We start from the raw sequence: 57,671 nt of genomic DNA on the forward strand, positions 1-57,671 counted from the left end.
TGTCGGTCGCGCCGCGTTTCCATCGTCTCGCCGTCAACGACCTCCGTCGCGAGGCTGTGGATGCAGTATCGATGACGTTTGCGATCCCGAAGGAGCTGGAAGGCGACTACAGCTTTGCGCCGGGACAATACCTCACGTTGCGTACCACGATGGACGGCGAGGAAGTGCGCCGCTCCTATTCGATCTGCTCAGGGCCTGACGACGGCGAGCTACGCATCGCGGTGAAGAAGGTCGACGGCGGCGCGTTTTCGAACTGGGCAGCGGACGAATTGAAGGCCGGCGACGAACTCGACGTGATGACGCCGACCGGCCGTTTCGGCGTCGCCCCTGCGCCGGATGAGGCGAGGGTCTATGTCGGATTTGCCGCAGGAAGCGGCATCACGCCGATCTTGTCGATCGTCAAGGGCGTGCTGGCGCGCGAACCGAACAGCCGGTTCTTCCTGTTTTACGGCAACCGCACGACGTCAAACATGCTGTTCCTCGAAGAACTCGAGGAACTGAAAGACCGCTTCATGCAACGGTTGTCGCTGTTTCATGTCATCTCCGGCGAGGAGCAGGATATCCCGATCCTGCATGGCCGGCTCGATGGCGCGAAAGTGCGCGTGCTGCTGCGCTCGCTGGTGCCCGCCTCGAGTGTCGATCACGTCTTCATCTGCGGCCCCATGGGTATGAGCGAGGACATCGAGACCACTTGCCGCGAGATCGGTATTGCCGAGGATCGCATCCATGTCGAGCGCTTTGTCTCGGAGTTCGGCGGCAAGCCGCGCGCGAAGAAGATTGTCGAGCCGTCCGCGCCGCCGAAGGCGATCGCCTCCCTGATCATCGACGGCAAGCGCCGCGAGGTGCCGGTCGCCGAAGGAGAGGCCATTCTCGACGCCGCGTTGCGCGCCGGCATGGATTTGCCGTTCGCCTGCAAGGGCGGCATGTGCTCGACCTGCCGCGCCAAACTGGTCGAGGGCGAGGCGCAGATGGAAGTCAATTATTCGCTGGAGTCGTGGGAACTGAAGGCGGGATTCATCCTGACCTGCCAGGCGCGGCCGTGCTCGGACAAGGTCGTGGTGGATTACGACCACGTGTAGCGATTTGTGGGCTCGTTGACACCCCAGGTGCTTCGACCCAAGACTGAGATGCAAAGAGGCTTGATAACAGGCCCGTGCGCACAAGGGAGAGAACGTCGTGAAACCGTCTCGCCGAGCGGGCAACCCGCTATGAACGTCGCGCTGTCACCCGACGAGATCGCCCGCGCCTGCGCGGAGGCGATGTGGAAGGAAGACGACGCCAGCAAGGGCCTCGGCATGAAAATTGTCGAGGTCAGGCCGGGGCAGGCGACGCTGACGATGACGGTGCAGCCGCACATGGTCAACGGCCAGCGCATCGCCCATGGCGGCTTCATTTTTCTCCTCGCCGATTCCACCTTCGCCTTTGCCTGTAATTCCCGCAATGAGCGCGCAGTCGCTGCGCAATGCGATATCGCCTTCATCCGCCCGGGCAAGCTCGGCGACGTGCTGGTCGCGACCGCGCGGGAAGTTTCGCGCAACGGTCGCTCCGGAATTTATGACGTCCGCGTCACATCGGGCGATGTCGTGATTGCGGAGTTCCGCGGTCATTCCCGTACCGTCGCCGGGACGTGGCTGCCGGCCGTGGACGAAGAGACCAGACAAAAATAGCAAGCGAGAGGAACACGCCATGGCCATGGCAAGATTGAAATCCAGCGGAAGCGGTTACGGCGCTGAATTGGATGAGGCCGAGCGCGCCTCGCGCGACGAGATCATGGCGCTACAGACCAAACGGCTCGCCTGGTCGCTCCGGCACGCCTACGACAATGTGGCGCATTACAGGAAAGCATTTGACGCGGCCGGCGTGCATCCCTCCGATTTCAAGCAGCTCTCCGATCTCACGAAATTCCCATTCACGGCGAAGACCGACCTCCGCGACAATTATCCCTTCAACATGTTTGCCGTGCCGCGCGAAAAGCTGGTCCGCGTCCACGCGTCCTCGGGCACGACGGGCAAGCCGATCGTGGTCGGCTATACGCAGGGTGATATCGATATCTGGTCGGAGGTGATGGCGCGCTCGATCCGCGCCGCCGGCGGCCGCACCGGCATGATCATTCACAATTCCTACGGCTACGGCCTGTTCACCGGCGGACTCGGCGTGCACTACGGCGCGGAAAAACTGGGCTGCACCGTGGTACCGGTCTCCGGCGGCATGACCGAACGCCAGGTGCAACTGATCAACGATTTCAAGCCCGACATCATCACGGTGACGCCGAGCTACATGCTCGCCATCTCGGACGAGTTCAAGCGGCAGGGGCTCGACCCGCGTCAGTCGTCGTTGAAGTTCGGCATCTTCGGCGCCGAGCCCTGGACCAATGCGATGCGCGCCGAGATCGAGCAGACGTTTGACATGGACGCGACCGATATTTACGGGCTGTCGGAAGTGATCGGCCCCGGCGTGGCGCAGGAATGCGTTGAGACCAAGGACGGCCTGCATATCTGGGAGGATCATTTCTATCCCGAGGTAATCGACCCCGAGACCGGCGCGGTGTTGCCGGACGGCGAGAAGGGCGAACTGGTATTCACCTCGCTCACCAAGCAAGGCTTTCCGATCATCCGCTACCGCACCCGTGACCTGACGCGGCTGTTGCCGGGCACCGCGCGCCCGGGCATGCGGCGCATGGAGAAGGTCACCGGCCGCTCCGACGACATGATCATCCTGCGCGGCGTCAACGTATTCCCGACCCAGATCGAGGAAGCGTTGCTGGCGACCGACTGGTGCAGCGGCCATTTCATCATCGAACTGACGCGCGATGGGCGCATGGACGAGATGACCGTGCTCGCCGAAGCGCGTCCCGAAAGCTGGGACGGCAGCGGGCTGCTCGCGCATGCCGAAAAGGTTGCGCTCTCCATCAAGAACACCATCGGCATCACCGCGCGCATCAAGGCGGTGGCGCCGGAAACGCTGGAACGTTCGCTCGGCAAGGCGAAACGTGTTTACGACAAGCGGCCGAAAGGGTAACTCCTGCTCAGAAGCCGGGCGGGAATCTCTAATGTCAGTTGCCGAAAATTCCGATGTTGGACCTGTCACGGTGCAGGCCCGCTGCGTCCGCCTGCCGGCAAAAGTCGCCGACGCTGCCTCACTTGCGCCCGTCATCGAGACGCGCGCGCTATCGCGTGCCGGCAGCGAGTTGCTGATCGAGGTCAAGGCTGCGGCGGTCAATCCGTCCGACGTCAAGGCGGCGACCGGGTTGATGCCCTATGCGGTGTTTCCGCGTACGCCGGGCCGCGACTATGCGGGTGTTGTCATCGACGGACCGGACGGTTGGATCGGGCGCGAGGTGTTCGGCTCTTCCGGCGATCTCGGTATTCGCCGGGACGGCACGCACGCTACGCATCTCGCGGTCGAAGCCGACGCCGTGGTGGAGAAGCCCAAGGGCATTTCATGGGAAGAGGCGGCCGGCGTCGGCGTGCCCTTCGTCACCGCGATGGAAGGCTTGCGCCGAGCCGGCGTTCCGAAGGCGGGCGAGACCTTGCTGGTCATGGGCGTCAACGGCAAGGTCGGGCAGGCGGCGGTGCAGATCGCGAGCTGGCACGGCGCGCGGGTGATCGGCGTGGTGCGCAAGAACGAGCCCTACGAAGGCCACGCCAATTCAAAGGTAGAAGTCATCGACGCTTCGGCAACCGATGTCGCGGCGCGCGCGCGCGAACTTACCGGCGGCAAGGGCGCCGACATCGTGTTCAACACGGTCGGCGATCCCTATTTCCAGGCCGCACACCAATCGCTGGCGGTGCGCGGGCGGCAGATCCTGATCGCTGCGATCGACCGCATCGTGCAGTTCAATATTTTGGAATTCTATCGCGGCCAGCACACCTATGTCGGCATCGACACCCTCGGCCTGTCGTCAACCGCGACCGGGGCGGTGCTGCGGGAACTCGGCCCCGGCTTCGCCAGCGGGCATCTCAAGCCGTTCCCGATCAAGCCGGCCGCGATCTATCCGCTGGAACAGGCCCGCGCTGCCTTCATCGCGGTCGCCGGCTCGTCGCGCGACCGGGTGATCCTGCGGCCTTGAAGGCAGACGTTCGCTGCAGGCGCGGGATTCCCAATTCTTTCATGGGGAATAAATCCGTCGCCCGTCGCCTGCGTGCAATGACTTTATTTCGTCATCGTCGAGCTCGATGGGCGATTCATTCTCCGCATCCTTGCGGCGTGGACGCGCGCACGTTTCCAACATATTAGCAACTGCTGAAATGGCTTCCTATTTGAGCGGCAACCGCTGCATCGGCCGCGCGGGAACAGGGAAACACCAGTGCTGGACAGTGCCAATATCGTCGTCATCAGCGGATTGCTGATCGGTCTCGTCTATGGATCGGTCGGATTGTTGAGCGGATTTTGCTTGCTCAGCAGCCTCAGAGGTTTTTGGGCTGAAGGCGATGGCCGGCTGGTGCGCACCTATGCGCTGGCGATCGGCGTCGCGGTGGTCATGACGCAGTTGCTGGCTGCGGGCGGCCTCGTCGATATCGGCAAGTCGATCTATCTGCAGCCGTCATTCTCCGCGCCCGTGATGTTCTTCGGCGGGCTGTTGTTCGGTTACGGCATGGTGTTGTCGAACGGCTGCGGCTCGCGCGCGCTGGTGCTGCTCGGGCGCGGCAATCTCCGCTCCTTCGTGGTGGTGGTCGTGCTGGCAATCTTCGCCCAGATGACGCTGAAGGGCCTGATCGCCCCCTCGCGCATCGCAATGGTCGGGGCGTCGCAGACCACGGCCACGGCGAATTCGGTGCCGGCCTTGTTTGCCGCCGCAGGCCTGAGCGCAACGGCCGCGCGCATGCTGGCCGCCTCGGTCATCTCCGCAGCGCTGATCATTTTTGCCTTTACGCATCCCGCTTTCCGGCGGTCGCCGGGCCAGATCGCCGCGGGTCTCGTCATCGGCCTCCTGGTGGCGGCGGGCTGGCTTGCCACCGGCTATCTCGGCGCCGACGATTTCAATCCCACGCCGGTGACCTCGCTCACCTTCATCGCGCCGATCGCGGACGCGCTTCAATATGTCATGCTGTCGACGGGCTCGACGCTCAATTTCGGCATCGTCACCGTGTTCGGCGTGTTCGCCGGCAGCCTCGTGACGGCGCTGTTGACCGGACGCTTTCAACTCGACGGCTATCAGTCGCCGCGTCACATGCTGCGCTCCGGCAGTGGGGCCGCGCTGATGGGCATCGGTGGCGTCATGGCGTTCGGCTGCTCGATCGGGCAGGGGTTGACGGGATTTTCCACGCTGGCGCTTGCTTCGCTGATTGCCTTCGCCGGCATCCTCGTCGGCACCGCCGCTGGTCTCCGCGGCGCGCTGCGGGTTCGGCCACTGGCGGCTGCTTGATCTTCTCCCTCGCCCCGCTCTTCGCGGGGAGAGGTTACTTCGTCACTCCGCCGCCCTCGTTACGATCCGTATCTTCGACGTCAGCGTCCGGTGCACTGGGCACTTGTCCGCAATCTCCATCAGCCGCGTGCGCTGATTGGCGTCTAGTGCGCCTTCAATCGAAATCACCCGGTCGATCTGGTCCAGCATGCCCTCGCGCGTCTCGCATTCGGCGCAATCCGTTGCGTGAATCTTGCTGTGCTTCAGCGTCACGGTGACGCGGTCCAGCGGCAGCGATTTGCGATCGGCATACATCCGCATCGTCATCGACGTGCAGGCGCCAAGGCCTGCGAGCAGGAAATCATACGGTCCCGGCCCGCTATCCTTGCCGCCTGCGGCAACGGGCTCATCCGCCACCATCTGATGGGGACCTGTGGCGACGATCTGCTGGAATTTGCTGTTGCGGGTTTCACGCACCACGACGTGGCGCGGCGCCTCGCTCGCGGCAGAAGCAGGCTGCGCCGCGGCGGGCTCGATATAGCGCTCGGCCCACGCGGCGATGACGCCGGCGACATAGGCGCCGTCCCGTTTGCCGCTCAGCAGGTGATCCGCGCCCGACAGCGAGACAAAGCTCTTGGGATGTTTGGCGGCAACGAAAATCTTGGTGGCGTTGTCGATGCCGACCGTGTCGTCGGTCGGCGAATGCATGATCAGCAGCGCCTTGTGAAGTTTTGCGATCTGCGCCGCCAGCGTGTGTTCGGCGATGTCGTCGAGGAATTCGCGCTTGATGTGAAACGGCCGCCCGGCGAGCTGGACCTCCACCGTGCCGTGCGTGCGGATGTCGTCGATGCGGTCCTTGAAGAGATGCGTGACATGCACGGGATCGGAGGGGGCGGCAATCGTAACGACCGCCTTCGCCTCCGGTATCTGCCCCGCGGCAGCGAGGATCGCGGCGCCGCCCAGGCTATGGCCGATCAGTATCGCGGGCGCCGTGCGGGTTTCGCGCAAATGATCGGCGGCGTGGACGAGATCGGCAACGTTCGAAGAGAAGGTCGAGTTGGCGAATTCGCCCTCGCTGGAGCCGAGCCCGGTGAAATCAAACCGCAACACCGCGATGCCTTTTGCGGTGAGTGCCGTCGCAATGCGTTTCGCGGCCAGGACGTCCTTGCCGCAGGTGAAGCAATGCGCAAACAGCGCGTAGGCCTGCACCGGTCCGTCAGGCATATCGAGGGCAGCGGCAAGCTGATGGCCGCCTTCGCCGGTGAATTGAAAGCGTTCGCTCGGCATGGCTGTTCTCCCTCCGACTTGGCTTCAATCGCCTGAATAGCGCTGCTCGGCACACGGATCGCCGCGGTTGTGATAGCCGCGTACTTCCCAATAGCCCGGCGCATTCTCATCGGTCATGTGAAGGGCCTCTCATCGGCAAGCGCGCCTGGTTTACTTCGGCGCCCTCGGATCGATCGGCGTCGTGCCGCGCACGCCCAGAATATCCTCCAGCACCTTGGCTCCGGCGAGCAATTGCGCCTCGCCGCGCGGCGGCGCAACCACCTGCAGCCCAACCGGAAGGCCCGAGGCCGTGAAGCCGCACGGCAACGACAGCGCAGGACAGCACACCAGCGTGATCGCGTAGACGATGCCGAGCCATTCGACGTAATTGTCGAACTGCTTGCCGGCGCATTCGGCGACATAGCGGTTCTCGACCGGGAAGGGCGGCACGATCGTGGCGGGGGCGAGCAATAGATCGTACTTTTCGAAAAATTCCAGCGTGCGCGCGGTCATCGCGACGCGCTGCGCCTCGGCGCGTTCGAGCTGTTCGACCGTCAGCTTGAGGCCTTCCTCGATATTCCAGATCACCTCGGGCTTGAGCAGGTCGCGTTTCGTGCGCAGCAGCGCCGCCTTGGAAAGCGCGAAGTCGAACGCGCGCAGCACATGAAAACATTCATGGGCTTCGCGCAAATCGGGATGAGCCTCTTCGACGATGACCCCTAGCTCCGCAAAGCGCTGCGCCGCCTTGCGGGTGACGGCGGCGACTTCCGCGTCGACCGGCGTGATGCCGAGATCAGGCGAATAGGCAACGCGCTTCGGCTTGCTGCCGGAGCGGGCGGCTGCGAGAAACGAAATCGGCAACACAGGCAGCGACAAGGGGTCGGCCGGATGCTCGCCGCTCATGGCGTCGAGCAAAAGCGCGACGTCTTCGACATTGCGTGCCATCGGGCCCTGGACGCCGAGATTGCGATCGATGGCAGCGATTGGCGTATGCGCGACGCGGCCGATGCTCGGCCGCAATCCGACGATGCCGCAGAAGCTCGCGGGATTGCGTAAGCTACCGCCCATGTCGGAGCCGTGCGCCAGCCAGCCCGTACCGGTCGCGAGCGCGACCGCCGCGCCGCCCGAGGAGCCGGCGGCGGAGCGTGACGTGTCGAAAGGGTTGCGCGTCGGGCCGAACACTTCGTTGAAGGTGTTGGCGCCGGCACCGAATTCCGGCGTGTTCGACTTGGCGTAGATCACGCCGCCATTGTTTTCGAGATGCTCGACCAGAATATCCGACTTCGCCGGAATGTTGTCCCTGTAGATCGGCGAGCCCTGCGTGGTCAGGACGCCGGCGACATTGGTGAGGTCCTTGATCGGGATCGGAAGACCGGCGAGCAGGCCGCGTTCGGCGACGGGCTTCTGCATCAGAGCGGTGGCGTGCTTGCGGGCGCGGTCGAAGCACAGCGTCGGCAGCGCATTGACCTTGCCGTCGACCTCGGCGATGCGCCTTTCCAGCACGTCGAGCAGGTCGAGCGGGGTGACTTCGCCCGATTTCAGCTTGCCGACAATGGCAACCGCCGTCTCACGCACCAGCCCCTGATCAGCCACTTCGATACTCCTGCGTCAGTTTTCTCGATCGCAGATCGTGCTGTAGAACATTTTCCGGCAAAGTGGAAACGCATGGAAGTAGTGGCCGACTGGAGATATTTGCATGACGGCCTAGGCCGTCATTGCGAGCGAAGCGAAGCAATCCATGGCTCCACAAGCGGAGACGTGGATTGCTTCGTCGCTTCGCTCCTCGCAATGACGGTGCGGGAGCGCGACCTAACCCCACCCCGCCGTATAGCCGCCATCCACGGTGTAAATCACCCCCGACGTATATCCGGAGCGATCCGACGCCAGGAACGCCATGAGGTCGCCGATCTCGCGCGCATGCGCGGGGCGGCCGAGCGGCATGTTCTTCTGGAATTCTTTGTAGCGGTTCTCGTCGCCAAACTGGTTCTTCGCCCGCGTCTTCAGGAGCGTCACATGGCGGTCAGTGCCGACGGGGCCGGGATTGATGCCGACCACGCGGATATTGTCGGCGAGGCTTTTTCCTCCGAGCGCCCGGGTGAATGCCATCAGCGCCGCGTTGCCGGCGCTGCCGCAGATGTAATTGGCGTCGAACTTTTCGCCGGCAGCGCCAATGTCGTTGACGATGACGCCGCCGCCACGCGCCTTCATCTGCGCATAGATCGCGCGGGTGAGATTGATGTAGCCGAACACCTTCAGCTCCCAGGCGTGGCGCCATGTCGCCTCGTCGATCTTGTCGATCGAGCCGCCGGGGATGTCGCCGGCATTGTTGACGAGAATGTCGATATCGGCGGCTTCCTTGGCGAGCCTTGCGATGTCCTCGCCCTTGCGCAGGTCGACGACATGGGCGGTCGCGCCGATCTGGTGCGCCGAGCGCAGCCGCTCGGTCAGCGCTTGCAACTGCTCGCCGCTGCGGGCGGCCAGCATGACGTCGCAGCCTTCTTCGGCAAAGGCTTCGGCCGCGGCCGCGCCGATGCCCTTGGAGGCGCCGGTGATCAGGACGCGCTTGCCGCGGAGATGCAGGTCCATGGGATTCTCGTGTGGTGAGAGGAGGGTGGAAGACGGTCAGCGAAATTGGTAAGCGGCGGGCGCCGTCTCGGTCAACATTGCAGTGCAGCGTTGCGCGGCAGGCAGGATTGGTCCATTGCAAGACAATCGAATAACCGGCATTAGCGGCCGGGCAAGACAACAAGGAAACTCTCGATGAGCAGCGCCAAAAAGCAGTATCGGATCGCGGTCATTCCCGGCGACGGCATCGGCAAGGAAGTGGTCCCGGAGGGCCTGCGCGTGCTGGAGGCGGCGGCGAAAAAGCACGGCGTTTCCGTGCATTTCGATCATTTCGATTTCGCGTCCTGGGACTATTACGAAAAGCACGGCGAGATGATGCCGGAGGACTGGAAGGCGCAGATCGGCAAGCATGATGCGATCTATTTCGGCGCGGTCGGCTGGCCCGCGAAAATCCCCGATCACGTTTCGCTGTGGGGCTCGCTGATCAAGTTCCGGCGCGAGTTCGACCAGTACGTCAATCTGCGCCCGGTGCGGCTGATGCCCGGCGTGCCGTCGCCGCTCGCCAACCGCAAGCCTGGCGATATCGATTTCTGGGTGGTGCGCGAGAACACCGAGGGCGAGTATTCCTCCGTCGGCGGCCGCATGTTCCCCGATACCGATCGTGAATTCGTCACGCAGCAGACTGTGATGACGCGCACCGGCGTCGACCGCATCCTGAAATTCGCGTTCGATCTGGCGCAATCGCGGCCGAAAAAGCATCTGACCTCGGCGACCAAGTCCAACGGCATCTCGATCACGATGCCCTATTGGGACGAGCGCGTGGAAGCGATGGCGAAGAAATATCCAGGCGTGAAGTGGGACAAGTACCACATCGATATCTTGACCGCGAATTTCGTGCTGAATCCGGACTGGTTCGACGTCGTGGTCGGCTCCAATCTGTTCGGCGACATTCTCTCCGATCTCGGCCCGGCCTGCACCGGCACCATCGGCATCGCGCCATCCGGCAACATCAACCCGGAAGGCAATTTTCCGTCGGTGTTCGAGCCGGTGCATGGCTCGGCGCCAGATATTGCCGGGCAGGGGATTGCCAACCCCATCGGCATGATCTGGTCGGGTGCGATGATGCTGGAGCATCTCGGCGAGAAGCAGGCGGCGGAGTCGATCGTCGGCGCCATCGAGCGCACGCTGGGCGAGCGCACCCTGCGCACGCGCGATCTCGGCGGCAACGCGGATACGGTGGCGTGCGGCAAAGCGGTCGCGGAGATGGTGGATTGATTTCGCAGGGTGGGCTAAGCGAAGCGTGCCCACCGTTCGGCGTGATGGTTGATCGATAGATGGTGGGCACGGCGCAAGAGCGCCTTTGCCCACCCTACCAATCTGCCGTCGTCCCTGCGAACGCAGGGACCCATAACCACAGCCGTTCGTTATTTGTATCGGCTGTTGCTCCAGCACGGCGCCACATAACCATCGGTGGTTATGGGTCCCGGGTCGCGCTTCGCTTGCCCGGGACGACGGAGCGAGTTCACTTTCTCACAATCCTTCGGCAATGCTCCCACGCGGCGCGCATCAGGTTCTCGCTCGCTTCCGGCGTGCGGAACGCCGAATGCGCCGACAGCGTCACGTTCGACAGTTTGGTCAGCGGATGATCCGCCGGCAGCGGTTCGATGTTGAAGACGTCGAGGCCGGCATGGCGGATCTGGCCCGATTTCAGCGCCTCGATCATCGCTTCCTCGTCGACGATGGCGCCGCGTGCGGTGTTGATCAGGATGACGCCGGGCTTCATCGCCTCGATGCAGGCGCGCGAGATCAATCCACGCGTTTCGTCGTTGAGCAACAGATGGATCGAGACGACGTCGCTCTCGGTCAAGAGTTCGTCGAGATCGACGAACTCGACTTTCGGATGCTTCTTCGGCGATCGGTTCCAGGCGACGACGCGCATGCCCGAGCCGATCGCGATCCGCGCCACTTCCGCGGCGATGCCGCCAAAGCCGATCAGGCCGAGCGTCTTGCCGGTCAGTTGCATGCCGTCGTCGCGCAGCCAATTGCCGGCGCGGATACCGCGATCCATTTTCGCAAGTCCGCGCGCGCCTTCCCACATCAGCGCAACAGCGCATTCGGCGACCGCGGTGTCGCCATAGCCCTTGATCAGGTGCACCTGGATCCCGAGCTCGGCGAGCTCTTCCGGATTCATGTAGCTGCGTGCGCCGGTGCCGAGAAACACCACGTGCTTCAGTCCCGTGCATTTCTTCGCGATATCGGTCGGCAGCGCGGTGTGATCGACGATCGCGATCTCGGCGCCGTCGAGGATCCCAGGATATTGATCCGAGGTGATATCGGGATCCCGGTGGATCAGCACCTCGGGATCGCCGGGGTTCTGAAGCCGCTCAAAGATCACGGCCAGCGATTCATTGGCGTCGACGAAAACTCCGCGCACGGCATTCCCTCGTTTCTTGGTTTGATATCAGGACGCGACGCCGGCCAGCGCCAGCACGGTATGCATCAGCACGTTGGCGCCTGCCGCGCAATCGGCTTGCGTGGCGTCCTCGAGCTCGTTGTGGCTGATGCCGTCCTTGCAGGGCACGAACACCATGGCGGCCGGCATCACGGTGTTGAGGTTGCAGGCATCGTGGCCGGCACCGGAGGTGATGCGGCGATGCGAATAGCCGAGCATTTTTGCGGCGTTCTCCACCGCATCCACCAGCTTGGGATCGAAATGGGTCGGCGGCTTGCGCCAGATCAGGTCGAACTGGACATCGACCTTGCGTCGCGCCGCGATCTCGGCGATCGCCGCGCGCAAATCCCTGTCCAGCGCATCCATGATGGCAGCATCGGCGCTGCGGCAATCCACCGTGAAGGCGATCTCGCCGGGAATGACGTTGCGCGAGGGATTGGCGATCACGGCTTCGCCGACGGTTCCAACTGCCTTCGGCCCGTGCTTCTTGGCGATTGCTTCCATCGCCAGCACGATTTCCGACAGCGTCGCCAGCGCGTCGCGGCGCAGCGGCATCGGCGTCGAGCCGGCATGGCTCTCGAAGCCGGTGATCTTGCCGTCATACCATAGAACTCCCTGCCCGGAATCGACCACGCCGATGGTCTTGTTCTCGGCCTCCAGGATCGGCCCCTGTTCGATATGCAGCTCGACGAAGCCAGAGAATTTTTGGCGACCCACCGGCGCGTCACCGCGATAGCTGATGCTATCAAGCGCCTGCGCCACCGTGACGCCCTCGGCGTCCTTGCGCGACAGAATGTCGTCGGTGGTGAAATCGCCGACGTATGCGGCGGAAGCCATCATCGCCGGCGCGAACCGCGAGCCTTCCTCGTTGGTCCAGTTGCAGATGCAGATCGGCGTTTCAGTCTCGATGCCCGCATCATTGAGCGTACGAACCACTTCCAGCGCCGCCAGCGTGCCGAGCACGCCGTCATATTTTCCGCCGGTCGGTTGGGTGTCGAGATGCGAGCCGAGCCCGACCGGCGCTTTCGACATGTCGCGTCCCTTGCGCAGGCCGAACATCGAGCCGAGCGCATCCACATGCACTTCGAGCCCGGCGGCCTCGCACCGCTCGCGGAACCAGTCGCGTACCTGCTTGTCTTCAGGCCCGAGCGTCAGCCGCCGCACGCCGCCTTTCGGTGTCGCGCCGAATTTGGCGGTTTCGTGAATTGTGCCCCACAGCCGGGCAGAATCGATTTGCAGGTTGGAAGCGATCTTGGTCATGCACTGTTCCGGATGGTCTGCTGGCAGGCGGCGCGCTTGTTCATTCTTGTTCGGTTATTTTCAATGACGCGCCTGCGGCGGCGCGTCAACAATGACGCCTCCTCGCGCCAGGCTGGCCGCAAGTTCGACCACGCGCTCCACCGCGACCGTGTCGGGGGAGGCGAGCCAGCTTGCCGAAAACGTCAGCGGCGCCAATTGCAGATTGGTCGACAGCAATTGTAGCCGCCCGTTTGCCATGTCGTCCTCGACGATCGCAGTCGGTATCAGGGCGATACCGAGACCTTCGATCGCCATGTGGATAACGGTTGCGAGCGAGGCGCTGGCGTGCAGCCGTATCGGCGGCAGGTCAGGGCGGTTGAACAGGGAGCGCACGATTTCATAGGGCTGGGTACGGCGCGAAAACGTGATGATGGGGAACTTCGCCAGGTCGTGCAGCGTCAGTTCCTGCTTGCCGAGGCCGAGCGAGGGGCTGGCCGTAAAGCCCACCGGATAATCGCACAGTGCCCGGTTGTTGACCATTGGCGCCGTCAGCGGGCCGAGCACGAAGGCGAGTTCGATCTCCTGCGCCAACAGCCGGTTGCGCAAATTCGAGGTGATGTCGACCTCGATCTCGAGCGAGAGGTTAGGGTAGGCGTAATTGACGCTCTTGATCAGTTGCGGCAGCCAGGTGTGCACGATGGTTTCGGCGACACCGAGCCGCAGCACGCCGCGCATCGCCGAGCGATCGCCGACCACCGCGAGCATTTCCGAGCGCAGCCCGATCAGCTTCTCGGCATAGACCATCAATTGCCGTCCGCTCGGCGTCGGCAGCACCATGCGACGGTCGCGCTGCAAGAGCTTCACGCCCACCTCACGCTCGAGCTGGGCGATCCGCTGCGAAATCGCCGGCTGCGTCGTGTTCAGCTTCTGGGCAGCGCCGCGAAAGCTGCCAAGCGTCACCACCCACATGAAAGTCTCAATTGCCTTGAAATCAGTCATGCACCCTCAGCCCGCAGCTTGATAATTGATGTTTATCGAACTTGATTAGAAAAGAAGATTAGACATTATCATAGCCATATGCGGGAGTAGATGTCGATAAGAATGGAAGCGGGGACAACGATGACCGGCTTGGCGAGGACGGAAACTACGGGCCGCGATAGGCCAGACTTATCGCCCAGCGTGGCAGCCCGGCATGCGTGCCGCAACGGCATGGCCACTCACACAGCGGGTGTGGCCAACGGCTTCGTCCAGGGCAATCTTGCGATCCTGCCCGAGAAGTTAGCGGCCGCGTTTCACCGGTTCTGTCAACTCAATCCCAAACCATGCCCGATCATCGGCATGTCCGACGTCGGCGATCCCCGCATTCCCGCGCTCGGCCTCGATCTCGATATCCGTACCGACCTGCCGCGCTATCGCATCTGGCGCGACGGCGAAATCGTCGAGGAGCCGACCGACATCATGGCGCACTGGCGCGATGATCTGGTCGCCTTCGTGCTCGGCTGCTCGTTTTCCTTCGAAGAGGCGCTGCTGGAGGAAGGTCTGCCGATCCGCCATATCGAGCGCGATGTGCGCGTGCCGATGTTCCGCACCAATATCGCCTGCAGCCCCGCTTGTCCGTTTGCCGGGCCGATGGTGGTGACGATGCGGCCGTTCAAGCCAGCGGATGCGATACGCGCGATACAGATCACCTCGCGTTTTCCGTCGGTGCACGGTGCGCCCGTCCACATCGGTCTTCCGCAATCGATCGGCATCGCCGACCTCGCCAAACCCGACTACGGAGATCCGGTGCCTGTGGAGGCCGACGAAATTCCGGTGTTCTGGGCTTGCGGCGTGACGCCGCAATCGGTGATCGCAGCCGCCAAGGTGCCGTTTGCGATTACGCATGCGCCCGGATTGATGCTGGTGACCGATCTCAGGAACAAGGCGCTTGCCGTGCTTTGATGCAGCCCGTGCTGCTCATTGAGGCTTTACCGTACCCTTCGCCCGTTTCATCGATAGTTGCCGACCCACAAAGGATATCGCCATGAACATCACGCGCCGTAACGTCTTGCTTGGAGCTACTGCTGCCGCTGCGCTCGGCCCGATTGCCGCGCGCGCCCAAACGTCCGAAGTGGTGATCGGCGTGATCTATCCGTTTTCCGGCGCCAGTGCGCAGATGGGCGTCGACGCGCAGAAGTCGTTCGAGACTGCGCTCGACATCATCAACAAGAACCACGATTTCGATTTGCCGCTGGCGAAGGGCGAGGGATTGCCCGGCCTCGGCGGCGCCAAGATCCGCCTCGTCTTCGCCGATCATCAGGCCGACCCGCAGAAGGGCCGCGCCGAGACCGAGCGCCTGATCACCCAGGAAAAAGTCTGCGCCGTCATCGGCACCTATCAGAGCGCGGTTGCCGTCACCGTCAGCCAGATCTGCGAGCGTTACCAGGTCCCGTTCATCTCGGCGGACAATTCCTCGCCGAGCCTGCACAAGCGCGGCCTCAAATTCTATTTCCGCGCAGCTCCCCATGACGAGATGTTCTCGGCCGCGATGTTCAACTTCTTCGATGCGATGAAGAAGAAGGGCACCAAGATCGACACGCTGGCGCTGTTCCATGAGGACACCATTTTCGGCACCGACTCCGCCAACACCCAGCTCAAGCTGGCCTCTGAGCGTGGCTACAAAGTCATCTCCGACATCAAGTACCGCTCCAACTCGCCGTCCTTGTCGGCGGAAGTACAGCAGCTCAAGACGGCGAATGCCGACGTGCTGATGCCCTCGAGCTACACCACCGACGGCATATTGCTGGTCAAGACCATGGCCGAGCTCGGCTACAAGCCGAACGCGATCGTGGCGCAGAACGCCGGCTTCTCCGAAAAGGCGCTGTATGATGCGGTCGGCGACAAGCTCGAAGGCGTGATCTCGCGCGGCAGCTTCTCGCTCGATCTCGCTGCCAAGCGGCCGATGGTCGGCAAGGTCAACGCCATGTTCAAGGAGAAGTCGGGCAAGGATTTTAACGACCTCACCTCGCGCCAGTTCATGGGGCTGTTGGTGATGGCCGACGCCATCAACCGCGCCAAGTCGACCGACGGCGAGAAGATCCGCGAGGCGCTGGTCGCCACCGACATTCCGGGCGAGCAGACCATCATGCCCTGGAAGCGCGTCAAGTTCGACGAGCTGGGCCAAAACAACGACGCCGACCCGGTGCTGCTGCAATATATCGGCGGCAAGTTCGTCACCATCTTCCCGCCACAGGCCGCCATCGCCGAAGCCGTCTGGCCGATGAAATAGACTCGGCGCTGGAGGCGGGAGGGGACATGACAGGGACCAGTATTGAGAGACTGTCGCCTCTCGTCATTGCGAGGAGCGCAGCGACGAAGCAATCCATCGTGCCGCACGAAGAAAGAATGGATTGCTTCGCTTCGCTCGCAATGACGGGCGGCGAGAGCAATGCCTCCGTTCTGGAGCAACAACCATGACCGCCGAAACCATCATTCAAAGCCTGGCGAGCGGCCTGCTCATGGGCCTGCTCTACGGCCTTATCGCCGTCGGCCTCGCGCTGATCTTCGGGCTGATGGACGTCGTGAACTTCGCCCATGGCGAGTTCCTGATGATCGCGATGTACGCGACGTTCTTCCTGTTCGTGTTCTTTGCGATCGATCCCTTGCTGTCGGCGCCGCTGGTCGCCGCGGCGCTATTCGTATTCGGGGCCGTGGTCTATCTATTAATTGTGCGTTTTGCCGTGCGCGCGAAAGCCAATGCCGGCATGGTGCAGATCTTCTCGACATTCGGTTTGGCCATCGTCATGCGCGGCCTGGCGCAATACTTCTTCACGCCGGACTATCGCAGCGTCACCCATTCCTGGCTCGGCGGCAAAACTGTCTCGATCGCCGGGATCTACCTGCCGGTGCCGCAACTGGTCGGGGCGCTCGTGGCAATCGCCGCCTTTGGCGCGCTCTATCTCTTCATCAACCGCACCGATTTCGGCCGCGCGCTGGAAGCGACCCGCGAGGATGCCGGTGCGGTGGCGCTGGTCGGCATCGACAAGAACAAGGTGTTTGCGCTGGGCTGGGGCCTCGGCGCGGCGCTGGTGGGCCTCGCCGGGGCGGTCATGGCGATCTTCTTCTACATCTACCCTGACGTCGGCGCCTCGTTCGCTCTGATCGCCTATGTCACGGTGGCGCTCGGCGGCTTCGGCAGCGTGTTCGGCGCCTTCGCCGGCGGCATCATCGTCGGCCTCGTCGAGGCCACGACCGCCATGTTGCTGCCGCCGTCGCTCAAGGCGGTCGGCATCTATGCCGTCTATCTCCTTGTGGTTTTTGTCCGCCCGCGCGGCCTGTTCGGATCGATGTGATGGATACCGCTTTCGCAGAACGCCGCCGCCGCGACCTCATCGTCGCCGTTGTTCTCGCCGCGATTGCGGCCACCGTCCCGCTGTTCGTCAAAGACGTCTACGTCCAGAACATCATGGTGCTGACGCTGATGTGGGGTGCGCTGTCGCAAAGCTGGAACATCCTTTCCGGCTATTGCGGGCAGATCTCGCTCGGCCACGCGCTCTACTTCGGGCTTGGCGCCTATACCACCGCGCTGCTGTTTACCAAATTCGGGGTGCTGCCATGGTTCGGCATGCTCGGCGGCGGCGTGATTTCCGCGCTCATCGCGATGGCGCTCGGCTATCCCTGTTTCCGGCTGCGCGGACATTACTTCGTCATCGCCACCATCGTCATTGCCGAAATCGGTCTGCTGCTGTTCCACAATTGGGATTGGGCTGGTGCTGCGATGGGCATCGAAATTCCGGCACGTGGCGATAGCTGGCTGAAATTCCAGTTCCCACGCAGCAAGCTGCCATATTTTTACTTCGCGCTGGCGCTGGCTTGCGTCGCCTGGTTCGTTACCTGGTGGCTGGAAGATTCCAAGTGGGGCTATTGGTGGCGCGCGGTGAAGGACAATCCGGAAGCCGCTGAAAGCCTCGGCGTGGTCGTGTTCAATTCCAAGATGGGCGCGGCGGCGGTATCGGCATTCCTGGTCGCAGTCGGCGGCAGCTTCTATGCGCAGTTCGTCTACTTTATCGATCCCGAGAGCGTCATGGGCTTTCAGTTCTCGCTGCTGATGGCGTTGCCAGCGGTGCTCGGCGGCATCGGCACGCTGTGGGGGCCGATGCTGGGCGCTGTCATCCTGATCCCGCTCACCGAATTGACGCGCTCCTATGTCGGTGGGTCCGGCCGCGGTGTCGACCTGATCGTCTATGGCGGCCTGATCATTGCGATCTCGCTGGCGCGGCCGCAGGGGCTGATCGGCCTGTTCTCGTTCAAAGGCCTTTCAGGGCTGTTTGCGCCCAAGCGCAAGGAGGCTGTCCGATGACGCCTCTTCTGGAAACCCGCGGCGTCTGGCAACGTTTTGGCGGCCTGATCGCCAACAGCGACGTGTCGATTTCGGTCGGACGCGGCGAGATCGTCGGCCTGATCGGCCCGAACGGCGCCGGCAAGTCGACGCTGTTCAACCTGATCGCGGGCGTGCTGCCGCCGACCCAAGGCTCGATCATCTTCGACGGCGAGGATGTCACCGCGCTACCGGCGGCGGAGCGCTGCCAGCGCGGCATCGGCCGCACCTTCCAGGTCGTGAAAAGTTTCGAGACCATGACCGTGATCGACAACGTCATCGTCGGCGCGCTGGTCCGTACCACCGTGATGCGCGATGCGCGGCGCAAGGCGCATGAGGTGCTGGAGTTCTGTGGCCTTGGCCCGCGCGCCAACGTGCTCGCCAGCGATCTGGTCCCGTCCGAAAAGCGCCGGCTCGAGGTGGCGCGGGCGCTGGCGACCGAACCGAAACTGCTGCTGCTGGATGAGGTGCTCACGGGGCTTACGCCGGTCGAGGCCAAGACCGGCGTTGAACTAGTACGCAAGGTGCGCGACACCGGCGTCACCGTGCTGATGGTTGAGCATGTCATGGAAATCGTGATGCCGCTGGTCGACCGCGCCATCGTGCTGGATCTCGGCAAGGTGCTGGTCGAGGGCAAGCCTGCGGACGTGGTTCGCGACCCGAAAGTCATCACCGCCTATCTGGGGGATCGTCATGCTGTCGGTGCATGAAGTCACCACCGCCTATCAGGGCCTGGTCGCGATCTCGGCGGTCTCGATCGAGGTGGCAAAGGGCGAAATCGTTTGCGTCGCCGGCGCCAACGGCGCCGGCAAGTCGACGCTGCTGAAATCGATTGCGGGCGCCGAGCGACCTCGCTCCGGCACCGTAACGTTCGACGGAACCCGCATCGACGGCATGGCGCAGCATATCATCACCTCGCGCGGCATCGCCTATGTGCCGGAAAACCGCCGGCTGTTTCCGCGCCTCTCGGTGCGCGACAACTTGAGGCTCGGCAGTTATCTTTTTCGTAGCCAGTCCGACCGCGAGGCACCGCTCGATCTCGTCTTCAAGCTGTTTCCCCGCCTGCAGGAACGCCTCGAGCAGCGCGCCGAAACGCTAAGCGGCGGCGAGCAGCAGATGCTGGCCATCGGCCGCGCGCTGATGACCCGACCGCGGCTGTTGATGCTGGATGAGCCGTCGCAGGGCATCATGCCAAAGCTGGTCGATGAAATCTTCCAAGCCGTGAAACGCATCCGCGACGCCGGCATGACCGTGCTGATCGTCGAACAACGCATGTCCGAATGCCTGGAGATCGCCGATCGCGCCTACATCCTGCAAACCGGCCGCGTGCTGATGCAGGGCAGCGCCGCCGAGATCAGCGTCAATCCCGATGTGCGGAAGGCGTATCTGGGATTGTGATGCCGTAGGATGGGTAGAGCGAAGCGAAACCCATCAATTCCATTCCGCGGAGAGATGATGGGTTTCGCTGCGCTCTACCCATCCTACGAGTGTCCATGCTCCGGCAGCGTCAGCCCAAACGTCTTCGCCAAATCCTTCACCTGCGCCGGCGACAGATACCGCGGGTTCAGCCCGCGCAGCAGCAGATAGAGCTTCGCCGTCTCCTCCAGTTCCTCCATCGCGAACACCGCCGCTTCAAGGGTGTCGCCTGACACCACCGGGCCATGGTTGGCGAGCAGCACGGAAGAGTACTTCCCGGCCAGTCCCTTGATGGCGTCGGCGACGGCGGGATCACCGGGCCGATAGTAGGGCACGAGCGCGGTGTGCCCGCATTTCATCACGTAATAGGCCGTCATCGGCGGCAGCGCGGCGCGGGGGTCGATCTCGGGCAGCATCGACAGCGCGACTGAGTGAGTCGAATGCAGATGCACGACCGCGCGTGCCGCGCCGCGGGTCTGGTAGAGCGCGGTGTGCAGCGGCACTTCCTTGGTTGGCGCGTCGCCAGATACCAGCCGTCCGTCGGGCCCGAGCCGCGACATTCGGGCCGGATCGAGGAAGCCGAGCGAGGCGTTGGTCGGCGTCACCAGCCAGCCGCCGTCATCGAGTTTCACGCTGATATTGCCGGAGGAGCCCGGCGTTAGCCCGCGCTCGAACAGCGAGCGGCCGAAGCGGCAGATTTCCTCGCGGAGCCTTGTTTCGCTCATGGACCGACCTCTTTTCCGCCTTGTCTCACGCTTTGGCAGCGCGGCCAAGCCGTGATACGCAGGGGCCAAGCCGCCGGCCGAATGGCCGCTGGACAGAAACCATCGAGGAACCGCCGCATGCCAGAATCCGCCAAACCGCGCGTCGCCGTCATCGGGCTGGGCTCGATGGGCTATGGCATGGCGACCTCGCTGCGCCGTGCGGGGCTGGAGGTCACCGGGTGCGACGTCTCGGCTGACACGGTCAAGCGGTTCGTCGCCGACGGCGGCAAGGGTGCGGCGACGCCGGCGGCCGCGGCGAAATCGGCCGACATCGTCGTCAGCGTCGTCGTCAACGCCGCGCAAACCGAGACCATCCTGTTCGGCGCCAAGGGCGTCGCGGAAACGCTGGCGAAAGGCGCGGTATTCATTTCCTCCGCCACCATGGACCCCGATGTCGCGCGGCGTCTGGCCAAACAGTTGGAAGCAACCGGCCGGCACTACCTCGACGCGCCGATTTCCGGCGGCGCACAGCGCGCGGCGCAGGGCGAACTCACCATCCTCGCATCCGGCAGTCCGGCCGCGTTTGCCAAAGCGCGGTCCGCGCTGGATGCGATGGCCGCAAAGCTCTACGAACTGGGCAACGAAGCCGGCCAGGGCGCCGCGTTCAAGATGATCAACCAGTTGCTCGCCGGCGTCCATATCGCTGCCGCTTCCGAGGCCATCGCATTCGCCGCCAAGCAGGGCCTCGACATCCGCAAAGTCTACGAGGTGATCACGGCCTCCGCCGGCAATTCCTGGATGTTCGAGAACCGCATGCCGCATGTGCTCGACGGCGATTATGCGCCGCGCAGCGCGGTCGATATCTTCGTCAAGGATCTCGGCATCATCCAGGACATGGCGCGCTCGGCGAAATTCCCGGTGCCGGTTTCGGCTGCTGCCTTGCAGATGTTCCTGATGACGTCAGCCGCCGGCATGGGCCGCGATGATGACGCGTCGGTAGCGCGGATGTATGCAAAAGTCACCGGCACGCATCTGCCGGGCGAGCCGAAGTAAGAGCAAGATCAAGAAGGGGACCGTAGATGCCGCGCTTTGCCGCCAATCTCTCCATGATGTTCACCGAGGTCCCGTTCCTCGACCGCTTCGATGCGGCGGCAACAGCGGGATTTGCCGCGGTCGAATTCCTGTTTCCCTACGACCATCCGGCAGACGCCGTCGGCGAGCGGCTTAAAAAGAACGACCTGACGCAGGCACTGTTCAATCTGCCGCCGGGTAATTGGGACGCCGGCGAAAAAGGCTTTGCCGCGCTGCCGGAGCGCTTTGACGATCTCAAGCGAAGCCTGGAGACCGCACTGCCTTACGCGAAGGCGACCGGCGTCAAGCGGCTGCATCTGATGGCGGGCATCGCCGATCGCAGCAGCGCGAAGGCCGTCGAACAATTCTACAAGTCGGTGGCATGGGCAGCCGAGTTCTACGCGCCCCATGGGCTGGACGTGGTGATCGAGCCGATCAATCCACGCAACGTGCCCGGCTATTTTCTCAATGATTTTGGCTTCGCACGCGACCTGATTACCGAGCTGAAGATTCCGAACCTGAAGCTGCAGTTCGACATCTATCACTGCCAGATCATTCACGGCGACGTCACCATGCGGCTGCGCGAGATGATGCCCATCATCGGCCATGTCCAGATCGCCAGCATCCCCTCACGCAACGAGCCCGACGGCGAAGAGCTGAACTATCCGTTCCTGTTCACCGAGCTCGACCGGCTCGGCTATGGCGGCTTCGTCGGCTGCGAGTACAACCCGCGCGGCAAGACCACCGATGGACTCGGCTGGTTCAAGCCCTATGCCGGAGCAAAGCCGTGAAACTGTCCTTGGGCTGCATCGCCGACGACTACACCGGCGCCTCCGACCTCGCCAATACGCTGACCCGTCAGGGGCTGCGCACGGTGCAGACCATCGGCGTTCCGCCGGACGATCTCGCGCTGCCGGAGGTCGATGCGGTGGTGGTGTCGCTCAAGAGCCGCTCGATCGAGGCTGGTGTTGCGGTGGACCGTTCGCGCGCCGCCGAAAAATGGCTGCGCGGCCGCGGCGCCGGCCACGTGCTGTTCAAGATCTGCTCGACCTTCGATTCCACCGATGCCGGCAATATCGGCCCGGTGATGGACGCGCTGCGCGCCGACTGCGGCGAGGCGATCGTGCTGGTGACGCCGGCTTTTCCGGAAACCGGCCGCACCGTCTATCAGGGCAATCTGTTCGTGGGCTCCGCGCCGCTGAACGAAAGCCCGCTGAAGGATCATCCGCTCAATCCGATGCATGATTCCAATCTGGTGCGGGTGCTGGCGCGCCAGAGCCGGACCCAGGTCGGGCTGGTCGACCTCGCGACGCTCACGCGCGGAGCTGAGGCGGTTCGCGGACGTCTTGCGGAGCTGGCGGGAAAGGGTATCGGCGCGGCCATCATCGATGCGGTCTTTGACCGCGATCTGGAAACCATCGGCGACGTCGCGCTGGATCACCGCCTGTCCGTCGGCGCATCTGGCATCGGACTTGGCCTTGCCCGGGCACTGGTCAGCTCCGGCAAGGTCAAAGCGGCTTCCGCGGGCGCGGTCTCCGGCGTGCCGGTCGGGGGACCGGCGGCGTGTCTTGCGGGGAGCTGTTCGCAGGCGACGTTGGCGCAGATTGCCAATGCCGAAAAGACCATGGCTGTGCTGCATCTCGATCCCGAGCAGATCATCGCGGGGCCGGCAGAGGCGCGCCGGGCGCTGGCCTGGGCGAGCGACCGGATCGGGAATGGTCCAATCCTGATCGCCAGCAGTTCGACTCCGGATCAGGTTGCAGCTCTGCAATCTCGGCATGGCCGCGATGCAGCCGGACATGCCATCGAGCAGGCGATGGCCGATATCGCCGAAGGCCTGGTGCGCACCGGCGTGCGGCGATTGGTTGTCGCCGGTGGTGAAACTTCGGGCGCCGTCGTTGATCGGCTGAGGATTCCGGGCTTTCTCGTCGGCGAAGAAATCGCTGCAGGCGTGCCGGTTTTGCGCGCGGTCGGCGCCGAGGACGGCGAGATGCTGCTCGCACTGAAATCGGGCAATTTCGGCGGGACGGAGTTTTTCTCCGATGCCTTGAAGCTGATGCGCTGATCGCTTCAAGCCGACATTCATTTCCTGGTGAGAACTGTCGCGTAGGTATTTGTACGGACGCGAATTAACTCAACCTGAGGAAGCGTCGGGTTTGATATCCACCAGGCATCTTTCCTTTCCAAATTCCGGGCCTTTTCCCAGACGGCGTCCCGCGCGCCCAAAACCAAGAGATTCCACCCATGCTCGCCCGCTATTCGATCCGCACCAAGATCATCACCGTGGTCGCCTTCCTGCTCGTCGCGATGGCGGGCATGGGTCTGCTCGCGGTGAAGAACATGCGCGCCATCAACGCCAACACGGTCGATATCGCGACCAACTGGATGCCGAGTATCCGCGTGCTGGGCGACCTGCGCGCCGGCACCATCACCTACCGCAACGTGATCCGCGAGCACATGCTGTCCGAGACGCTGGAAGAGAAGCTCTCGATGGAGAAAACGCTCGGCACCGTCACCGAAAGCAACACCAAGATCCGCGCGGCGTACGAACCGCTGATCACCTCGGCGGAGGAACGTGCGCTGTATGCCGAATGGTCGAGGCTGTGGGACAAATACCGGAAGGGCACCCAGGAGGTCATGGAACTGTCGCGCAAGGCGGCTGGAAATATCCCGACCGAAGCCCACGACCTGAATACCACGACCGTCAACAAGATCAGCCTCGATGCCGACGCCGTTCTGAAGAAGAGCATCGATCTGAACAATGCCGGCGCGGACAAGGCGGCAAGGGAGGCGGCCGACAGTTACACCGCCGCTCTCATGATGCTGGCCTTAATTCTCGGCGCCGCCGTCATGATCGGCGTCGGCATCAGCGCCTATCTGGTTCGCGACGTCTCGCGCGGCATTGCCTCCATCGTCACGCCGATGCAGGCACTGGGTAAGGGCGATCTGAGTGCGGAGGTGCCGCACCAGGGCGAGAAAACCGAAATCGGCGCGATGGCCGATACCTTGCAGGTATTCAAGGAAGCGCTGATTGCCAAGAAAGCCGCCGACGAGGCTGCCGCCGCCGACGCCGAAGCCAAGATCGAGCGCGGCCGTCGGGTCGACGGCATCACCCGCAACTTCGAAAGCGTGATCGGCGAGATCGTGCAGACGGTATCCTCGGCTTCGACGCAGCTCGAAGCGTCGGCCGGCACGCTGTCGGCGACCGCCGAGCGCTCGCAGACGCTGACCTCGGCTGTGGCCTCGGCTTCCGGCGAAGCCTCCGCCAACGTGCAGTCGGTGGCCTCGGCGACCGAAGAGCTCTCTTCCTCGGTCACCGAGATCGGCCGCCAGGTGCAGGCTTCGGCGCGGATGGCGACCGATGCCGTCGGTCAGGCCCGCGTCACCAACGACCGGGTCAGCGAATTGTCCAAGGCGGCGGGCCGGATCGGCGACGTCGTCGAACTTATCAACACCATCGCCGGCCAGACCAACCTGCTGGCACTCAACGCCACCATCGAGGCGGCGCGCGCCGGCGAGGCCGGCCGCGGCTTTGCGGTCGTGGCGTCGGAGGTCAAGGCGCTGGCCGAACAGACGGCAAAAGCCACCGGCGAGATCAGCCAGCAAATTGCCGGCATCCAGGGCGCGACTCAGGATTCCGTAAGCGCGATCAAGGAAATCAGCGGCACCATCGAAAGGCTGGCGGAGATCTCCTCGGCGATTGCGGCCGCCGTGGAAGAGCAGGGCGCCGCGACCCAGGAAATCTCCCGCAACGTGCAGCAGGCCGCCCGCGGCACCCATCAGGTCTCCACCAACATCACCGATGTGCAGCGCGGCGCCAGCGAGACCGGTGCGGCCTCCTCGCAGGTGCTATCGGCGGCGCAGTCGCTCTCGGGCGATAGCCAGCGCCTCAGGCTCGAGGTCGGCAAGTTTCTGGAGTCGGTTCGGGCAGCCTGACAACCGGGCGACCGTCGACGAAAAGACCCGGCTCGCGGAAGCGCGCCGGGTCTTTTCGCGCTTGGCGCGAAGATGGCGCATCTACAACCCGACTGGATGCCCGTAGTCTCACGCAAGCGGAAATTAACCGGTCCCCGCTACGCTGCGCCGCATCTTCCGGGATTCGCGCGCAAAGGTTGCCGGTTCCTTTGCGTCGTAAAATTCCACATCCGGACAACTGATTCAGAAGAAATTGGGGTCGTCGACATGATCAAGCTCAACCGTATCGGATACAAACTGGGCTTGGCCGGGGCGGTCGGCGTCCTGCTGGCGATCGGCATGGTCGCCAACCAGATGGTCACCGAATCGAGGATCGAGGAAGCCAGCGAGCGCGCCGCCCGGTCGCAGCAAGTGGCCGACAACTCGCTCTCCGCCCATATCGACCTGCGCAAGATTCAGCTTGCCGCCGGCAATGTCAGGCTGGCGAGGACTTCTGCAGAGGTCGAGAAGACCGTTGCCGATTTGCAGCGCTACAAGGCGAGCGGGGCGAAGGAGTTGGAGGCGGCGCTGGCGATGGCGCAGCGGCCGGATGCCAGGGAACGGCTGCAGAAGATCAAGACCTTGATGGAAGGCTTTACCGCCGCCGTGGAAGATCTCGCCAAAGCGCAGATCACGCTGCTGGCGCAGATCGACAAGCGCTCGGTCATCTCGGAAGAATGGACCAAGGCGGTCGATGCCCAGTTGAAGTTGCCGGCCATGGCGAAGCTGGACAACCGCCTCGAGATCGAGCGTTTGCTATTTCAGGCCGATGGAAAGGTGAACGCGTTGCGGGCTGCCGCCTGGAAGCTCGGCGCAACTGGCGATGCTAACCTGGTCTCGGAGATGGCCAAGACCGAGGCCTCGCTGAAGGACGTGTTCAACAAACTGCGCGGCGAGGCCGATGACCGGGAATTGCTGGTCGTGGTCAGCAACCTTTCCTCGACCGTCAAGCGCTTCCTGGCCGCCAATGAGGAAGCGGTAAAGACCGAGCAGGTCAAGAACGACATCATCGCCAACCGCACCGTCAAGGCCGCCGCAGATGTCGCCGACCTGATGGAAACAACCGTCGAGGCCGCGCAAAAGGATGCCAGGACCTCCAAAGACGAGGTTATGGCCGATACCGAGCGCGCCAACCGCATCAACCTGATCATGGCGATCATCGTCGTCGCGTCGCTGATCGCCTCGGTGGCATTCTCCTTCCTCGGGGTCGCGCGTCCGATGACGCGGCTGAACGGTGCGCTGGGCGAGATGGCCGGCGGCAATCTCGACGTCGAGATTCCCGGTGCCGGCCGCGGCGACGAAATCGGCGACCTCGCCAAGACGGTGACGGTCATCCGCGAGAACGCCGAGCAGAAGGCGCGCGAGGAAGCCGAGGCGAAGGTCCAGCAGGACCAGGTCGCGGCGCAGCGGCGCAAGGCCGAAATGATCAAGCTCGCCGACGATTTCGAAGGTGCGGTCGGCGAAATCGTGGACACGGTGTCGTCAGCTTCGACCGAGCTCGAAGCCGCCGCCGGCACGCTGACCGCGACCGCCGAACGCGCCCAGGAGCTGACCACGATGGTGGCTGCGGCTTCCGAGGAAGCTTCCACCAATGTGCAGTCGGTGGCTTCCTCCACCGAGGAGATGGCGTCGTCGATCACCGAGATCGGCCGTCAAGTTCAGGAGTCGGCGCGGATGGCCAATGAGGCCGTCGATCAGGCCCGCACCACCAATGACCGGGTCAGCGAATTGTCGAAGGCGGCGGCCCGCATCGGCGCGGTGGTCGAACTCATCAACACCATCGCCGAACAGACCAATTTGCTGGCGCTCAACGCCACCATCGAGGCCGCCCGTGCCGGCGACGCCGGCCGTGGCTTCGCCGTCGTGGCATCCGAGGTGAAGGCGCTGGCGGAACAAACCTCGAAGGCGACCGGCGAGATCGGCCAGCAGATCACCGGCATTCAGGCCGCGACGGAGGAGTCCGTCGGTGCGATCCAGGCGATCAGCTCCACGATCGAGAAGCTGTCGGAAATATCCTCGACCATTGCGGCCGCGGTGGAAGAGCAGGGTGCCGCAACCCAGGAAATCTCCCGCAACGTGCAACAGGCGGCCCGCGGCACCCAGCAGGTCTCCGCCAACATCACCGACGTGCAGCGGGGGGCCGGCGAGACCGGATCGGCCTCGACGCAGGTGCTCTCTTCGGCCCAGTCGCTGTCGTCGGACTCCAACCGCCTCAAGCTCGAGGTCGGCAAGTTCCTGAATTCGGTGCGGGCGGCGTAAGCCGCCGACACACTGTAAAGACTACGAAGGCTCGCCCCTGAACCGGTGCGGGCCTTTTGTCGTTCGGAATCGATGGGATGCGCTGGCTGCGGGCCTGGTTAATAAAATCCCGTATATCTACTGAGTACAAAATTAACGGGTGGAAAGCGCCTGGCGTATACGATTCCGCGCAATGGGGCTGACGACCGCCGTCGTCGCGTGGGAGACCAAGCATGTTTGGAATGATAAGCCGGGCCAAGCTGACGGTTGGCCGAAAGATCTATGCCCTCATCTGCCTGAGCTTTGCCGGGCTGCTCGGCATCGCCTTTCTCGATTCGCGCGAACTGGCATCGAGCTTGAACCAGCAGAAGCAGATCGAGCTGCGCCACCTCGGCGAACTCGCACTCGGCATCATCAAGGAAGAGCATGCCGCGGCGCAGAAGGGCGGCGTTTCCGACGCCGATGCCCAGAAGCGGGCGATGGCGCGGATCGCGGCGCTCAGGTACGGCAACAACGACTATTACTGGATCAATGACATGCATCCGAAAATGGTGATGCATCCGATCAGGCCGGAGATGAACGGCAACGATCTTTCGGCCTACAAGGATCCCAACGGCAACCTGTTGTTCGTCGATTTCGTCAATACCGTCAGAAAGAACGGCTCCGGCTTTGTTCCCTATGAATGGCCGAAGCCCGGCTTCGACAAGCCGCAGCCGAAACTGTCCTACGTGGTCGGCTTCGCCCCGTGGAACTGGGTCGTCGGCACCGGTGTCTACATCGACGACCTGACGGCGCAGACCTGGGCCTCGACCCAGCGCTCGCTGATCGTTGCCGGTGTAGTTCTGCTATTTACGCTCGTGGTGTCGATCTTCGTGGCGCGTACGCGTCACCGGTCCGCTGCAGCGGATGACGGTTGCGATGAACGATCTCGCGAGCGGCAACCTTGCCGTCGAGGTGCCCGGCGTCGGGCGCGGCGACGAGGTTGGCGAGATGGCCAAGGCCGTCGAAGTGTTCAAGAGCAATGCCATTGCCCGCCAGTCGCTGGAGGCCGAGCAGCACGCGGCCGAGACCCGCGCCGTGGCGAGCCGCAAGGCGGATATGAGCAAGATGGCCGACGATTTCGAGGCCGCAGTCGGCCGGATCGTCGAAGCCGTGTCGTCGGCATCCAGTCAGCTCGAGGTGTCGGCGGGTACGCTGACGTCGACCGCGGAACGCGCGCAGGAACTTGCGACAACGGTCGCCTCGGCCTCCGAGGAAGCCTCGACCAACGTGCAGTCGGTGGCCTCGGCCACCGAAGAGATGGCGTCATCCGTCACCGAGATCAGCCGCCAGGTGCAGGAATCGGCACGGATGGCCAACGACGCCGTGGAGCAGGCCCGCACGACCAATGACCGCGTCAGCGAATTGTCGAAGGCGGCAACCCGCATCGGCGACGTCGTCGAACTGATCAACACCATCGCCGGCCAGACCAACCTGCTTGCGCTCAACGCCACCATCGAGGCGGCGCGCGCCGGCGAGGCCGGCCGCGGCTTCGCGGTCGTGGCCTCCGAGGTCAAGGCACTGGCCGAGCAGACTGCAAAAGCCACCGGCGAAATCGGCCAACAGATCACCGGCATCCAGGCCGCTACCCAGGAATCCGTGAACGCGATCCAGGCGATCAGTGGCACCATCGAGAAGCTGTCGGAGATTTCGTCGACGATTGCGGCGGCCGTGGAAGAGCAGGGCGCCGCGACGCAGGAAATCTCCCGCAACGTGCAGCAGGCGGCCATGGGCACCCAGCAGGTGTCCTCCAACATTACCGACGTGCAGCGCGGCGCCAGCGAAACCGGATCGGCGTCCTCGCAGGTGCTTGCGGCGGCGCAATCGCTGTCAGGCGACTCGAACCGCCTCAAGCTCGAGGTCAGCCGGTTCCTCGACTCGGTGCGGGCAGCCTGACAGGGCCTGGACAGGCCCGAGTCAAACAAGAGCCCGGCTTCCAAAGCCGGGCTCTTTTGCATCCGGCGTGAATTGCTTCAAACAACCGGCGTTCGCCGCGGCGTGCCTGCGGCCATTTCATAAAACGACGCAGGCACCGATAGCGCTCCCGCCCTCCCGTAATTTTACTTGCTGCCAAATTAATGCATGTGAAAGTCGTCAAGTGATTTGATGAGGGACGGCTTGGCCACGTCCTGCGGATTCGCGGATTGCGGAAAAAGCCTGGATCGGGCAACGGCGTCCAAAATCCCAACTCATGGAGACCTGTCGTGGCCATTTCGTTTGGTCGACTCCGAATCATGCCCCGCATCCTGTGCGCGCTGCTGGTTCCTTCACTTGGCCTGTTGCTGGCCTCATCGATCGTCGTGCGCGAAAAGGCGGCGACGGTCGGGGAAATGCAAAAACTCTCCACACTTGCCGGCCTCGCCACGCGCGTCAGCGGGCTGGTGCACGAGATGCAGCGGGAGCGCGGTGCCTCCGCGGTTTTCCTGGGCAGCAAAGGCGAACAGCTAAAGCGAGAGCTTCCCGAACAGCGCTTGCTCACCGACGCGCAGCGCCAGACGCTCGGAGCCGCGCTCAAGGACTTTGATGTCAAGGCAGCCGGCGGTCAACTTGCCACGATCCTGGACGATGCAATGGCGCAGGTCGCGCGACTCGAGGCGATCAGGCAAGACGTCAGCTCCCTCAAGATGGCTGCCGCAGACTCGAACGTCTATTTCACGACCACCATCGGCCGCCTGCTCGACGTCGGGCTGGAAATCTCCCAGCTAGTAACCAACGTCAATGTCGCCCGCACCCTTTCGGCCTATTCAAGCTTCATGCAGGCCAAGGAACGGTCCGGGCAGGAGCGGGCAACGGGTGCCCCTGGATTTGCCGCTGGCAAATTCAACCTCGCCCAGTATCGTCTTTTCGCCGGCGTCGTCGCCAATCAGAATACCTATTTCGCCCTGTTTAAGTCATATGCCACCAGCGACGATCAGGTCTTCCTCGCGACAACGGTCGTTGGGGAGCCGGTGACCGAAGTTGATCGCATGCGGAAAATGGCGATCGAGACGTCCCCGGGCGAGCCGCTGAGCGGCGCCGATGGCGCACATTGGTATAAAATGACCACGGCGCGCATCGACCTGATGAAAAAAGTCGAAGACCATCTTGCCGGAAATCTCCTCGCTTTGGCGGAGCGTACCCGGGTGACGGCGGAATCGGCATTTTGGACCGCCCTTGGCATTGCCGCGGCGGTAATCATTCTGACGGGCGTCCTTGGGCTACTCATCGTACGCAGCATCATACGACCCCTTATCGGCCTCACTTCCGGCATGAAGGAACTCGCCGGCGGCAATTTCGGCGTGGTTCTTCCAGGGCTCGACCGCAAGGACGAGATCGGCGACATGGCGTTTGCCATCGAGGCATTCAAGCTGAAGGCTGCGGACAAGGCCCGCGACGAAGCTGAAGCCAGGATCAAGCAGGATCAGATCGCAGCGGGGCAACGCAAGGCGGATATGAGCAAGATGGCCGACGATTTCGAGGCAGCAGTCGGCCGGATCGTCGAAGCCGTGTCGTCGGCATCCAGCCAGCTCGAGGTGTCGGCGGGTACGCTGACGTCGACCGCGGAACGCGCGCAGGAACTCGCGACGACGGTCGCCTCGGCCTCCGAGGAAGCCTCGACCAACGTGCAGTCGGTAGCGTCGGCCACCGAAGAGATGGCGTCATCCGTCACCGAGATCAGCCGCCAAGTGCAGGAATCGGCACGGATGGCCAACGACGCCGTGGAGCAGGCCCGCACGACCAATGACCGCGTCAGCGAATTGTCGAAGGCGGCAACCCGCATCGGTGACGTCGTCGAACTGATCAACACCATCGCCGGCCAGACCAACCTGCTTGCGCTCAACGCCACCATCGAGGCGGCGCGCGCCGGCGAGGCCGGCCGCGGCTTCGCGGTCGTGGCCTCCGAGGTCAAGGCACTGGCCGAGCAGACCGCAAAAGCCACCGGCGAAATCGGCCAACAGATCACCGGCATCCAGGCCGCCACCCAGGAATCCGTGAACGCGATCCAGGCGATCAGCGGCACCATCGAGAAGCTGTCGGAGATTTCGTCGACGATTGCGGCGGCCGTGGAAGAGCAGGGCGCCGCGACGCAGGAAATCTCCCGCAACGTGCAGCAGGCGGCCATGGGCACCCAGCAGGTGTCCTCCAACATTACCGACGTGCAGCGCGGCGCCAGCGAAACCGGATCGGCGTCCTCGCAGGTGCTCGCGGCGGCGCAATCGCTGTCAGGCGACTCGAACCGCCTCAAGCTCGAGGTCGGCCGCTTCCTCGACTCGGTGCGGGCGGCGTGATCCTCGTACCTGCTATTCGGTTCGAAGCCGGCGCCTCATGCCGGCTTCGCGATCGCTGGCGATCCGAATCAGAAACGGGAATTGCCATGAGCCGTCGGCTTTTCGGCTGCAAGAGGAACGGGAGACATCCGTAGATCGCAAAATTGCGATTGCGGCACGTGCCGATCAATCGCCTTGAGCGAAACTTGGAGCAAATGTGGCGAACGAACTTCCGTAATCGGGAAAAAGTGGTAAGACGCAAAGGCATCGTGACGATTTGATGTCAAAAGGTCTGGTGCCAGAAGATCTGCCATGGATCGCTACCGATGGCTCGGATGACCGCCGCGTGTCGTTGCTTGATGAACTAGTTGAATCTGAGTTCGTAAAGATTAGCCGGTCTCTGGACGTCGATCGTTTCCGGAGCATCGAAGGACTGGGCGATGCCAAGAGCATTCCGATCGACGCCAAGGACTTCGCCGCCGCTTTCGCCTCGTTGAAGCTGAAGTCCTGTTCGGTCCATCTGCAGCGGACGTTCCCTCGAATTCTGCAAATGCAGTATTCCACGACCGGCGCGATCGTCGGCTTCACGATGGACGATGCCGCTTCGTTGATCATCAACGGCGTTGAAGCCCGCGCGCCGGCCTTGCTCCTGGTCAAGGGTACCACGACGTGTGAGATCGTGGAGCAGCAGGCCAATCTGGTGGCGCTTCTGAATTTTGCTTCCATCGACGATCGCGGCTGGCCAGGCGATGCCGATAGCGCTCAATTGATCGCGACGCTGCCGGATAGATGCGAGGCACTCCGGGTGACGGTTCGCGATGTCCTGACGCTCGCTTCGCATTCGCCCAATAGCTTCGCACAGCCGAACGTGATCGAGCACGTTGAAGAATCGATTCTGCAGGCGGTCGATCTGGCGATGGCTGCGGCATCGCCCACACCCGAAGCCAAGCGCCTCAGTCTGAGCCACTATCTGGCGCTGGTCCGAAAGCTCGACGAGTTCGTGGCTGACAGCGCCGGCAAGACGTTGTACAGCGCCGACGTGGCGCGGCAACTCGGGGTCTCGGTGCGGACGCTGCATAACGCCGTGGTTGCCATTCGCGGCATGAGCATGCACCGCTACATGCGGCTGCGGCGGCTGTGGAATGTACGACAACAACTGGTGCGCGGCGCATCGGTGCAGTCGGTGAAGGCGGTGGCGCTCGTGAACGGCTTCTGGCACATGGGCGAGTTCACCGCGCTCTATCGCGAGTTGTTTGGCGAAACACCGCAGCAGACGCTGTCGGCAGCCCGCAAGCAGACGGACAATCCGACGTGATGGCGATAAAGCGCGCCGCGCTTCCGTAATACTACCAGTTCCCGGACCGTGCCGCCTTAGACGCTGGTTAACCATCGTATGAAAGCCTGACGGTCATGGGTGCCGCTCTGTGGCTATGCCGCCGCAGGAGCCTTTCGTTCGCAACGAACCGGCTCGTCCCAAATTGGCCCGGCACTTCTTCACCGTGATCCCGCTCTGCGGGAAACAACGGCATCGCTGTGATTTCCCCGGGTCGTTTCATTTGAAGGACGCAAAGCCATGTCCCGCTTCATCCTGAACCTGTCGATCAGCGCCAAGCTCGGCATCGCCTCGGGCCTCGGCGTTCTGCTTGTTGGCGCGATGGCGATCAATCAAATGCGGGCAAATGCGGCAATGCGCGATCTCGACGTTGGTGTGTCGGCGCAGCAGGCGGTCGCGCGGGATGCGGTGGATGCGAAGGCGTCGATTAACGGCATGCAGACCGGCGTTCGCGATATTCGCCTCGCTAACAGTTCGGCGCATTTGCAAAGAGCCAATGATTATCTGGCCGCCGGGCTGAAATCGGTTAGTCACCTCACCGAGGAGATGCTGAAACTGTCGCACGCCGCCGAAAATCGCACACGCATCGAGAAGCTCAAGACGAGGGCTTCTGATTACGTTAAGGAAGCTCAGCAGATCGTGAAGGTGCGAGGCGAAGCGATTGCCGCAGAGGGCGCTCCCGACGCCGCAGCTCGAATCGCGAAGCTGAATGAGGAGACAGTCCGCACCGCGCGCGAGGTCACGCTGCCGATCGCGGCCGAACTCGAATCGCTTGCCAACCAGATCGCCGAGTTCGCCAAGCAGAGCGTAGAGAAGGAAAAGGCCCAAGCCGCCCGCGAAATGACGGCGGCCGAGCAGATGTCGATGACAATCAGTCTCTGCACGATCCTGTTGCTGATCGGAACCAGCATATTTTCGTTCTTCATGATCGGCCGCCCGATGCGTGCGCTGAGCGTGTCGATGGACGAGCTCGCCGGCGGCAATTTCGCGGTGGTGCTGCCGGGCCTCGGGCGCAAGGACGAGCTCGGCGCAGTCGCCGGCGCGGTCGAGAAATTCAAGGTCGTGTCCGAGCAGAAAGCCCGGGACGAGGCGGAAGCCAAGATCAGGCAGGACCAGATCGCCGCCCAGCAGCGCAAGGCCGAAATGGTCCGCCTCGCGGATTCCTTCGAGACGGCGGTCGGCGAGATCGTCGAAACCGTATCCTCGGCTTCGACCGAATTGGAAGCTTCGGCCAAAACGCTGACCGCGACGGCCGAGCGCGCGCAGCAGGTCACGACCACGGTGGCTGCTGCTTCCGAGGAGGCGACCACCAACGTGCAGTCGGTTGCATCGGCGACCGAGGAACTGTCGTCTTCGGTCAACGAGATCAGCCGTCAGGTGCAGGAGTCGGCGCGGATGGCGGGTGAAGCCGTCGACCAGGCGCGCGTCACCAACGATCGCGTCAGCGAATTGTCGAAGGCGGCAGCGCGCATCGGCGACGTGGTCGAACTCATCAACACCATTGCAGGCCAGACCAACCTGCTGGCGCTCAACGCGACCATCGAGGCGGCGCGCGCGGGCGAGGCCGGCCGCGGCTTTGCGGTGGTGGCGTCGGAAGTGAAGGCGCTCGCCGAGCAGACCGCCAAGGCGACCGGCGAGATCAGTCAGCAGATATCAGGCATCCAGGGCGCGACTCACGAATCCGTCGGCGCGATCAAGGAAATCAGCGGCACCATCGAACGGCTGGCCGAGATCGCCTCGACCATCGCGGCCGCCGTGGAAGAGCAGGGCGCGGCAACCCAGGAAATCTCCCGCAATGTGCAGCAGGCGGCCGACGGCACCCAGCAGGTTTCGGCCAACATCACCGACGTGCAACGCGGGGCGAGCGAGACCGGCTCGGCTTCCGCGCAGGTGCTTTCGGCGGCACAGTCGCTCTCTGCCGATTCGAACCGCCTCAAGCTCGAGGTCGGCAAGTTCCTGGATACGGTGCGGGCGGCGTGATGGTCCCATCGTGCCCCGGACGCAGCGCAGTACTGCGCGCCGCACCGCGTCCGGGACACGAGGACTATCCTGCCCGCCATTCCAGCACGCCATCATCCGCGGCAACGATATCGCCGACCGACCCAACCGGCGTCTGGTCCATGTTCAAGAGATGCTTGAGCGTTGCTGCGTCACCAGCGGGCACACGCGCCAGCGCCCGCGCATCCTGCTCGGTGCGCAGCATCACGACGCCGTGCTCGACCTCGCCCTTGCCCTTGTAGATCACGGTAAAGCTCTCGACTTTGCCTTTGCCTGAGGCCTCGGTGACGAAATCCGGCACCGGGCGGCGGTTGCGGTCGGCCTCGGCCTGCACGCTGGTGTCCTGGGCGAGCGGTCCCTTCGGCGCTTCGCGCGACAATACCAGTCCGTGATGCTTGGTGACGAAGCCGCCCTGGCCGTAGAGCAGGCCGAGCTTGCCGCCTTCGCGCAGCTTCCGCACCATCGCAATAGCCGCGTGCGTCATATACGTGTTGAGCGGCGCGCCGAAGAAGGTGAGGCCGCCGGTCACCGTCGGCTGCACGTCGGGGCCCAGGCCGAGTGTCCGCCGCGCCATCTTGGGTACGCAGGGAAAGCAGCTATAGAGCTCGATGGCATCGAATTTCCTGCCGTCGCCCTCGACCAGGTCCATCACCGCCTTCAGCACCGCGTTCTGCGGATGGCTTTCGTAAAACTGGTCGCGCACCAGATAGTCGCGCGGCTCCTCCGCCGACGCGCCGCCGATCGGATAGACCAGCCGCTGCTCGGCCACGCCGGCCGCGCGCGCTTTCGCTAGCGACGTCAGCAAGACAGCCCCGCCCATGTTCACGGTCGGGTTGGCCACCATCAGTTTTGTGTACGGCCACGCGATCAGCCGGTTCTCCGGCGTCGGCGTGATGATCTCTTCAGGTGCAAAACGCTTCTTCAGCCACGAATTTGGATTTTCTGACGCCACTTTCGAATAGGTCGACCATAGCGCGCCGGATTCGGCGAGCGCCTCGCGCGGCGTCTGGCCCCAATGCGCTGACGTGGCGGACTCATAGAGCGGATAGACGGTGATGGGGCGGAACACCCCGAGCTTCACCGCCATCGGCTTCTGAAACGCCGCGCCGCGCTTCGGCTCCTCGACGTCATGGGCGAACGGCGTCCATGGCAGGGCGATGCCGCCGCGCTCGGCCTTGGTTGCGGTGGATTGCGCTTCCGCGCCGCAGACCACCGCCACGCTGCACTCGACGCGCGCGATGCGCTTTGCGGCTTCGTGAATGTAGCGGATCGGGCTCTCGCCACCGACCGGGCCGTAATAGCAATGCGCCGGCGCAGCACCAAGCTTTGCTGCGAGCTGCTTCTCGGGATCGCGGTAGCGCCAGCTCAGGAAATTGACGACGTCGAGCGAGCCGAGCTCGCCGAGCAGTTTTGCGCCGCTATCGGCTTCCGCGCGCCGCACCGCCTGCTCGAGCAGTGCCAGCGGTTCGAGGCCGGCGGCGATGTCCCTTGGCCGGTCGACGATTTCGCCGACGCCGACGATGACGGGAATGCGGTCTTCGGAGAGGGGGGAGTTGTTCGACATTTCTTCTTGTTTCGCTTTCGATCGATCAATTCGTAACTTGTTGTTCCGTCATTGCGAGGAGCGCAACGACGAAGCAATCCATACCTCCACATGTTGCGCTATGGATTGCTTCGCTTCGCTCGCAATGACGGGGTGAGAGCCGTCACTCCTCCATCAGCATGTTCATATGCTCCACCGCGTCGGCAAAATCTTCCTTGAACTCCTGCACCACTGCGCCGGCCGACTTCACGCTGTCGATCAGGCCGACGCCCTGGCCGACGAAGTAAGTCACGAGATCGCGCGCCTGCACATTGCCGGCGGCGGCCGCGCGGTCGATCGAGTTGAAGGCGTCGCGGCTGATGATGCTTTGCAGCGGCATCGGCAAGGCGCCGGGGCTATCCGGTCCGCGGTCCCATGCATCGGTCCAGACCGACCGCAATTGTCGTGCCGGCTTGCCGGTGCGACCCTTGGAGCGCACCGCGTCGCGCGAGGATGCGGCGATCATCTTCTCGCGGAAAATTTCCGTGGTCTCCGATTCCACCGTCGCCAGCCACACCGAGCCGGTCCAGGCGCCGGCCGCACCCATCGCCATGCAGGCCGCCATCTGCTTACCTGTCATGATGCCGCCGGCGGCCAGCACCGGCACGTCGCGGACCGGCTTGATCGCCTTGATCACCTCGGGCACCAGCACCATGGTCGAGACTTCGCCGCAATGGCCGCCGGCCTCGGTGCCTTGCGCAACCAAAATATCGACGCCGGCAGCGACCTGCCGCAGCGCGTGCTCTTTCGAACCAACGAGCGCCGCCACCGGCACGCCATGCTTGCGGCCCATGTCGATCATCTGTTTCGGCGGCACGCCGAGCGCGTTCGCAATCAGCTTGATCTGATGGCGAAACGAGACCTCGAGCACGTCAAGCGCGCGCTGCGCGTCGAACGGCTGCGGCTGGTTGTCGGCGACATTGGTCGTCGTCAACTCGACGCCGTATTTCTTCAGCAGGTTGCGGGTGAAATCGCGATGCTGCGGCGAAATCCGCGCCTCCAGGCTCTTCCAGGTGACGTCCTTTTCGCCCGCGGTCGAAGTGTTTTCGGGGATCAGCACGTCGAGCCCGTAGGGCTTGCCATCGGTGTGATCGTCGATCCATTTCAATTCCTGCTCGATCGTCTCGGGCGAATGCGCGGTCGCTCCCAGTACGCCAAACCCGCCGGCGCGGCTGACGGCGGCAACGACGTCGCGGCAATGGCTGAAAGCGAACAGGGGAAATTCAATTCCCAGCATGTCGCAGATTGGCGATTTCATGGTGACCTCCCGGCGGCAGCATTCCAGATTGCTGCTCGGCTTTCCGCGCGACGCTAGCCCATCGGAGCCTTGCATGCCAAGCGGCCTCACTCCTCCTCCTGAGGAGGGCTTGCAATTCCATCTCGCAAAATATGCAGAGCACGGCCGCCGATTTGCGTCTTGCGCTTTGCTGCTATCGAGAGAATGCTGCCAATCAACCAAAAAGAACGTTTCAGGGAGCCCGTCTTCATGTCCGCCATGATGTCCGCCATGCCGTCCGCCGCCGCCAAATTGCCCGAGGCCTACGACGTCGTCGTGGTCGGCGCGGGCTTCGCCGGCATGTATATGCTTCACCGGTTGCGCGGGCAGGGGATGACGGCGCGGGTCTACGAGCAGGGCTCGGGCGTCGGCGGCACCTGGTACTGGAACCGCTATCCCGGCGCGCGCTGCGACGTCGAGAGCATGCAGTATTCCTATTCATTCTCGGAAGAGCTGCAGCAGGAGTGGGACTGGAGCGAGCGCTATGCACCGCAGCCGGAGATTTTGAAATACGCCAACCACGTCGCCGACCGCTTCGATCTGCGAAGGGACATCCAGTTCGACACCTGCGTCGATCGTGCCGAGTTCGACGAGGCGACCTCCCTCTGGTCGGTAACGACTTCGGACGGCAAAACGGTGTCAGCAAAATTCGTCGTGCTCGCCACCGGCTGCCTGTCGAACGCGCGAATGCCCGACATCAAGGGTCTCGATCGGTTCACGGGCAAGGTCTACCACACCGGCCACTGGCCGCATGAGGAAGTCAATTTCACCGGCCAACGCATCGGCGTCATCGGCACGGGATCGTCGGGGATTCAGTCGGTGCCGGTCATCGCCGAACAGGCCAGCCATCTGACGGTATTTCAACGCACCGCAAATTTCTCGATTCCCGCCCGCAATGCGCCGCTGACGGAACAGGAGCGGCAGAAATTTCGCGCCAACTATCCCGAGATCCGGCGCTTCGCGCGCGAGGTCGCGAAGAACGGCATCTATACCGAGATGCCCGACCGCGGCGCGCTCGATGACGGCGACAACGAGCGCCGTGCGAAGTACGAGGCGCGCTGGAATCACGGCGGGCTTACCTTCATGTCGGTCTACAACAATCTTGCGCTCGACAAGACTGCCAATGACACCGCTGCGAATTTCGTCCGCGAGAAGATCGCAGGCATCGTCAAGGACCCGGAAACGGCAAAACTATTGCAGCCGAACAACCATCCGATCGGCTCAAAACGCATTTGCATCGACACCGATTATTTCGCGACCTTCAACCGCCCAAACGTGACGCTGGTCGACATCAAGTCGAATCCGATCGAAGAGATCACCGAAAACGCCGTGCGCGTGGCCGGCAAAAACTACGAAGTCGACGCTCTGGTGTTGGCGACCGGTTTTGACGCGATGACGGGATCGGTGGCGAAGATCGATATCAAGGGCTGCGACGGGCAGACGCTGAACCAGAAATGGGCCGCGGGCCCGCGCACCTATCTCGGCCTGATGAGCGCAGGCTTTCCCAACCTCTTTATCGTCACCGGCCCCGGCAGCCCGTCGGTGCTGTCCAACATGATCGTGTCGATCGAGCAGCATGTCGACTGGATCACCGACTGTCTCGCTTACATGCGCGATCGCGGGCTCGACACGATGGAGGCCGCCACCGAAGCCGAGGACAAATGGGTCGCCCATGTCAACGAGGTTGCCTACACCACGCTCTATCCGCAGGCCAATTCCTGGTACATGGGGGCCAACGTCCCCGGCAAGCCGCGCATCTTCATGCCCTATATCGGCGGCGTCGGCCCCTACCGGCAGATCTGCAACGACGTCGCGGCCAAGGGCTATCAAGGATTTGTGATGGAGCGGGCGGAGGCGCCGCGCAAGGCGGCGGCCTCGTAATCGCCGTCATTGCGAGCGCAGCGAAGCAATCCACCTTACCACGCAAAGAAAGAAGAATGGATTGCTTCGTCGCTACGCTCCTCGCAATGACGGACTCCGCAGCCGCCGCGTTAACACCTCAACAAACCGGTCGGCATCGGCTTCGTCATTATAGACGTGCGGCGACACACGCATGCGCCCCAGCCGCGTTGCGACATAGACGCCTTCGCTTGCCAGTCCTTCGACGAGGCCCGCCGGCATTCCGCCCTTGAAGGCGAGGCTCACTATATGCGGCGCCCGCAGATGAGGTTCGGGAACGTGGACGCCGATGCTGCGCACGGCTTGCGCGATCCGCTCCGTCAACATCGTGAGACGCTGCACGATAGCCGGCGCTCCCCATTCGACTATCATCTCCATGCCGATCGAGGCCATCTCCATCGAGATGAAATGATCGCGCTCGCCCATGTCGAAGCGCCGCGCATCGCCAACGTAACTGACATCCGTGAAATAGACCGCGTTCTCGGCGCGCACGTTGCGACGGCCAGAGGCGGTCTGCTCGAGCGGGATACCGCCTTGATGGCGTTTTGCAACATAGAGAAAGGCGCGGCCGTAGGGTCCGAGCAGCCATTTGTAGGTCGGGAAGATCACAAAATCCGGGTCGAGACGCTTCACGTCGGTCGTTAGCACGCCAGTGCCTTGCGTCGTATCGACGAGAAAGGCAGCGCCTCGTTGCCGGAGCGCCGTGCCGACCTTGTCGACGTCGATCAACCCACCATCCGACCAGTGCACGGATGAGATTGAGGCCAGGCTGACCGGTGGTGCGCCGGATCGTTCGATCGCGGCAAGCACCGCCGACGTCCAATCGCCATCGTCGGGTTGCCGAACCGTCTCGACGGCGAACCCTTCCGCCTCGGCCCGCGTATGCCATTCGAGCACCGGCGAGGAGTGGTCGTTCTCCAGCACGATCACGCGCGTGCCGCGGGCGATCGGCAGCATCTTCGCGGCGGTCGCGACGCCGTAACTGACCGAGGGAATCAGCGCGATATCCGCGGCCTCGGCATTGATTAGCCGGGCGGCAGCACGGCGCGCGCGTTCATGCTGTTGGTTGGCGAAGGAGGCCTCGATCGTCCACGGCATGCCCTTGCGGAGAACCGCGGCGCGGCCGGCCTCCAGCGTTCGAATCGGCAGCGGGCTGTAGGAGGCGGCATTCAGGTAGCAGATCTGGCGCGGTATCTCGAACAGGGCGCGCTGTGATGGGAGCATTTGGATGGTCTCTTTGCTGGCGGCACATCCATTATGGCCGATCTCGACTACGCCAGCCACAGGAGCATTGCTCCGATTGCCCTACACTTGCTTTCGCAACATAGCGCATTCCTCCCCTGAGTTTTGCGCGCTTTTTGTTTGGTTGCAGTGCTGATACGAAATCTTACATGGATTGCGGCGGCCGCCGCGCGACAGATCACGCAATCGCGAGACGGCTCGAATCAGCCTGGAGCCAAACCAATGACCGACGCCCCCGTTAACGATCCCGCCGAATACGTGCCGCCGAAAGTCTGGACCTGGAACAAGGAAAGCGGCGGCCGGTTCGCCGCGATCAATCGCCCGATCGCAGGCCCTACGCATGAGGCGGAGCTGCCGGTTGGCCGCCATCCGTTCCAGCTCTACTCGCTGGCTACTCCCAACGGCGTCAAGGTCACCGTGATGTTCGAGGAGCTGCTTGCGGCTGGCCACAGCGGTGCGGAGTACGATGCCTGGCTGGTCAAGATCGACGGCAACCAGTTCGGCAGCGGCTTTGTCGCTGTTAATCCGAATTCGAAGATCCCCGCACTGATGGATCGCAGCGGACCGACGCCGATCCGGGTGTTTGAGTCCGGTGCGATCCTGATGCATCTCGCCGAAAAGTTCGGTGCGTTTTTGCCGACCAGCGGGCCGGCGCGGGCCGAATGCCTGTCGTGGCTGTTCTGGCAGATGGGCAGCGCGCCGTTTCTCGGCGGCGGCTTTGGCCATTTTTACGCCTACGCGCCGACCAAGATCGAATACGCCATCGACCGCTACGCCATGGAGGTGAAGCGCCAGCTCGACGTGCTCGATCGGCGTTTGGCCGATAACGAATATCTCGCAGGGAGCGAATACACGATCGCCGACATGGCGACCTGGCCGTGGTACGGCGCGCTGGCCAAGGGTCTGGTCTACGGCGCCGGCGAATTCCTCTCGGTGCACGAATACAAGAACGTGCAGCGCTGGACCGACGCGATCGCCAAGCGCCCGGCGGTGAAGCGCGGGCGCATGGTCAACCGCATCTCCGGCGATCCGGCAAGCCAGTTGCACGAGCGGCATGACGCGAGTGATTTCGATACCAAGACGCAGGACAAGATCGGCGAGCCGGCAAAGGGGTGAGGCGAGGGGAACGCGATGAGCTTCTTCGAAAAAGGTCCGGTTCGCATCCACTACGAGGAAGCCGGCTCCGGCTTTCCGCTGCTATTGATCGCCGGCGGCGGATTGAATTCTAACATCTCCGGCATTACCGGCGACTATCCGCCCTTCAATGCCATCAAGGAGTTCGGCAACGAATATCGTTGTATCGCCTACGACCTGCGCAACGCGCCACCCGGTCAGTCGTCAGGCCCGCTTGAGATCGACCGTCCCTGGGATTCCTACACCGACGACCAGCTCGCGCTGATGGATCATCTGGGATTCGACAAATTCATGGTGCTGGGCTTCTGCATCGGCGGTCCCTTGATCTGGAATCTCATCAAGCGCGCACCGGACCGCGTTGTGGCGGGCGTGCTGGCGATGCCTTCGGGCTCGCGCCCCGAGATGCGCGACCTGTTTTACAATAACAACATGACCGGCTGGGCGCCGGAACTGACAAAACGCCGGGACGACATCACGATGGAGCAGGCCGAGAAATTCCTGACCCGAATGTATCGCACCGATCCGGATTTCGTCTTCACGGTCACGCGCGATTTTGTGCGAAGCTGTCAGACGCCGGTGCTGATCCTGCCCGACGACATCCCGGCGCATCCTTATGCGGTTGCGATGGAGAGTGCGCTGTTGGCGCCGAACGCGGAAGTCAGCCTGTTTCCGTGGAAGGAGCCGAAAGAGCGGGTGCCGCTCGCGGTGCGGCAGATCCGGTCATTCCTGCGCGCGCATAGGCCAAATTAGACCGCTGTCTTCGCCCCTTCCGCCGGCGGAAACACCACGCGGTCGTCGGTCCGGCAGTAACGATCCGCGAACATGCGGCCGATCGGGTGATAGCGCTCCATATGCACGCGCATCGCGGCGTGGTCCCACAATTCGTCGCGGATGTGGAAGTGGATGCCTTCGCCCATCACCAACAGCCGGTCGCCGTTGACGTCGATCTCCTTCCAGGTCTTGCACTCCATCGCAAACGGCGCATCGGCCAGCCGCGGTACGGCGATTTTGGTCGAGGGCGCCAGTTTGAGATCGAGATAGTCCGGCTCGCCGACCTCGGGCGGAAAGTCGCCGCTGCTTTCATGCATTGCCCGCGCCAACGGCTCGTCGGTCATGTTGACGACGAACTCGGCCGTTCGGCGGATGTTGATTACGGTATCCTTGACGCGGCCGTCGGGCCGCAGATTGGCGGCAAACATGCAGAGCGGCGGATCCTCGCAGAACACGTTGAAGAAGCTGAACGGCGCCGCGTTGACCACGCCGGCCGAACCGATCGTCGTCACCCAGGCGATCGGCCGCGGCAGCACGAAGGAGGTGAGCACCTTGTAGCGCTCGCGGGGTTTGAGGTCGCTGGGGGCGTATTGCATGGGGAACTCGCGGTGGGGTGAGCCTACTTCCGTCATTGCGAGCGAAGCGAAGCAATCCATCGCGTCACAAGCTGAGGAATGGATTGCTTCGTCGCTTTGCTCCTCGCAATGACGGTTGCATCGAAATCAACCTACGGCATGCTCAGTTCATGCCTTCCGACCACCATCCAGTGCACCTCGTCCGGACCGTCGGCGAAGCGGAGGTGGCGGACGTCCTGGTACATCTCGCCGAGCGGGCTCCACTGCGAAATGCCGGTCGCGCCGTGCATCTGGATCGCCTGGTCGATGATCCTGCAGGTGCGCTCCGGCACCATGGCCTTGACCATGCTGACCCAGATCCGCGCCTCCTTGTTGCCGAGCACGTCCATCGCCTTGGCGGCTTTCAGCACCATCAGGCGCATCGCCTCGATTTCGCAGCGCGCCTGGGCAATGATCTGCAAGTTTCCGCCGAGATGGGCGATCTTCTTGCCGAAGGCTTCGCGGGTGAGCCCGCGCGAAACCATCAGGTCGAGCGCCTTTTCCGCCTTGCCGATCGTGCGCATGCAGTGATGGATGCGCCCGGGCCCGAGGCGGACCTGCGAGATTTCAAAGCCGCGGCCTTCGCCGAGCAAGATGTTCTCCTTCGGTACCCGGCAATTGTTGAAGCGCAGATGCATGTGGCCGCGCGGCGCGTGGTCGTGGCCGAACACGTGCATCGGGCCCAAAATCTCGACGCCGGGGGTGTGGATCGGCACCAGGATCTGCGACTGCTGCTTGCTTGGCGGCCCATCGGGATTGGTCTTCACCATCACGATCATGATCTTGCAGCGCGGATCGCCGGCGCCGGAGATGTAATACTTCTCGCCGTTGATTACCCATTCGTCGCCGACGAGTTTTGCCGTGGTGGAAATATTCTTGGCGTCGGAGGAGGCAACGTTGGGTTCGGTCATCGCGTAGGCCGAGCGGATTTCGCCTGCCAGCAGCGGCTTCAGCCACTTCTCCTTCTGCTCCTTGGTGCCGACGCGCTCCAGCACTTCCATGTTGCCGGTGTCGGGCGCCGAGCAGTTCATGGTCTCCGACGCCAGCGGATTCTTCGCCAGTTCAACCGCGATATAGGCGTAGTCGAGATTCTTCAGGCCTTCGCCGGTCTCGGCATCAGGCAGAAAGAAATTCCACAGGCCTTCTTCCTTGGCCTTGTCCTTGGCCTTCTGCAGCACCGCCAGTTGCTCCGGCGTAAAGCTCCAGCGGTCCTTCTTGCCCTCGCCGAGCCGCATGAACTCGACCGACATCGGATCGACGGTCTCGCGGATGAATTTTTTGACGTGCTCGTACAGCGGACGAACCTCGTCCGACATGCGCAAATCGTTGAGTTCTTCGCCCGGGTTGAGATTGTAGGTCGTCGTCCGCGGGATGTAGGCGTGTTTCATGGATTGTTCCTCCCATTTGCGCAGACCATTCATCGCGCACTCGGCTCGTTGGCCGGCAATGTAGACGGCGGGGAGGGGCTTGCACAAGCACGGGCGCGCGACGCTGGATTTTCCGCCTCATGGCAAGCGCGTAGTGCGTGGATGGGTTAGAGCCAACGGCCGGACCCGTTGGCTCTACCCATCCTACAATTCATTTGCGCCTGGCGTGCCGATCGAACGCGCTCAGCACGGCGAGCGTCATCGCGGTGACGCCGGTTTCGATGGTCGGCCTCGGCACCGGCGCGAACAGCGGCGAATGATTGGACGGTATCGGCGGGCCACCGTTGCGTGCCGAGACGATACGTTCCTGGTCATAGACGCCGATGTTGAACATCATCGACGGTACGCCCGCGCCGGCGAATTCGGAGAAATCCTCGCTGGCGGTTCCCGGCGGCGAAATCTTGAACTTATCGCCGAATGCCGCCTTCAGCACGTCTGCGGTGGCCGCGACCACATCCGGATCGTTCATGACGGGCTTGGTACCCTCGACGATCTTGATGTCGGGAGCGGGAGCGTCCGACATCGCCGCGGCCGCCTTTGCCGTTCGTTCGATCCCGGCATGTAGTTTGGCGCGAACCTCGGGCTTGTAGGAGCGAATGGTGCCGGAGAGCCGCACCGAGTCGGGGATGATATTTGGAGCGGTGCCACCGTGAATGGCGCCGATACTCACGACACCGAATTCAGTCGGGTCTTTTTCACGGCTGATCACGCTTTGCACTTCGACAATGAAGCGCGCCGCTATCCCGACAGGGTCGACGGTCGTGTGCGGTGCCGAACCGTGACCGCCGCGGCCGTGGAATGTTATATCGAGGCCGTCGGCGGCGGACGAGCCTACTCCTGTGCGATAGAAGCCCGTGCCATGAGAGAACGGACCGGCATGCAGGGCGAGGGCGATATCGGGTTTGGGGAAGCGCGTGAACAGGCCATCCGCCAGCATGGCCTTGGCGCCCGCCACGATTTCTTCCGCCGGTTGGGCGATGAACATCAGCGTGCCGCGCCAATGCTCTTTCAGGCCAAGCAGCGTCTTCGCCGTCCCGACCCAGCTCGCCATGTGGATATCGTGGCCGCAGCTATGGGCGACGAATACCTCCCGCCCGTTCCAGTTGGCCTTGTCGCGGCTCGCATAGTCGAGGCCGGTCTTCTCCTCCATCGGCAGCGCATCGAGCTCGGTGCGCACCATGATGGTGGGGCCGTCGCCATTTTTGTAGATGGCGACCAGTCCGGTCTTGCCGACATTCTCGGTGACGTCGAAGCCGAGCGCGCGCATTTCCGCGGCGAGCCTCGCGGCGGTTTTTACCTCCTGAAACGCAAGCTCAGGATGGGCGTGGATTTCCTTGTAGAGCGCGTCGAGCTTCGGATAGTCGCTTGCGAGCGAGGCTTCGATCGCCTTCTGCAGGGTGGCGACATCGAGCTCGGCGTGGGCGGGCAGCGTGATGGTTGCGAATAGCGCGGCGGACGCCGCCAATGAGATGGCAGATCGCTTCATGGCCTGACGTTCCTTCGATTGTGCCGCAATCCGTGCTGCGTAGGGTGGGTTACCCCTTCGGCTAAACCCACCCTACAGTCTTCGTTTACGCCGGCATCCGGTGCATCGCGCAGATCTTGTTGCCGTCGAGATCGCGCAAATAAGCGAGATAGAGTTTGCCCGCGCTGCCCTCGCGGATGCCCGGCGGATTTTCGCAAGTCGTTCCGCCATTGGCGATGCCGGCCGCGTGCCATGCGTCGGCCTGTTCGGGCGAGTCGGCCGCAAAACCGATGGTGCCGCCATTGGCGGGCGTCGCGGGCTGGCCGTTGATCGGCTTGGTCACCGAGAATATTCCGGTCTTGGTGATGTAGAAAATGCGGTGGCCGTCGACCCGCGCCGGCCGCACACCGAGCGTGCCGAGCAATGCGTCATAGAACGCCTTGGCTTTGTCGAGGTCGTTGGTGCCGATCATCACATGCGAAAACATTTCTTCAATTCCCTCCCAGTTTTTCCGGACGAACAACGCAAAATTGCTTGCCACTTCACTTTCCGGGCCGCCTCATCACGCTGCTCGTTACCGGGCAATGTAGACGGCGGCGCGGGCGTTCTACAAGCAGCCCCTCCGGGTAGCCGAAAAGCCACGATCCCACCGGATTACGGATCGTTAATTCGGCTGGCGCGTTGGTTCCTGTCGCCAAACGCGGCGCCTCGACGCACCCCGGCATCTTGAAGCGCGGCCACGGGAGTTCCTACCTTTGGGATGCTAGCCCGGCGTTCAGCCGCGGGCGGCAAGGAGACGACAATGAGCTATTTTAAGACTGCCATTCTGTTGGCCGGTCTGACCGGCCTCTTCATGGGGCGTCGGCTATCTGATCGGCGGCGCCACCGGTGCCACGATCGCGCTCGTGATCGCGGCTGCGACCAATATTTTCGCCTACTGGAATTCGGACCGCATGGTGCTGTCGATGTACGGCGCCCATGAGGTCGACCAGCGCACGGCGCCCGACCTCTTCAATCTCGTGGCTGAACTCGCCGGCCGCGCCGGCCTGCCGATGCCGCGCGTGTTCCTGATGGACGAGCCGCAGCCCAATGCCTTCGCCACCGGCCGCAATCCGCAGAACGCGGCGGTCGCCGTGACCACGGGTCTGGTGCAGTCGGTCAGCCGCGAAGAGCTCGCGGGCGTGATCGCGCACGAGCTCGCACACATCAAAAATCACGATACGCTGCTGATGACCATCACCGCGACCATCGCCGGTGCGGTCTCGATGCTGGCGCAGTTCGGCATGTTCTTTGGCGGCAACCGCGACAACGGTCCCGGCATCATCGGATCGATTGCCATGATGATCCTGGCCCCGCTCGGCGCCATGCTGGTGCAGATGGCGATCAGCCGGACCCGCGAATACGCTGCCGACGATCTCGGCGCGCGTATTTGCGGTCAGCCGATGTGGCTTGCGTCCGCTCTGGCCAAGATCGCCAATGCCGCGCATGTCGTGCCGAATGTCGAAGCCGAGCGCAATCCGGCGACCGCGCACATGTTCATCATCAACCCGTTGTCGGGTCAGGGCATGGACAATCTGTTCACGACGCACCCCTCGACCGAGAACCGCATCGCCGCGTTGCAGCAGCTCGCGGCGGAGCTTGGCGCGCAGGGCGGCACCTTCTCCGCCAACGCGCGCGCCAACTATCCGGGCCGCGGCCCATGGGGCCGGACTTCAACCTCGCGCGGCCCGTGGGGATAGACTGACCGCGTAGGGTGGGCAAAGGCGCTTCGCGCCGTGCCCACCATCTCTCGTCGAGCGCACTTCTCTGATGCGCGTCGTCCCTGCCTCCGTGCGCAATCGCGCACTCGGCGCAGGGACCCATAACCACCAGCCTACATTGTTGAAACGCAGCCATCGTCCCGAGTGCCCATTCCGGCGGCCGCGGAGTATGGGTCCCCTGCGTTCGCAGGGACGACAGCAGTTACGCCCACAGCCAATCTCAAAACGCCGTGTACCCGCCATCGATCACAAAGCAATCCGCGGTATGATACGACGACGCCTGGCTCATGATGTACACCGCGATGCCGCCGAAATCCGCGGGCTCGCCGAAGCGGCGCACTGGAATGCGCGGCATTACGTTGGCGACGAATTTGTCGTTGGCCATCAGCCCTGACGTCATGTCGCTCTTGATCCAGCCGGGCAGGATCGCGTTCGCGGTGACGCCGTAGCGCGCCAGCTCGACCGCGAGCGCGCGGCACAGCGCGTTCAGCGCCGCCTTGGTGCCGGCGTAGTGCTCGTTGCGCGCGGTGCCGAACAAGGACGCCAGGCTCGAGGTCGCAACTAGCCGGCCGAATTTGTCGCCGGCTTCCGCACGTTCGGTCATGTGGCGGGCGGCGGCCTGAAACACGTGGAAGACGCCGTCGAGATTGGTCGCGAACATTTTTCGCCATTCCTCCTCTGTGCGGTCGATAAAGGCGCGCCGTCCGCCGCCGCCGATGCCGGCATTGGCAAAGCAGCCGTCGACGCGGCCGAACGCATCGAGCGTCGCCTTCATCGCGGTCTTGACGGAGGCGGGGTCGGTGACGTCGCAGATCTGCGTATGGACCTTGCCGGGCCCGGCCGACATGGTTTCCGCCGCGCTCTTGTTCTTGTCGCCATTGCGGCCCCAGATCGAGACGTTGCAGCCTTGGGCGTTCAGCGCCTGCGCAATGCCGAGGCCGATGCCGCCATTGCCACCGGTGATGACCGCCGTGCGGCCGGTGAGGTCAAAGATGCTCATTGGATGTTTCCATTTTGTTTGGCAACAGAGTTGCGCCCTGCGGCGGGCAGATGTTCTGGCGCAAGCATGGACAACGCCGCCCAGAAAATCAAATATGGGCGAGACATCGTCCGGTCTTCCGCGCAGCGAAATAGCGCGTAAACACAAGTTGAGGAAACAATGCAGTTCAAGCACGTCACGCTCGATTTCGATGGCGCGGTCGCCGTTCTCAAGCTCGACCATCAGGAGGTCATGAACGCGGTCTCGATGGACATGCTGGGTGGGCTTGGCGAAGCGCTCGACGCGATCGAGGAGAAGCGAGAGGAGGTGCGCTGCCTCGTGCTGACCGGCGCCGGACGCGCCTTCTGCACCGGCGCCAATCTGCAGGGCCGCAACAACCAGAAGCCCGGCAAGAGCAATGCCGGTCAATCGCTGGAAATCGGCTTTCACCCGTTCCTGCGGCGGCTGCGCCGGCTGCATTGCCCGATCGTCACGGCCGTCAACGGTCCCGCTGCGGGCGCCGGCATGAGCTTTGCGCTGATGGGCGACATGATCCTCTGCGCCCGCTCGTCCTATTTCCTGCAGGCGTTCCGCCGCATCGGCCTGGTGCCGGACTGCGGCTCGACCTGGCTGTTGCCGCGCTTGATCGGCAAGGCGCGCTCGGTGGAATTGTCGCTGATGGGCGAACGGTTGCCGGCAGAGAAGGCGCTGGAATGGGGCCTCGTCAACCGCGTCCATGACGATGCTGACTTGATGGAGGAGGCGATGAAGCTCGCGCATGAGCTCGCCAATGGCCCGACCATCGCGCTGTCGCTGATCCGAAAGCTCTACTGGGACAGCCCGGAAAATTCCTTCGAGGAACAGCTCAACCTCGAATTCGAATCGCAACGCATCGCCGGCGCGGCTGATGATTTCAAGGAAGGCGTTGCTGCCTTCCTCGAAAAGCGCCCCGCCAAGTTCAAAGGCAAATGATCGAGGACCAACTCGCACGCTGCGTCGTCTCCTGGTATCCAGGGGCGACCGGCGTGACCGGGGCCGCAAAACTTTCCGGCGGCGCCAGCCAGGAGACCTGGACATTCGATATCGTGCATCCGGGCGGCAATGTTGGCGCCATCCTGCGCCGCGCGCCGCCGGGCTATGGCGCGTCGCCGGGGCGGGCCGCCGGCCTCGATGCCGAGGCGACACTGATGCAATTGGCACATGACGCCGGCCTGCCTTCACCGCGCGTGATGCATGTGCTGAAGCCGGCGGACGAACTCGGCCGCGGCTTCATCATGCAGCGGATCGAGGGCGAGACCATCGCGCGGAAGATTCTGCGCGATGAGCAGTTCGCCAAGGCGCGGCCGATCCTGGCGCGGCAGTTGGGTCGCGTGATCGCCGGCATTCACGGCTTGCCGTCGGCGAAACTGCCGAAGTTGCGCGAGATGAGCGCGACCAAGGAGATCGCCGACCTCGAGCGGGAATACCGCAGCTTCGACTGGCCGCGGCCGGTGTTCGAACTCGCCCTGCGCTGGCTGCGTGAGCGCGATCCCGGACCGTCGCAGCAGGTGACGCTGGTGCATGGCGATTTTCGCCACGGCAACCTCATCATCGGCGCCGATGGCGTCCGTGCGGTGCTGGACTGGGAACTCGCGCATGTCGGCGATCCGATGGAAGACCTCGGCTGGATCTGCGTCAACTCCTGGCGCTTCGGCGAGATCGACAAGCCGGTCGGTGGCTTTGGGACGCGCGAGCAATTGTTCGCCGGATACGAGGAAGCCGGCCGCACGGTCGATCCTGATCGTGTGATGTTCTGGGAAGTGATGGGCACGCTGCGCTGGGGCATCATGTGCTGCGGCATGATGCAGCGTTTCCGGCAAGGCCCCGACCATTCGATGGAACGCGCCATGATCGGTCGGCGTTCCTCGGAGACGGAGATCGATCTGCTACGGCTACTCGCGCCGCGAGGAAAGTAGGATGCAAGACGAACCGACCCCCACCGAACTGATCAAGGCGGTCGCGGATTTCCTCCGCAACGAGATTGCGCCCACCGTCAAGGGCCACAACGCCTTCAAGCTCCGCGTCGGCATCAACGCGCTCGACCTGGTGACGCGGCAATTGGCCCTGGAGCAGGGCAGCGATGCCGCCGAAGTCGCGCGGTTGAAGCAGTTGCTCGGCATGGATGGCGCGTTGATAGATCTCAATCGGGCGCTCTGCGAGAAGATCGCGAACGGAGAGGTCGATCTGCAGACACCGGGATTGGCAGAACATCTCTGGCAGACCACGATGGACAAGCTGGCCGTCGATCAACCGAACTATGCGTCGTACAAGCGCGAACTCGGAAAATCGTAGGATGGGTAGAGCGCAGCGAAACCCATCATGTGTCGAGGCCGGAACGATGGGTTTCGCTGCGCTCTAGCCATCCGGCATCGAGGCCGCTAACTCTCCGCCGTCATTGCGAGGAGCGCAGCGACGAAGCAATCCATCTCACCGCAAGTGGATAGATGGATTGCTTCGCTGCGCTCGCAATGACGGGGATAGAGCGTCGTGTTCATCACCGCCCCAGCCATTTCGGCGGACGCTTCTCGGCAAACGCCTTCGGTCCTTCGATGTAATCCTGTGAGGCCGCCATCGCCTTCACGGCCGGATACTCGCGCTGCTCGGCGATCGCCTGTTCCAGCGACACTTCGAGGCCGCGCTGAATGGCCTGCTTGGAGGCACGGATCGACATCGGCGAGTTCTTGCAGATCGTCTCCGCCCAGCGCTCCGCCGCGGCGAGTGCTTCACCGGCCGGAACCACCTCGTTGACGAAGCCGAGCTCGAGTCCCTCCTTGGCCGAGACGTGGCGCGCGGTGAGGATCATGCCCATGGCGCGCTTCAGCCCGATCTGTCGTGGCAGCCGGTGCACGCCGCCGGCAAGCGCGGCGAGGCCGACGCGCGGTTCGGGCAGCGCGAAGGTCGCATTCTCCGAGGCAATGATGAGGTCGCAGGCCAGCGCGATCTCGAAGCCGCCGCCCATTGCGACGCCGTTGACCGCGGCGATGATCGGCTTGTCGCAGTCAAAGCGCGAGGTGAGGCCGGCGAAACCGCCCTTGTCCCAGCCGCGCTTTCCGCCGGCCGCCTGCCATTTCAGGTCGTTGCCGGCGCAGAACGCCTTGTCGCCGGCGCCGGTGACGATCGCGACCCATTGCGCAGGGTCCGCGGAAAAATCGTCGAACACCTTGTTGAGCTCGAAATGCGCGTCGATATGCAGCGCATTGTACACTTCCGGCCGCGACAGCGTGATGATCGTGATCGGCCCCTTGCGTGTCACCTTGGAGAATTTCAGGTCCATGTTTGCTCCCGTTTCGATTTTCTGCGGCGAAGAATATTGGCCGCGATCATAGCGCTGCCCGACCGTTCGAAACCATCCAATTACGCAAGGCCCCCGCGCGTGCCAAGGCCTGCTCCGTTGCTTGACTTGGGCCTGGTCTTCTCACTCTATTCCGTTCGAGCAGGAGCGCTACGCAGCGCCTAAACGCAAATCAAAACAAACAATATTCCCGGGAGACCGCCTTGGATTTCAACCTGCCTGCCGACCTCACGGCCTATCTCGACGAACTCGATCGCTTCATCGCGCGCGAGATCAAGCCGCTGGAGGAAGCCGACGACAACATCCGCTTCTTCGATCATCGTCGCGAATGGGCGCGTACCGATTTCGAAAACGGCGGCTTGCCTCGGCATGAATGGGAAGCGCTGCTGCGCAAGGCCAAGAACCTCGCCGACGCCGCCGGCCATTTGCGGTTCGCGATCCCGAAGCGCTATGGCGGCAAGGACGGGTCCAACCTCTGGATGGCCGTCATCCGCGAGCATTTCGCCTCAAAGGGCCTTGGTCTGCACAATGATCTGCAGAACGAGCATTCGATCGTCGGCAACCTGCCGCTCGTGACCATGCTCGACCGCTACGGCACTGACGAGCAGAAGGCGATGATCGAAGGCTCGATCACCGGAAAATACCGCATCACCTTCGGCCTCACCGAGCCTGATCACGGTTCCGACGCGACGCATATGGAAACCAGGGCGGTGCAGGCGACGCGTGACGACGTCAAGGGCTGGATCATCAACGGCCAGAAGATGTGGACGACCGGCATGCATGTCGCGACCCATTGTGCGCTGTTCGCCCGGACATCAGGCAATGACGGCGACGCGCGCGGCATCACGTGCTTCCTGGTGCCGGCCAAGAGCAAGGGCGTGAAGGTCGAGGAGTATATGTGGACCTTCAACATGCCAACGGACCATCCGCGCGTCAGCTTCACGGATGTGTTTGTCCCTGAGGATGCACTGTTCGGCGAGATCGGCCGCGGACTTTCGCTGGCGCAATGTTTTGTGCACGAGAACCGGATCCGGCAGGCGGCGAGCTCGCTGGGCGCGGCTGTCTACTGCATCAATGAGAGCGTCAAATATGCGCGCGAGCGAAAGCCGTTCGGTAAGGCGTTGGCCGAAAACCAGGCGATCCAATGGCCGCTGGTGGAGCTGGCGACGCAGGCCGAAATGCTCAGGTTATTGATCCGCAAGACCGCGTGGGAGATGGACCAGCTCACACAGGCGCAGGTCGAGCACACCCTGTCCGATCGCGTGTCGATGTGCAACTACTGGGCAAACCGCCTGTGCTGCGAGGCCGCCGACCGCGCGATGCAGGTACATGGCGGCATGGGCTATTCGCGCCACAAGCCATTCGAACACATCTACCGCCACCACCGCCGCTACCGCATCACCGAAGGCAGCGAGGAAATCCAGAAGCGCAAGGTGGCGGGATTCCTGTTCGGCTATATGGGGGCGGGGAAGCACTGAGGAGCAAAGCCAAGGAGAAGATCATGGAAGGTGGATGTACATGCCGGCATATCCGCTACCGCCTGAACGGCAGGCCTATGATCGTGCATGCCTGCCATTGCACCTGGTGCCAGCGCGAGACCGGCACCGTGCACGCGCTCAATGCTATGTACGAAGCCGACAGAGTCGAGCATATCGCCGCCGAGCCCGAGATCATCGACACGCCGTCGGCGAGCGGCAAGGGCCAGCGCATCGCGCGCTGCCCGGTGTGCAAGGTCGCGGTCTGGAGCAACTATCCGGGCTCCGGGCCGGCGATCCGCTTCGTGCGCGTCGGCACGATGGACGATCCAACCCAGTGCCCGCCAGACGTACATATCTTCACGTCCACTAAGCAGCCTTGGGTAACGCTACCATCAGGCGCGAAGGCGTTCGCCGAATTCTACGATATCAACGAGGTCTGGTCGGACGAAGCGAAGGAGCGCCGGCGCGCGTTGCGCGAAAGAGCGGCAGCGAAGAAGTGAGCGGTTGCTATGCCCACAAGTCGTCGTCCCCGCGAACGCGGGGACCCATAACCACAGGGTGCAGTTTGAGTCACGGCCGTCAAGCGAAGGAAACTGGCACCTCTCGTATCAGCGATCGCACGGCGTATGGGTCCCTGCGTTCGCAGGGACGACATCGTTGATAGATCACGGATCAATTCACCTGCCGGTCCTTGCCCGCCCAATACGGCTCACGCAGATTCCGCCGCAAGATTTTCCCCGACGGATTGCGCGGCAGCGCTTCCATGAAGTCGACCGATTTCGGCGTCTTGAATCCCGCAATGCGTTCGCGCGTAAAATTGATGATGTCGGCGGCATTCGCCTGCTTGCCCGGCTTCATCACCACGATCGCCTTCACCGCTTCGCCCCATTTGTCGTCGGGGATGCCGATCACGGCGGCTTCGGCGACATCAGGATGATCGCAGATAGCGCTTTCGACTTCGGCCGGGTAGATGTTCTCGCCGCCGGAGATGATCATGTCCTTGATGCGGTCGTGGATGTAGAGGTAGCCGTCCTCGTCCATGTAGCCGGCATCGCCGGTGCGCAGCCAGCCGTCGCTGCCGAGAGTCCTGGCGGTGGCCTCCGGCAGGTTCCAGTAGCCGACCATGTTGGAGCCGGAGCGGGTCGCAATCTCGCCGACCTGGCGCGGCGGCAACTGGTTGCCGTCGGGATCGAGGATCGCAAGCTCGATGCCGGGCAGCGCCTTGCCGGCGGAGCGCATGCGCTCCAGCCCCTCGACATGATCCTCGGGCGGAAGGGCGACGATGGTGCCTGTCGTCTCGGTCATCCCATACAACTGCACGAAGCCGCACTTGAACACCTCGATGCACTCTTTGAGCAACGCAGCAGGAATCGGCGATGCGCCGTAGAGCATGTATTTCAGGCGCGAAAAATCCACCTGCCGCGCCCGCGGTTGCCGTACCACGAACTGCATCGCGGCAGGTACCATGAACAGTTTTGTAACGCCGGACTGCTCGAAGAAGTCCAGCACCTTGGTCGGATCGAACTCGCGGGCGATCACGCCCTTGGCGCCGTGATACAGCCCCATCACGCCCCAGCCGGAGCCGCCGATGTGGAAAACCGGCATCGCCACCAGCGAGACGTCGTCGCTCGACCATTTGTTCCATTCGGGCTTCTCGGCCTCGCTGCCGGCGTGCACCAGATTGAGGAAGTTGGCGTGCGACAGCATCGCGCCCTTGGGCTTGCCCGTGGTGCCCGAGGTATAGAGCTGGATCGCGATATCCTTCGGGCTGATCGCCACGTTCCGATCGTCGCCGCTGGCGGCGTCGCGCCAGGCCGTAAAATCCTGCCATTCCGGCGCGCCGCCCTCGGTGGTGATCACGTGGCGCACGTCGGGCAGTTGCGCCTTGATGTTGCGAACCTGCGTGATGAACTCGGGTCCTGCGAACAGCACCGGCGCCTTGCAGTCGCCGACGATGAAGGCGATCTCGGGACCGGCGAGCCGCCAGTTCACCGGCGCCATCACCACCTTGGCCTTCATCGCGCCCATCAGCAGTTCGAAATAGATGTCACTGTTCTTGCCGAGGTAGGCGATCCGCTCGCCCGGCTTGACGCCCATCGCAATCAGCGCATTCGCCACGCGGTTGGTCTTGATGTCGAACTCGGCGAAGCTGGTCTGGCGTCCCTCGAACTCATAGGCGATCGCGTCGCCGCGCGTTCTGGCGCGTTCGCGCACCATGTCGACGAGGGTCGTCAATTGCTGCGAAGCGGACATGTCTCTCCCGTATCGTCTTGTTATCGTTGCGCGGAGTTTGGCGGTATCGCGCGACAAAGACAATACGGCTCAGTCGTCCCTGCGAACGCAGGGACCCATACGCCGCGGCCTATCGGAAGGACGATGCGGCTGGTTGCCTTCGTAACAACTGGCGCTGGTGGTTATGGGTCCCTGCTTTCGCAGGGACGACAACTACCCCCGCGCGGCGCGGTCCTTCTCGTTCTGCGCCTTGATCGAGTCGCGCGCCTTGCTCCAGTCGTCGTCGCTCCAGTCGCGCAACTGATAGAAATTGCCGCCCATCGCGAGCGCCTGCGCGCCGTCCATGGCAATGGTCTCGCCGTTGATCCAGTCGCAACCGCCGGAGATCAGGAATACCGCGAGGTTCTGCAATTCCTCCATGGTGCCGACGCGGCCCATCGGGTTCTGCGCCCGCGTGCGCGCGCCGGCCTCGTCGCCCGGCTTGATGCGCTTGCTCATGCCTTCGGTCGGGATTTCGCCGGGCGCAATGGTGTTGAGGCGGATGCCGTATTTGCCCCATTCGACCGCAAGCGACATCGTCATGGCGTGGATCGCCGACTTGCTCATCGCCGACGGCACCACATAGGGCGAGCCATTGCGCACCCAGGTCACCGTGATCGATACCACGTTGCCGCGTTGCTTGGCGGCGATCCAGCGCCGACCGACAGCGTGCGTCACGTAGAAGGTGCCGTGCATGACAATGTTGGCGACGGCATCAAAGCCGCGCGGCGAGAGCTCTTCCGAGCGCGAGATAAAATTGCCGGCGGCATTGTTGATGAGATCGGTGAGGGGACCCGAGGTCCAGATCTGTTCGATCATTTCATCAACGGCCATGGCATTGCGAATGTCGACGCCGTGGCTAACCACGCGCCCGCCATGCAGATCCATCAATTCGGTTGCGGTCTCGTCGCAGACGATCTTGCGGCGGCCGCAGATGTGGACCTCGGCTCCCAGTTGGAGGAACCGCGCGGCCATGGATTTGCCGAGGCCGGTGCCGCCTCCGGTCACGAGAATGCGTCGCCCGGCGAGAAGCTGATCGTTGAACATCGTTTCCACCCAAGGGGATTGTCTGTTAATTGGTCGATTGACTAAAACCGGACAACACCGTTCTGTAAAGCAGCAACTGAGGAGATTTTTTCATGGAGCAGCGCGTCTCGATCTCGATTTCGGACGGCATTGCCGATGTCCGGTTGGTGCGTGCCGACAAGATGAATGCGCTC

At 63.2% G+C, this 57,671-nt stretch carries 48 protein-coding genes and 3 pseudogenes (2 of these 51 cut by a window edge); 31 read left to right on the forward strand and 20 right to left on the reverse strand.

What is annotated here, in order from left to right; all coding sequences use genetic code 11:
• From paaE to V1273_RS11235, 5 genes are all read left to right on the forward strand, one after another.
• Positions 1-1,079 carry the 3' portion of a 1,2-phenylacetyl-CoA epoxidase subunit PaaE gene (gene paaE, locus V1273_RS11215; RefSeq protein WP_334383064.1) on the forward strand. The gene continues 1 nt to the left of window position 1, outside the view, so 1,079 of the gene's 1,080 nt are visible here — the last part of the coding sequence; the start codon is cut by the window's left edge — 2 of its three bases fall inside, at positions 1-2; the stop codon is at positions 1,077-1,079.
• A 129-nt stretch (positions 1,080-1,208) separates the two neighbouring features.
• Positions 1,209-1,667: a hydroxyphenylacetyl-CoA thioesterase PaaI gene (gene paaI, locus V1273_RS11220; RefSeq protein WP_334409627.1), complete on the forward strand. Its 459-nt coding sequence runs from the start codon at positions 1,209-1,211 to the stop codon at positions 1,665-1,667.
• A gap of 19 nt (positions 1,668-1,686) precedes the next feature.
• Positions 1,687-3,018: a phenylacetate--CoA ligase PaaK gene (gene paaK, locus V1273_RS11225; protein ID WP_334409628.1), complete on the forward strand. Its 1,332-nt coding sequence runs from the start codon at positions 1,687-1,689 to the stop codon at positions 3,016-3,018.
• A 31-nt stretch (positions 3,019-3,049) separates the two neighbouring features.
• Positions 3,050-4,069 carry a quinone oxidoreductase family protein gene (locus V1273_RS11230; protein ID WP_334409629.1) on the forward strand — a complete coding sequence of 340 codons (1,020 nt, stop codon included), beginning with the start codon at positions 3,050-3,052 and terminating at the stop codon, positions 4,067-4,069.
• 237 nt (positions 4,070-4,306) lie between these two features.
• Positions 4,307-5,365 carry a YeeE/YedE family protein gene (locus V1273_RS11235; RefSeq protein WP_334409630.1) on the forward strand — a complete coding sequence of 353 codons (1,059 nt, stop codon included), beginning with the start codon at positions 4,307-4,309 and terminating at the stop codon, positions 5,363-5,365.
• A 42-nt stretch (positions 5,366-5,407) separates the two neighbouring features.
• Here V1273_RS11235 and V1273_RS11240 read toward each other — a convergent pair whose 3' ends face one another.
• The 4 genes and pseudogenes from V1273_RS11240 to V1273_RS11255 all read right to left on the reverse strand — a co-directional run bounded on the left by V1273_RS11240 (position 5,408) and on the right by V1273_RS11255 (position 9,196).
• A complete protein-coding gene (locus V1273_RS11240; protein ID WP_334409631.1) occupies positions 5,408-6,631 on the reverse strand; it encodes a bifunctional alpha/beta hydrolase/OsmC family protein in 1,224 nt (407 codons plus the stop codon).
• A gap of 24 nt (positions 6,632-6,655) precedes the next feature.
• Positions 6,656-6,739: pseudogene (locus V1273_RS11245) on the reverse strand (sulfite oxidase-like oxidoreductase); the annotation flags it as partial.
• A gap of 42 nt (positions 6,740-6,781) precedes the next feature.
• Positions 6,782-8,203 carry an amidase gene (locus V1273_RS11250; protein WP_334409632.1) on the reverse strand — a complete coding sequence of 474 codons (1,422 nt, stop codon included), beginning with the start codon at positions 8,201-8,203 and terminating at the stop codon, positions 6,782-6,784.
• 216 nt (positions 8,204-8,419) lie between these two features.
• Positions 8,420-9,196, reverse strand: a complete 777-nt coding sequence (locus V1273_RS11255; protein ID WP_334409633.1) for an SDR family oxidoreductase — start codon at positions 9,194-9,196, stop codon at positions 8,420-8,422.
• A gap of 174 nt (positions 9,197-9,370) precedes the next feature.
• On the opposite strand from V1273_RS11255, the gene V1273_RS11260 reads away from it, so the two are divergent.
• Positions 9,371-10,450 carry a tartrate dehydrogenase gene (locus V1273_RS11260; protein ID WP_334409634.1) on the forward strand — a complete coding sequence of 360 codons (1,080 nt, stop codon included), beginning with the start codon at positions 9,371-9,373 and terminating at the stop codon, positions 10,448-10,450.
• Between the two features lie 247 nt (positions 10,451-10,697).
• On the opposite strand, the gene V1273_RS11265 is transcribed toward V1273_RS11260, so the two are convergent.
• Genes V1273_RS11265 through V1273_RS11275 form a run of 3 tightly spaced genes read right to left on the reverse strand, consistent with a single transcriptional unit; the run spans position 10,698 to position 13,865 of the window.
• Positions 10,698-11,609 (reverse strand): NAD(P)-dependent oxidoreductase, encoded by a 912-nt coding sequence (locus V1273_RS11265; protein ID WP_334367754.1) that lies wholly within the window; start codon positions 11,607-11,609, stop codon positions 10,698-10,700.
• Between the two features lie 27 nt (positions 11,610-11,636).
• Entirely contained in the window at positions 11,637-12,887 is a 1,251-nt protein-coding gene (locus tag V1273_RS11270; RefSeq protein WP_334409635.1) for a Zn-dependent hydrolase, read from the reverse strand.
• A 60-nt stretch (positions 12,888-12,947) separates the two neighbouring features.
• Positions 12,948-13,865: a LysR family transcriptional regulator gene (locus tag V1273_RS11275; protein ID WP_213290339.1), complete on the reverse strand. Its 918-nt coding sequence runs from the start codon at positions 13,863-13,865 to the stop codon at positions 12,948-12,950.
• Positions 13,866-13,985: 120 nt separating this feature from the next.
• Between V1273_RS11275 and V1273_RS11280 the strand changes: the two genes are divergently transcribed.
• The 6 genes from V1273_RS11280 (at position 13,986) to V1273_RS11305 (ending at position 19,620) form a co-directional block, all read left to right on the forward strand.
• The gene (locus V1273_RS11280; protein ID WP_334409636.1) at positions 13,986-14,807 is read left to right on the forward strand and encodes a putative hydro-lyase; all 822 of its coding nucleotides are present in this window, start codon (positions 13,986-13,988) and stop codon (positions 14,805-14,807) included.
• Between the two features lie 82 nt (positions 14,808-14,889).
• Entirely contained in the window at positions 14,890-16,134 is a 1,245-nt protein-coding gene (locus tag V1273_RS11285; RefSeq protein WP_334376596.1) for an ABC transporter substrate-binding protein, read from the forward strand.
• Positions 16,135-16,318: 184 nt separating this feature from the next.
• The gene (locus tag V1273_RS11290) at positions 16,319-17,197 is read left to right on the forward strand and encodes a branched-chain amino acid ABC transporter permease (protein WP_065744078.1); all 879 of its coding nucleotides are present in this window, start codon (positions 16,319-16,321) and stop codon (positions 17,195-17,197) included.
• Positions 17,197-18,204, forward strand: a complete 1,008-nt coding sequence (locus tag V1273_RS11295) for a branched-chain amino acid ABC transporter permease (RefSeq protein ID WP_334409637.1) — start codon at positions 17,197-17,199, stop codon at positions 18,202-18,204. Before V1273_RS11290 ends, V1273_RS11295 begins: the two co-directional genes overlap by 1 nt.
• A complete protein-coding gene (locus V1273_RS11300; RefSeq protein ID WP_065744076.1) occupies positions 18,201-18,932 on the forward strand; it encodes an ABC transporter ATP-binding protein in 732 nt (243 codons plus the stop codon). Before V1273_RS11295 ends, V1273_RS11300 begins: the two co-directional genes overlap by 4 nt.
• Positions 18,916-19,620 carry an ABC transporter ATP-binding protein gene (locus tag V1273_RS11305; RefSeq protein WP_213290334.1) on the forward strand — a complete coding sequence of 235 codons (705 nt, stop codon included), beginning with the start codon at positions 18,916-18,918 and terminating at the stop codon, positions 19,618-19,620. The genes V1273_RS11300 and V1273_RS11305 overlap by 17 nt, the downstream gene beginning before the upstream one ends.
• A gap of 83 nt (positions 19,621-19,703) precedes the next feature.
• Here the strand turns inward: V1273_RS11305 and otnC are convergent, their stop codons facing one another.
• On the reverse strand, positions 19,704-20,363 hold the full coding sequence (gene otnC, locus V1273_RS11310; protein WP_334409639.1) for a 3-oxo-tetronate 4-phosphate decarboxylase: 660 nt from the start codon (positions 20,361-20,363) through the stop codon (positions 19,704-19,706).
• Positions 20,364-20,444: 81 nt separating this feature from the next.
• Between otnC and ltnD the strand changes: the two genes are divergently transcribed.
• The 9 genes and pseudogenes from ltnD (at position 20,445) to V1273_RS11355 (ending at position 35,204) form a co-directional block, all read left to right on the forward strand.
• Complete coding sequence (ltnD, locus tag V1273_RS11315; RefSeq protein ID WP_334409640.1) at positions 20,445-21,395, forward strand: L-threonate dehydrogenase; 951 nt, start codon at positions 20,445-20,447, stop codon at positions 21,393-21,395.
• Positions 21,396-21,421: 26 nt separating this feature from the next.
• On the forward strand, positions 21,422-22,204 hold the full coding sequence (gene otnI, locus V1273_RS11320) for a 2-oxo-tetronate isomerase (RefSeq protein WP_334409641.1): 783 nt from the start codon (positions 21,422-21,424) through the stop codon (positions 22,202-22,204).
• Entirely contained in the window at positions 22,201-23,478 is a 1,278-nt protein-coding gene (otnK, locus tag V1273_RS11325; protein WP_334409643.1) for a 3-oxo-tetronate kinase, read from the forward strand. The genes otnI and otnK overlap by 4 nt, the downstream gene beginning before the upstream one ends.
• A gap of 179 nt (positions 23,479-23,657) precedes the next feature.
• Positions 23,658-25,349 (forward strand): methyl-accepting chemotaxis protein, encoded by a 1,692-nt coding sequence (locus V1273_RS11330; RefSeq protein ID WP_334409644.1) that lies wholly within the window; start codon positions 23,658-23,660, stop codon positions 25,347-25,349.
• A gap of 249 nt (positions 25,350-25,598) precedes the next feature.
• Positions 25,599-27,626, forward strand: a complete 2,028-nt coding sequence (locus V1273_RS11335) for a methyl-accepting chemotaxis protein (protein WP_334412193.1) — start codon at positions 25,599-25,601, stop codon at positions 27,624-27,626.
• Positions 27,627-27,847: 221 nt separating this feature from the next.
• Positions 27,848-29,540: pseudogene (locus V1273_RS11340) on the forward strand (methyl-accepting chemotaxis protein).
• 338 nt (positions 29,541-29,878) lie between these two features.
• Complete coding sequence (locus V1273_RS11345; RefSeq protein ID WP_334409646.1) at positions 29,879-31,912, forward strand: methyl-accepting chemotaxis protein; 2,034 nt, start codon at positions 29,879-29,881, stop codon at positions 31,910-31,912.
• A gap of 259 nt (positions 31,913-32,171) precedes the next feature.
• Complete coding sequence (locus V1273_RS11350) at positions 32,172-33,206, forward strand: helix-turn-helix domain-containing protein (RefSeq protein WP_334383052.1); 1,035 nt, start codon at positions 32,172-32,174, stop codon at positions 33,204-33,206.
• A gap of 258 nt (positions 33,207-33,464) precedes the next feature.
• Entirely contained in the window at positions 33,465-35,204 is a 1,740-nt protein-coding gene (locus V1273_RS11355; protein ID WP_334367767.1) for a methyl-accepting chemotaxis protein, read from the forward strand.
• A 64-nt stretch (positions 35,205-35,268) separates the two neighbouring features.
• Here the strand turns inward: V1273_RS11355 and V1273_RS11360 are convergent, their stop codons facing one another.
• From V1273_RS11360 to V1273_RS11370, 3 genes are all read right to left on the reverse strand, one after another.
• Positions 35,269-36,786, reverse strand: coding sequence for an acetyl-CoA acetyltransferase (locus tag V1273_RS11360; RefSeq protein WP_334409648.1), 1,518 nt, complete (start codon positions 36,784-36,786; stop codon positions 35,269-35,271).
• A gap of 142 nt (positions 36,787-36,928) precedes the next feature.
• A complete protein-coding gene (locus tag V1273_RS11365; RefSeq protein ID WP_334367769.1) occupies positions 36,929-38,062 on the reverse strand; it encodes a nitronate monooxygenase in 1,134 nt (377 codons plus the stop codon).
• Positions 38,063-38,148: 86 nt separating this feature from the next.
• Complete coding sequence (locus V1273_RS11370) at positions 38,149-38,301, reverse strand: hypothetical protein (RefSeq protein WP_334367770.1); 153 nt, start codon at positions 38,299-38,301, stop codon at positions 38,149-38,151.
• On the opposite strand from V1273_RS11370, the gene V1273_RS11375 reads away from it, so the two are divergent.
• Positions 38,291-39,961 (forward strand): flavin-containing monooxygenase, encoded by a 1,671-nt coding sequence (locus V1273_RS11375; RefSeq protein WP_442894078.1) that lies wholly within the window; start codon positions 38,291-38,293, stop codon positions 39,959-39,961. The two genes, V1273_RS11370 and V1273_RS11375, sit on opposite strands and share 11 nt — an antisense overlap.
• Positions 39,962-40,033: 72 nt before the next feature.
• Here the strand turns inward: V1273_RS11375 and V1273_RS11380 are convergent, their stop codons facing one another.
• On the reverse strand, positions 40,034-41,203 hold the full coding sequence (locus V1273_RS11380; protein WP_334409650.1) for an aminotransferase class V-fold PLP-dependent enzyme: 1,170 nt from the start codon (positions 41,201-41,203) through the stop codon (positions 40,034-40,036).
• A 240-nt stretch (positions 41,204-41,443) separates the two neighbouring features.
• Here V1273_RS11380 and yghU point away from each other — a divergent pair, with 240 nt between their 5' ends.
• Both yghU and V1273_RS11390 read left to right on the forward strand, forming a co-directional pair.
• Entirely contained in the window at positions 41,444-42,337 is an 894-nt protein-coding gene (yghU, locus tag V1273_RS11385) for a glutathione-dependent disulfide-bond oxidoreductase (protein WP_334409651.1), read from the forward strand.
• A 15-nt stretch (positions 42,338-42,352) separates the two neighbouring features.
• Entirely contained in the window at positions 42,353-43,105 is a 753-nt protein-coding gene (locus tag V1273_RS11390) for an alpha/beta fold hydrolase (RefSeq protein WP_334409652.1), read from the forward strand.
• On the opposite strand, the gene V1273_RS11395 is transcribed toward V1273_RS11390, so the two are convergent.
• From V1273_RS11395 to V1273_RS11410, 4 genes are all read right to left on the reverse strand, one after another.
• Complete coding sequence (locus tag V1273_RS11395) at positions 43,102-43,722, reverse strand: flavin reductase family protein (RefSeq protein ID WP_334409654.1); 621 nt, start codon at positions 43,720-43,722, stop codon at positions 43,102-43,104. The genes V1273_RS11390 and V1273_RS11395 overlap by 4 nt on opposite strands.
• A gap of 131 nt (positions 43,723-43,853) precedes the next feature.
• Entirely contained in the window at positions 43,854-45,128 is a 1,275-nt protein-coding gene (locus V1273_RS11400) for an acyl-CoA dehydrogenase family protein (protein ID WP_334409655.1), read from the reverse strand.
• A gap of 190 nt (positions 45,129-45,318) precedes the next feature.
• Positions 45,319-46,653 (reverse strand): amidohydrolase, encoded by a 1,335-nt coding sequence (locus V1273_RS11405; RefSeq protein WP_334409657.1) that lies wholly within the window; start codon positions 46,651-46,653, stop codon positions 45,319-45,321.
• 85 nt (positions 46,654-46,738) lie between these two features.
• Complete coding sequence (locus V1273_RS11410; RefSeq protein WP_334367777.1) at positions 46,739-47,119, reverse strand: VOC family protein; 381 nt, start codon at positions 47,117-47,119, stop codon at positions 46,739-46,741.
• A gap of 315 nt (positions 47,120-47,434) precedes the next feature.
• On the opposite strand from V1273_RS11410, the pseudogene htpX reads away from it, so the two are divergent.
• Positions 47,435-48,371 (forward strand): annotated as a pseudogene (htpX, locus tag V1273_RS11415) (zinc metalloprotease HtpX).
• A gap of 241 nt (positions 48,372-48,612) precedes the next feature.
• Here htpX and V1273_RS11420 read toward each other — a convergent pair.
• On the reverse strand, positions 48,613-49,392 hold the full coding sequence (locus tag V1273_RS11420) for an SDR family NAD(P)-dependent oxidoreductase (protein ID WP_334409658.1): 780 nt from the start codon (positions 49,390-49,392) through the stop codon (positions 48,613-48,615).
• A gap of 159 nt (positions 49,393-49,551) precedes the next feature.
• On the opposite strand from V1273_RS11420, the gene V1273_RS11425 reads away from it, so the two are divergent.
• The 3 genes from V1273_RS11425 to V1273_RS11435 are packed head-to-tail and all read left to right on the forward strand — an operon-like array spanning position 49,552 to position 51,702.
• A complete protein-coding gene (locus tag V1273_RS11425; RefSeq protein ID WP_334409659.1) occupies positions 49,552-50,343 on the forward strand; it encodes an enoyl-CoA hydratase/isomerase in 792 nt (263 codons plus the stop codon).
• Positions 50,340-51,326: a phosphotransferase family protein gene (locus V1273_RS11430; protein ID WP_334409660.1), complete on the forward strand. Its 987-nt coding sequence runs from the start codon at positions 50,340-50,342 to the stop codon at positions 51,324-51,326. Before V1273_RS11425 ends, V1273_RS11430 begins: the two co-directional genes overlap by 4 nt.
• Before the next feature lies 1 nt (position 51,327).
• Positions 51,328-51,702, forward strand: a complete 375-nt coding sequence (locus V1273_RS11435; protein ID WP_334409661.1) for a DUF6285 domain-containing protein — start codon at positions 51,328-51,330, stop codon at positions 51,700-51,702.
• A gap of 202 nt (positions 51,703-51,904) precedes the next feature.
• Here the strand turns inward: V1273_RS11435 and V1273_RS11440 are convergent, their stop codons facing one another.
• Positions 51,905-52,684 carry an enoyl-CoA hydratase-related protein gene (locus V1273_RS11440; RefSeq protein ID WP_028350950.1) on the reverse strand — a complete coding sequence of 260 codons (780 nt, stop codon included), beginning with the start codon at positions 52,682-52,684 and terminating at the stop codon, positions 51,905-51,907.
• A gap of 221 nt (positions 52,685-52,905) precedes the next feature.
• Here V1273_RS11440 and V1273_RS11445 point away from each other — a divergent pair, with 221 nt between their 5' ends.
• Both V1273_RS11445 and V1273_RS11450 read left to right on the forward strand, forming a co-directional pair.
• Complete coding sequence (locus V1273_RS11445) at positions 52,906-54,180, forward strand: acyl-CoA dehydrogenase family protein (RefSeq protein ID WP_334409662.1); 1,275 nt, start codon at positions 52,906-52,908, stop codon at positions 54,178-54,180.
• Between the two features lie 23 nt (positions 54,181-54,203).
• Positions 54,204-54,680 carry a GFA family protein gene (locus tag V1273_RS11450; protein WP_334409663.1) on the forward strand — a complete coding sequence of 159 codons (477 nt, stop codon included), beginning with the start codon at positions 54,204-54,206 and terminating at the stop codon, positions 54,678-54,680.
• 172 nt (positions 54,681-54,852) lie between these two features.
• On the opposite strand, the gene V1273_RS11455 is transcribed toward V1273_RS11450, so the two are convergent.
• Both V1273_RS11455 and V1273_RS11460 read right to left on the reverse strand, forming a co-directional pair.
• Entirely contained in the window at positions 54,853-56,433 is a 1,581-nt protein-coding gene (locus tag V1273_RS11455; RefSeq protein WP_334367786.1) for a fatty acid--CoA ligase, read from the reverse strand.
• Between the two features lie 192 nt (positions 56,434-56,625).
• Positions 56,626-57,498 (reverse strand): SDR family oxidoreductase, encoded by an 873-nt coding sequence (locus tag V1273_RS11460; RefSeq protein WP_334367787.1) that lies wholly within the window; start codon positions 57,496-57,498, stop codon positions 56,626-56,628.
• 92 nt (positions 57,499-57,590) lie between these two features.
• Here V1273_RS11460 and V1273_RS11465 point away from each other — a divergent pair, with 92 nt between their 5' ends.
• Positions 57,591-57,671, forward strand: the start of a protein-coding gene (locus tag V1273_RS11465) for a crotonase/enoyl-CoA hydratase family protein (protein ID WP_334409664.1). The gene runs 732 nt beyond the window's last position; only the first 81 of its 813 coding nucleotides appear in the window; the start codon lies at positions 57,591-57,593; its stop codon lies beyond the right edge, outside the window.

The organism is Bradyrhizobium sp. AZCC 1721 (genome assembly GCF_036924715.1).
GTDB lineage: Bacteria > Pseudomonadota > Alphaproteobacteria > Rhizobiales > Xanthobacteraceae > Bradyrhizobium.

What these genes read in the sequence shown, in the direction of transcription:
- paaI (WP_334409627.1), top strand. Translation starts at nt 1,209, where the DNA reads ATGAACGTCGCGCTGTCACCCGACGAGATCGCCCGCGCCTGCGCGGAG.
- paaK (WP_334409628.1), top strand. Translation starts at nt 1,687, where the DNA reads ATGGCCATGGCAAGATTGAAATCCAGCGGAAGCGGTTACGGCGCTGAA.
- V1273_RS11230 (WP_334409629.1), top strand. Translation starts at nt 3,050, where the DNA reads ATGTCAGTTGCCGAAAATTCCGATGTTGGACCTGTCACGGTGCAGGCC.
- V1273_RS11240 (WP_334409631.1), bottom strand. Translation starts at nt 6,631, where the DNA reads ATGCCGAGCGAACGCTTTCAATTCACCGGCGAAGGCGGCCATCAGCTT.
- V1273_RS11255 (WP_334409633.1), bottom strand. Translation starts at nt 9,196, where the DNA reads ATGGACCTGCATCTCCGCGGCAAGCGCGTCCTGATCACCGGCGCCTCC.
- V1273_RS11260 (WP_334409634.1), top strand. Translation starts at nt 9,371, where the DNA reads ATGAGCAGCGCCAAAAAGCAGTATCGGATCGCGGTCATTCCCGGCGAC.
- V1273_RS11270 (WP_334409635.1), bottom strand. Translation starts at nt 12,887, where the DNA reads ATGACCAAGATCGCTTCCAACCTGCAAATCGATTCTGCCCGGCTGTGG.
- V1273_RS11275 (WP_213290339.1), bottom strand. Translation starts at nt 13,865, where the DNA reads ATGACTGATTTCAAGGCAATTGAGACTTTCATGTGGGTGGTGACGCTT.
- V1273_RS11280 (WP_334409636.1), top strand. Translation starts at nt 13,986, where the DNA reads ATGACCGGCTTGGCGAGGACGGAAACTACGGGCCGCGATAGGCCAGAC.
- V1273_RS11285 (WP_334376596.1), top strand. Translation starts at nt 14,890, where the DNA reads ATGAACATCACGCGCCGTAACGTCTTGCTTGGAGCTACTGCTGCCGCT.
- V1273_RS11290 (WP_065744078.1), top strand. Translation starts at nt 16,319, where the DNA reads ATGACCGCCGAAACCATCATTCAAAGCCTGGCGAGCGGCCTGCTCATG.
- V1273_RS11295 (WP_334409637.1), top strand. Translation starts at nt 17,197, where the DNA reads ATGGATACCGCTTTCGCAGAACGCCGCCGCCGCGACCTCATCGTCGCC.
- V1273_RS11300 (WP_065744076.1), top strand. Translation starts at nt 18,201, where the DNA reads ATGACGCCTCTTCTGGAAACCCGCGGCGTCTGGCAACGTTTTGGCGGC.
- V1273_RS11305 (WP_213290334.1), top strand. Translation starts at nt 18,916, where the DNA reads ATGCTGTCGGTGCATGAAGTCACCACCGCCTATCAGGGCCTGGTCGCG.
- otnC (WP_334409639.1), bottom strand. Translation starts at nt 20,363, where the DNA reads ATGAGCGAAACAAGGCTCCGCGAGGAAATCTGCCGCTTCGGCCGCTCG.
- ltnD (WP_334409640.1), top strand. Translation starts at nt 20,445, where the DNA reads ATGGCCGCTGGACAGAAACCATCGAGGAACCGCCGCATGCCAGAATCC.
- otnI (WP_334409641.1), top strand. Translation starts at nt 21,422, where the DNA reads ATGCCGCGCTTTGCCGCCAATCTCTCCATGATGTTCACCGAGGTCCCG.
- V1273_RS11330 (WP_334409644.1), top strand. Translation starts at nt 23,658, where the DNA reads ATGCTCGCCCGCTATTCGATCCGCACCAAGATCATCACCGTGGTCGCC.
- V1273_RS11345 (WP_334409646.1), top strand. Translation starts at nt 29,879, where the DNA reads ATGCCCCGCATCCTGTGCGCGCTGCTGGTTCCTTCACTTGGCCTGTTG.
- V1273_RS11350 (WP_334383052.1), top strand. Translation starts at nt 32,172, where the DNA reads ATGTCAAAAGGTCTGGTGCCAGAAGATCTGCCATGGATCGCTACCGAT.
- V1273_RS11355 (WP_334367767.1), top strand. Translation starts at nt 33,465, where the DNA reads ATGTCCCGCTTCATCCTGAACCTGTCGATCAGCGCCAAGCTCGGCATC.
- V1273_RS11360 (WP_334409648.1), bottom strand. Translation starts at nt 36,786, where the DNA reads ATGTCGAACAACTCCCCCCTCTCCGAAGACCGCATTCCCGTCATCGTC.
- V1273_RS11365 (WP_334367769.1), bottom strand. Translation starts at nt 38,062, where the DNA reads ATGAAATCGCCAATCTGCGACATGCTGGGAATTGAATTTCCCCTGTTC.
- V1273_RS11375 (WP_442894078.1), top strand. Translation starts at nt 38,291, where the DNA reads ATGTCCGCCATGATGTCCGCCATGCCGTCCGCCGCCGCCAAATTGCCC.
- V1273_RS11370 (WP_334367770.1), bottom strand. Translation starts at nt 38,301, where the DNA reads ATGGCGGACATGAAGACGGGCTCCCTGAAACGTTCTTTTTGGTTGATT.
- V1273_RS11380 (WP_334409650.1), bottom strand. Translation starts at nt 41,203, where the DNA reads ATGCTCCCATCACAGCGCGCCCTGTTCGAGATACCGCGCCAGATCTGC.
- yghU (WP_334409651.1), top strand. Translation starts at nt 41,444, where the DNA reads ATGACCGACGCCCCCGTTAACGATCCCGCCGAATACGTGCCGCCGAAA.
- V1273_RS11390 (WP_334409652.1), top strand. Translation starts at nt 42,353, where the DNA reads ATGAGCTTCTTCGAAAAAGGTCCGGTTCGCATCCACTACGAGGAAGCC.
- V1273_RS11395 (WP_334409654.1), bottom strand. Translation starts at nt 43,722, where the DNA reads ATGCAATACGCCCCCAGCGACCTCAAACCCCGCGAGCGCTACAAGGTG.
- V1273_RS11400 (WP_334409655.1), bottom strand. Translation starts at nt 45,128, where the DNA reads ATGAAACACGCCTACATCCCGCGGACGACGACCTACAATCTCAACCCG.
- V1273_RS11405 (WP_334409657.1), bottom strand. Translation starts at nt 46,653, where the DNA reads ATGAAGCGATCTGCCATCTCATTGGCGGCGTCCGCCGCGCTATTCGCA.
- V1273_RS11410 (WP_334367777.1), bottom strand. Translation starts at nt 47,119, where the DNA reads ATGTTTTCGCATGTGATGATCGGCACCAACGACCTCGACAAAGCCAAG.
- V1273_RS11420 (WP_334409658.1), bottom strand. Translation starts at nt 49,392, where the DNA reads ATGAGCATCTTTGACCTCACCGGCCGCACGGCGGTCATCACCGGTGGC.
- V1273_RS11425 (WP_334409659.1), top strand. Translation starts at nt 49,552, where the DNA reads ATGCAGTTCAAGCACGTCACGCTCGATTTCGATGGCGCGGTCGCCGTT.
- V1273_RS11430 (WP_334409660.1), top strand. Translation starts at nt 50,340, where the DNA reads ATGATCGAGGACCAACTCGCACGCTGCGTCGTCTCCTGGTATCCAGGG.
- V1273_RS11435 (WP_334409661.1), top strand. Translation starts at nt 51,328, where the DNA reads ATGCAAGACGAACCGACCCCCACCGAACTGATCAAGGCGGTCGCGGAT.
- V1273_RS11440 (WP_028350950.1), bottom strand. Translation starts at nt 52,684, where the DNA reads ATGGACCTGAAATTCTCCAAGGTGACACGCAAGGGGCCGATCACGATC.
- V1273_RS11450 (WP_334409663.1), top strand. Translation starts at nt 54,204, where the DNA reads ATGGAAGGTGGATGTACATGCCGGCATATCCGCTACCGCCTGAACGGC.
- V1273_RS11455 (WP_334367786.1), bottom strand. Translation starts at nt 56,433, where the DNA reads ATGTCCGCTTCGCAGCAATTGACGACCCTCGTCGACATGGTGCGCGAA.
- V1273_RS11460 (WP_334367787.1), bottom strand. Translation starts at nt 57,498, where the DNA reads ATGTTCAACGATCAGCTTCTCGCCGGGCGACGCATTCTCGTGACCGGA.